The 57671-nt window shown below is 70.1% G+C and carries 49 protein-coding genes and 1 tRNA gene (2 of these 50 running past the window's edge); 29 read left to right on the forward strand and 21 right to left on the reverse strand.

What is annotated here, in order from left to right; translation table 11 throughout:
* The 4 genes from pstA to pstS (IB242_RS02770) all read right to left on the reverse strand — a co-directional run.
* A protein-coding gene (pstA, locus tag IB242_RS02755) for a phosphate ABC transporter permease PstA (RefSeq protein WP_192275667.1) crosses the window boundary here: on the reverse strand, positions 1-645 show its 5' portion. It extends 219 nt beyond the left edge of the window; the window shows 645 of its 864 coding nt (coding positions 1-645); its start codon is at positions 643-645; the stop codon falls past the left edge of the window.
* Entirely contained in the window at positions 645-1619 is a 975-nt protein-coding gene (pstC, locus tag IB242_RS02760) for a phosphate ABC transporter permease subunit PstC (RefSeq protein ID WP_192275669.1), read from the reverse strand. The genes pstA and pstC overlap by 1 nt, the downstream gene beginning before the upstream one ends.
* Positions 1620-1734: 115 nt before the next feature.
* Positions 1735-2820, reverse strand: coding sequence for a phosphate ABC transporter substrate-binding protein PstS (pstS, locus tag IB242_RS02765; RefSeq protein ID WP_192275671.1), 1086 nt, complete (start codon positions 2818-2820; stop codon positions 1735-1737).
* A 181-nt stretch (positions 2821-3001) separates the two neighbouring features.
* Positions 3002-4024: a phosphate ABC transporter substrate-binding protein PstS gene (pstS, locus tag IB242_RS02770; RefSeq protein WP_192275673.1), complete on the reverse strand. Its 1023-nt coding sequence runs from the start codon at positions 4022-4024 to the stop codon at positions 3002-3004.
* A 314-nt stretch (positions 4025-4338) separates the two neighbouring features.
* On the opposite strand from pstS (IB242_RS02770), the gene IB242_RS02775 reads away from it, so the two are divergent.
* Positions 4339-5631 carry a porin gene (locus tag IB242_RS02775; protein ID WP_192275675.1) on the forward strand — a complete coding sequence of 431 codons (1293 nt, stop codon included), beginning with the start codon at positions 4339-4341 and terminating at the stop codon, positions 5629-5631.
* A gap of 259 nt (positions 5632-5890) precedes the next feature.
* Here IB242_RS02775 and IB242_RS02780 read toward each other — a convergent pair whose 3' ends face one another.
* Positions 5891-7123 carry a dipeptidase gene (locus IB242_RS02780; RefSeq protein WP_192275677.1) on the reverse strand — a complete coding sequence of 411 codons (1233 nt, stop codon included), beginning with the start codon at positions 7121-7123 and terminating at the stop codon, positions 5891-5893.
* 268 nt (positions 7124-7391) lie between these two features.
* On the opposite strand from IB242_RS02780, the gene IB242_RS02785 reads away from it, so the two are divergent.
* Complete coding sequence (locus IB242_RS02785) at positions 7392-8981, forward strand: M20/M25/M40 family metallo-hydrolase (RefSeq protein WP_225540151.1); 1590 nt, start codon at positions 7392-7394, stop codon at positions 8979-8981.
* 303 nt (positions 8982-9284) lie between these two features.
* Here the strand turns inward: IB242_RS02785 and nth are convergent, their stop codons facing one another.
* From nth to IB242_RS02800, 3 genes are read right to left on the reverse strand one after another with little or no spacing between them, the layout of a single operon-like run.
* A complete protein-coding gene (nth, locus tag IB242_RS02790; protein ID WP_192275679.1) occupies positions 9285-10007 on the reverse strand; it encodes an endonuclease III in 723 nt (240 codons plus the stop codon).
* Positions 10004-10402: a hypothetical protein gene (locus tag IB242_RS02795; protein WP_225539972.1), complete on the reverse strand. Its 399-nt coding sequence runs from the start codon at positions 10400-10402 to the stop codon at positions 10004-10006. Before IB242_RS02795 ends, nth begins: the two co-directional genes overlap by 4 nt.
* 11 nt (positions 10403-10413) lie before the next feature.
* Positions 10414-11199, reverse strand: a complete 786-nt coding sequence (locus IB242_RS02800) for an enoyl-CoA hydratase-related protein (protein ID WP_192275681.1) — start codon at positions 11197-11199, stop codon at positions 10414-10416.
* Between the two features lie 165 nt (positions 11200-11364).
* Between IB242_RS02800 and IB242_RS02805 the strand changes: the two genes are divergently transcribed.
* From IB242_RS02805 to IB242_RS02815, 3 genes are all read left to right on the forward strand, one after another.
* The gene (locus IB242_RS02805) at positions 11365-12066 is read left to right on the forward strand and encodes an FKBP-type peptidyl-prolyl cis-trans isomerase N-terminal domain-containing protein (RefSeq protein ID WP_192275683.1); all 702 of its coding nucleotides are present in this window, start codon (positions 11365-11367) and stop codon (positions 12064-12066) included.
* A gap of 90 nt (positions 12067-12156) precedes the next feature.
* A complete protein-coding gene (locus tag IB242_RS02810) occupies positions 12157-12999 on the forward strand; it encodes a DUF1289 domain-containing protein (RefSeq protein WP_192275685.1) in 843 nt (280 codons plus the stop codon).
* Complete coding sequence (locus tag IB242_RS02815; protein ID WP_192275687.1) at positions 12996-13850, forward strand: sulfurtransferase; 855 nt, start codon at positions 12996-12998, stop codon at positions 13848-13850. The genes IB242_RS02810 and IB242_RS02815 overlap by 4 nt, the downstream gene beginning before the upstream one ends.
* 75 nt (positions 13851-13925) lie before the next feature.
* Here the strand turns inward: IB242_RS02815 and IB242_RS02820 are convergent, their stop codons facing one another.
* Positions 13926-14702: an enoyl-CoA hydratase/isomerase family protein gene (locus IB242_RS02820; RefSeq protein WP_192275689.1), complete on the reverse strand. Its 777-nt coding sequence runs from the start codon at positions 14700-14702 to the stop codon at positions 13926-13928.
* 422 nt (positions 14703-15124) lie between these two features.
* Between IB242_RS02820 and IB242_RS02825 the strand changes: the two genes are divergently transcribed.
* On the forward strand, positions 15125-16027 hold the full coding sequence (locus IB242_RS02825) for a universal stress protein (RefSeq protein ID WP_192275691.1): 903 nt from the start codon (positions 15125-15127) through the stop codon (positions 16025-16027).
* 429 nt (positions 16028-16456) lie between these two features.
* On the opposite strand, the gene IB242_RS02830 is transcribed toward IB242_RS02825, so the two are convergent.
* Positions 16457-16870, reverse strand: a complete 414-nt coding sequence (locus IB242_RS02830) for a thioesterase family protein (protein WP_192275693.1) — start codon at positions 16868-16870, stop codon at positions 16457-16459.
* Entirely contained in the window at positions 16867-19857 is a 2991-nt protein-coding gene (gene uvrA, locus IB242_RS02835; protein ID WP_192277660.1) for an excinuclease ABC subunit UvrA, read from the reverse strand. The genes IB242_RS02830 and uvrA overlap by 4 nt, the downstream gene beginning before the upstream one ends.
* A 555-nt stretch (positions 19858-20412) precedes the next feature.
* On the opposite strand from uvrA, the gene rplU reads away from it, so the two are divergent.
* The 3 genes from rplU (at position 20413) to cgtA (ending at position 22345) form a co-directional block, all read left to right on the forward strand.
* Entirely contained in the window at positions 20413-20721 is a 309-nt protein-coding gene (gene rplU / locus IB242_RS02840; protein ID WP_192275695.1) for a 50S ribosomal protein L21, read from the forward strand.
* A 19-nt stretch (positions 20722-20740) separates the two neighbouring features.
* Complete coding sequence (rpmA, locus tag IB242_RS02845) at positions 20741-21001, forward strand: 50S ribosomal protein L27 (RefSeq protein ID WP_192275697.1); 261 nt, start codon at positions 20741-20743, stop codon at positions 20999-21001.
* A gap of 288 nt (positions 21002-21289) precedes the next feature.
* Positions 21290-22345 carry an Obg family GTPase CgtA gene (cgtA, locus tag IB242_RS02850; protein ID WP_192275699.1) on the forward strand — a complete coding sequence of 352 codons (1056 nt, stop codon included), beginning with the start codon at positions 21290-21292 and terminating at the stop codon, positions 22343-22345.
* A gap of 187 nt (positions 22346-22532) precedes the next feature.
* On the opposite strand, the gene rpsT is transcribed toward cgtA, so the two are convergent.
* A complete protein-coding gene (gene rpsT / locus IB242_RS02855) occupies positions 22533-22802 on the reverse strand; it encodes a 30S ribosomal protein S20 (RefSeq protein ID WP_192275701.1) in 270 nt (89 codons plus the stop codon).
* A gap of 122 nt (positions 22803-22924) precedes the next feature.
* Between rpsT and murJ the strand changes: the two genes are divergently transcribed.
* From murJ to ispH, 5 genes are all read left to right on the forward strand, one after another.
* A complete protein-coding gene (gene murJ / locus IB242_RS02860; RefSeq protein WP_192275703.1) occupies positions 22925-24532 on the forward strand; it encodes a murein biosynthesis integral membrane protein MurJ in 1608 nt (535 codons plus the stop codon).
* A 220-nt stretch (positions 24533-24752) separates the two neighbouring features.
* Positions 24753-25730, forward strand: a complete 978-nt coding sequence (locus tag IB242_RS02865) for a bifunctional riboflavin kinase/FAD synthetase (RefSeq protein WP_192277662.1) — start codon at positions 24753-24755, stop codon at positions 25728-25730.
* A 6-nt stretch (positions 25731-25736) separates the two neighbouring features.
* On the forward strand, positions 25737-28583 hold the full coding sequence (ileS, locus tag IB242_RS02870; protein ID WP_192275706.1) for an isoleucine--tRNA ligase: 2847 nt from the start codon (positions 25737-25739) through the stop codon (positions 28581-28583).
* A gap of 208 nt (positions 28584-28791) precedes the next feature.
* Positions 28792-29289, forward strand: coding sequence for a signal peptidase II (lspA, locus tag IB242_RS02875; RefSeq protein ID WP_192275708.1), 498 nt, complete (start codon positions 28792-28794; stop codon positions 29287-29289).
* Positions 29290-29417: 128 nt separating this feature from the next.
* Positions 29418-30368 carry a 4-hydroxy-3-methylbut-2-enyl diphosphate reductase gene (gene ispH / locus IB242_RS02880; protein ID WP_192275710.1) on the forward strand — a complete coding sequence of 317 codons (951 nt, stop codon included), beginning with the start codon at positions 29418-29420 and terminating at the stop codon, positions 30366-30368.
* A gap of 466 nt (positions 30369-30834) precedes the next feature.
* Here the strand turns inward: ispH and IB242_RS02885 are convergent, their stop codons facing one another.
* Positions 30835-33135 carry a DUF3772 domain-containing protein gene (locus IB242_RS02885; RefSeq protein ID WP_192275712.1) on the reverse strand — a complete coding sequence of 767 codons (2301 nt, stop codon included), beginning with the start codon at positions 33133-33135 and terminating at the stop codon, positions 30835-30837.
* Between the two features lie 217 nt (positions 33136-33352).
* Between IB242_RS02885 and IB242_RS02890 the strand changes: the two genes are divergently transcribed.
* Both IB242_RS02890 and IB242_RS02895 read left to right on the forward strand, forming a co-directional pair.
* Positions 33353-33751 carry an H-NS family nucleoid-associated regulatory protein gene (locus IB242_RS02890; protein ID WP_192275714.1) on the forward strand — a complete coding sequence of 133 codons (399 nt, stop codon included), beginning with the start codon at positions 33353-33355 and terminating at the stop codon, positions 33749-33751.
* 172 nt (positions 33752-33923) lie between these two features.
* The gene (locus IB242_RS02895; protein ID WP_192275716.1) at positions 33924-34091 is read left to right on the forward strand and encodes a hypothetical protein; all 168 of its coding nucleotides are present in this window, start codon (positions 33924-33926) and stop codon (positions 34089-34091) included.
* 144 nt (positions 34092-34235) lie between these two features.
* On the opposite strand, the gene IB242_RS02900 is transcribed toward IB242_RS02895, so the two are convergent.
* Positions 34236-34311, reverse strand: a tRNA-Thr gene (locus IB242_RS02900).
* A 429-nt stretch (positions 34312-34740) separates the two neighbouring features.
* Positions 34741-36822, reverse strand: a complete 2082-nt coding sequence (locus IB242_RS02905; RefSeq protein WP_192275718.1) for a bifunctional diguanylate cyclase/phosphodiesterase — start codon at positions 36820-36822, stop codon at positions 34741-34743.
* A gap of 194 nt (positions 36823-37016) precedes the next feature.
* Between IB242_RS02905 and radA the strand changes: the two genes are divergently transcribed.
* On the forward strand, positions 37017-38411 hold the full coding sequence (radA, locus tag IB242_RS02910; RefSeq protein WP_192275720.1) for a DNA repair protein RadA: 1395 nt from the start codon (positions 37017-37019) through the stop codon (positions 38409-38411).
* Between the two features lie 14 nt (positions 38412-38425).
* Here the strand turns inward: radA and IB242_RS02915 are convergent, their stop codons facing one another.
* The 3 genes from IB242_RS02915 to IB242_RS02925 all read right to left on the reverse strand — a co-directional run bounded on the left by IB242_RS02915 (position 38426) and on the right by IB242_RS02925 (position 44190).
* Positions 38426-39307 carry a filamentous hemagglutinin N-terminal domain-containing protein gene (locus tag IB242_RS02915; protein WP_225539976.1) on the reverse strand — a complete coding sequence of 294 codons (882 nt, stop codon included), beginning with the start codon at positions 39305-39307 and terminating at the stop codon, positions 38426-38428.
* 178 nt (positions 39308-39485) lie between these two features.
* Complete coding sequence (locus tag IB242_RS02920) at positions 39486-41222, reverse strand: ShlB/FhaC/HecB family hemolysin secretion/activation protein (RefSeq protein WP_192275725.1); 1737 nt, start codon at positions 41220-41222, stop codon at positions 39486-39488.
* Between the two features lie 178 nt (positions 41223-41400).
* Positions 41401-44190 carry a TonB-dependent receptor gene (locus IB242_RS02925; protein ID WP_192275727.1) on the reverse strand — a complete coding sequence of 930 codons (2790 nt, stop codon included), beginning with the start codon at positions 44188-44190 and terminating at the stop codon, positions 41401-41403.
* A gap of 254 nt (positions 44191-44444) precedes the next feature.
* Between IB242_RS02925 and IB242_RS02930 the strand changes: the two genes are divergently transcribed.
* Positions 44445-45227 carry an SDR family oxidoreductase gene (locus IB242_RS02930; protein WP_192275729.1) on the forward strand — a complete coding sequence of 261 codons (783 nt, stop codon included), beginning with the start codon at positions 44445-44447 and terminating at the stop codon, positions 45225-45227.
* Positions 45228-45242: 15 nt separating this feature from the next.
* On the opposite strand, the gene ccsA is transcribed toward IB242_RS02930, so the two are convergent.
* Positions 45243-46034 carry a cytochrome c biogenesis protein CcsA gene (gene ccsA / locus IB242_RS02935; protein ID WP_192275731.1) on the reverse strand — a complete coding sequence of 264 codons (792 nt, stop codon included), beginning with the start codon at positions 46032-46034 and terminating at the stop codon, positions 45243-45245.
* A 136-nt stretch (positions 46035-46170) separates the two neighbouring features.
* Here ccsA and ffh point away from each other — a divergent pair, with 136 nt between their 5' ends.
* The 10 genes from ffh (at position 46171) to IB242_RS02985 (ending at position 53966) form a co-directional block, all read left to right on the forward strand.
* Positions 46171-47541 carry a signal recognition particle protein gene (gene ffh / locus IB242_RS02940; protein WP_192275733.1) on the forward strand — a complete coding sequence of 457 codons (1371 nt, stop codon included), beginning with the start codon at positions 46171-46173 and terminating at the stop codon, positions 47539-47541.
* Between the two features lie 813 nt (positions 47542-48354).
* Complete coding sequence (locus tag IB242_RS02945; protein ID WP_192275735.1) at positions 48355-49428, forward strand: nitronate monooxygenase; 1074 nt, start codon at positions 48355-48357, stop codon at positions 49426-49428.
* A 32-nt stretch (positions 49429-49460) separates the two neighbouring features.
* Positions 49461-50264 (forward strand): aminotransferase class IV, encoded by an 804-nt coding sequence (locus IB242_RS02950; protein ID WP_343237073.1) that lies wholly within the window; start codon positions 49461-49463, stop codon positions 50262-50264.
* Between the two features lie 51 nt (positions 50265-50315).
* Entirely contained in the window at positions 50316-50570 is a 255-nt protein-coding gene (gene rpsP / locus IB242_RS02955) for a 30S ribosomal protein S16 (protein ID WP_192275738.1), read from the forward strand.
* A gap of 38 nt (positions 50571-50608) precedes the next feature.
* Positions 50609-51139, forward strand: a complete 531-nt coding sequence (rimM, locus tag IB242_RS02960; RefSeq protein WP_192275740.1) for a ribosome maturation factor RimM — start codon at positions 50609-50611, stop codon at positions 51137-51139.
* 43 nt (positions 51140-51182) lie between these two features.
* Positions 51183-51935, forward strand: a complete 753-nt coding sequence (gene trmD / locus IB242_RS02965) for a tRNA (guanosine(37)-N1)-methyltransferase TrmD (RefSeq protein ID WP_192275742.1) — start codon at positions 51183-51185, stop codon at positions 51933-51935.
* A gap of 155 nt (positions 51936-52090) precedes the next feature.
* Complete coding sequence (gene rplS / locus IB242_RS02970) at positions 52091-52498, forward strand: 50S ribosomal protein L19 (RefSeq protein ID WP_192275745.1); 408 nt, start codon at positions 52091-52093, stop codon at positions 52496-52498.
* 161 nt (positions 52499-52659) lie between these two features.
* Positions 52660-52941: a hypothetical protein gene (locus IB242_RS02975; RefSeq protein ID WP_192275747.1), complete on the forward strand. Its 282-nt coding sequence runs from the start codon at positions 52660-52662 to the stop codon at positions 52939-52941.
* A gap of 153 nt (positions 52942-53094) precedes the next feature.
* On the forward strand, positions 53095-53499 hold the full coding sequence (locus IB242_RS02980; protein ID WP_192275749.1) for an RNA-binding S4 domain-containing protein: 405 nt from the start codon (positions 53095-53097) through the stop codon (positions 53497-53499).
* A gap of 203 nt (positions 53500-53702) precedes the next feature.
* Complete coding sequence (locus IB242_RS02985; protein WP_192275752.1) at positions 53703-53966, forward strand: hypothetical protein; 264 nt, start codon at positions 53703-53705, stop codon at positions 53964-53966.
* A 76-nt stretch (positions 53967-54042) separates the two neighbouring features.
* On the opposite strand, the gene katG is transcribed toward IB242_RS02985, so the two are convergent.
* The gene (gene katG / locus IB242_RS02990) at positions 54043-56328 is read right to left on the reverse strand and encodes a catalase/peroxidase HPI (RefSeq protein WP_192275754.1); all 2286 of its coding nucleotides are present in this window, start codon (positions 56326-56328) and stop codon (positions 54043-54045) included.
* Positions 56329-56607: 279 nt separating this feature from the next.
* Between katG and IB242_RS02995 the strand changes: the two genes are divergently transcribed.
* Positions 56608-57228 carry a glutathione S-transferase family protein gene (locus IB242_RS02995; RefSeq protein WP_343237074.1) on the forward strand — a complete coding sequence of 207 codons (621 nt, stop codon included), beginning with the start codon at positions 56608-56610 and terminating at the stop codon, positions 57226-57228.
* A gap of 60 nt (positions 57229-57288) precedes the next feature.
* Here the strand turns inward: IB242_RS02995 and IB242_RS03000 are convergent, their stop codons facing one another.
* Positions 57289-57671 carry the 3' portion of a cytochrome-c peroxidase gene (locus IB242_RS03000; protein WP_192275758.1) on the reverse strand. It continues 667 nt past the right edge of the window, so the window shows 383 of its 1050 coding nt (coding positions 668-1050); the start codon falls outside the window, past its right edge; it ends in the stop codon at positions 57289-57291.

Below are 57671 nucleotides of genomic sequence, written 5' to 3' on the forward strand. Positions count from 1 at the left end.
CGCGGTCTCGCCGGAGATGCGGGCCAGGGCCAGCAGCACGCCGGTGACGATGCCGGCCGAGGCGCTGCGGTACAGCACCTGCACGGTGACCTTCCACTGCGGGATGCCCAGCGACAGCGCGGCCTCGCGCATCTGCGCAGGCACCAGCCGCAGCATCTCGTCGGTGGTGCGGACCACCACCGGCAGCACGATGAAGGCCAGCGCCAGCGCACCGGCGAAGGCCGAGAAGCTGCCGCCGGTCTGCATCACGTAGGCGGTATAGACGAACAGGCCGAGCACGATCGACGGTGCCGACAGCAGGATGTCGTTGACGAAGCGGACCACGGTGCCGGCCTTGCGCGCATTGCCGTACTCGGCCAGCCAGGTGCCGGCGGCCACGCCCAGCGGCGTGCCGATGGCGATCGCCATCGCGCACATCACCGCGCTGCCGAAGAAGGCGTTGGCCAGGCCGCCTTCCTGCATCGGCGGCGGGGTGATCTTCGTGAACAGGTCCCAGTTGACGCCGGCGATGCCCTTGGAGGCCAGCGTCCACAGGATCCAGCCGAGGAAGAACAGGCCGAACACGGCGGTCGTGCAGGACAGGACCAGCGCCACCACGTTGGTGATGCGGCGGCGGGTATAGAGCGCGTTGCTGGCGGCGGACATCAGTTGCCCTCCTTGCGCGAAAGCTGCAGCAGCATGAAGCGGGCGATGGCCAGCACCAGGAAGGTCACGATGAACAGCACGAAGCCGAGCAGCAGCAGGGCCGAGCGGTAGGTTTCGGTGGCCTCGCCGAAATCGTTGGCGATCAGCGCGGCGATGGTGGTGCTGGGCTCGAGCAGCGACGGGCTGAAGCGCACCGCGTTGCCGATCACGAAGGCCACCGCCATGGTTTCGCCGAGGGCGCGGCCCAGGCCGAGGAAGATGCCGCCGATGACGGCCGAACGGGTGTACGGCAGGACGATGTCCCAGCTCACTTCCCACTTGGTCGAGCCCAGCGCGTACGCCGATTCCTTCAGCCGGGTCGGCACGGTCAGGAACACCTCGCGCATGATCGAGGACACGAACGGGATCACCATGATCGCCAGCACGAAACCGGCGGTGAGCATGCCGATGCCGAGCGGCGGGCCCTGGAACAGCGCGCCGATCACCGGCAGCGGGCCGAGTTTCTCGTTGAGGAACGGGGTGACGTATTCGGTCATCACCGGGACCAGCACGAACAGGCCCCACATGCCGTAGATGATCGAGGGGATGCCGGCCAGCAGTTCGATCGCGGTGCCGACCGGGCCACGCATCCAGCGCGGCGCGACCTCGGTCAGGAAGAAGGCGATGCCGAAGCTGACCGGCACCGCGATCAGCATCGCGATCAGCGCGGTGACCAGGGTGCCGTAGATCGGCACCAGCGCGCCGTACTTGTTCTCGACCGGATTCCACTCGGTGGAATAGAAGAAGCTCAGGCCCTGCGCTTCCAGGGCATGGCGGCCGCCCCACAGCATCGACAGCGCCGCGCCGGCGAGGGCGAAGAGCACGAAGACGACGGTGGCGGCCAGGGCGTACTTGAACAGGCGGTCGGCGCGGGCATCGCGCAGGTCGCGTTCGCTCGGCGCGGAGAGTGACTGGGGGAGGGTGGTCGCGTTCATCGCTGGGTCGCTGCGTGCTGCGGGCGGTGGTGCAGGTCGGGGCCGGCGGCCAGGTCCGGGAGGGAGGACCTGGTCACCGGCCCGACGTGCGCGGGACGGCGTTGACGCGTCGTGCTTACTTGAACTCGGCGGCCCAGTAGGCCTCGATCTGCTGCACCAGCTCCGGCGGCAGCGGCACGTAGTGCAGCTCGTTGGCCTGGGCCTGGCCGCTCTCGAACGCCCACTTGAAGAAGGCCAGCGCGGCCTGGCTGCGCGCGGCGTCCTTGGGCTGCTTGTGCATCAGCATGAAGTTGGTGGCGGTGATCGGCCACGCGTCCGCGCCCGGAGCGTTGGTGACGATCAGGTTGAAGTCCTTGGCGCTGGCCCAGTCGGCGCTGGCCGCGGCGGCCGCGAAGGTCTCGGCGTTGGGCTGCACCCAGTTGCCGGCCGCGTTCTGCAGCGAGGCGTAGGGCATGTCGTTCTGCAGCGCGTAGGCCAGTTCGACGTAGCCGATCGCGCCCTTCATCTGCTTGACGTAGGAGGCCACGCCTTCGTTGCCCTTGCCGCCGACGCCTGCCGGCCACTGCACCGAGGTGCCTTCGCCGACCTTGCCCTTCCACTCCTCGCTGACCTTGGACAGGTAGTTGCTGAAGTTGAAGGTGGTGCCCGAACCGTCGGAACGGTGGACGATGGTGATCTTGGCGTCAGGCAGGGCCACGCCCGGATTGGCGGCGACCAGGGCCGGGTCGTTCCAGGTGGTGATCCTGCCCATGAAGATGTCGGCCAGCTGGGCACCGGTCAGGCGCAGCTTGCCCGGCTCGATACCGTCGATGTTGAACACCGGGACCACGCCGCCGATCGCCGACGGGAACTGGCCCAGACCGGCGGCCGCGAGTTCCTCGCTCGGCAGCGGCTTGTCGGACGAGCCGAAGTCGACCGTGCCGGCCTTGATCTGGGCGATGCCGCCGCCCGAGCCGATCGACTGGTAGTTGACCTTGCTGCCGGTGGCGGCGTTGTAGTCGGCCGACCACTTCGACATCAGCGGGAAGATGAACGAGGCGCCGGCACCGGAGACTTCGGCCGAGACCGGGTTGGCGGCGGCCGGCGCGTCGGTGGACGCACCACCCGCGGCGGGAGCGGTGCCTTCGCCCGAAGGCTGGCAGGCCGCGAGGGCCAGGGCGAGGGCGGACAGGGCGGCGAGGCGGACCGGCTTCAGGTTCATGTCGTCAGGGAGCGCAGAGGGCCGGCCGTGCCGGCGGTGCGCTCATGAAATGATGTTTTTGTTACACCCGTATGACGTGGCCGCAGGTGCCCGCCGGACGGTCGATGCCAGGGACGAAAAAGGGCGCGGACCTTGCGGTCCGCGCCCTCCGAGCGCACAGGGGGAGAGAGGTCCCGGGGGCTCAGTACTTCATGTTCTGGGCCCAGTAGGCCTCGATCTGCTTGACCAGCGCATCCGGCAGCGGGACGTAGTCCAGGGCGGTGGCCTGGGCGTCGCCGTTGGCGTAGATCCACTGGAAGAACTGCTTGGCGTTCCTGGCGCCGGTCTGGTTCTTCGGCTGCTTGTACATCAGGATGAAGTTGGTCGCGGTGATCGGCCACGCCTCGTTGCCCGGGGCGTTGGTCATCACCAGGTAGAAGTCCTTGCTGCCGGCCCAGTCGGCGCTGGCGGCGGCGGCCTGGAAGCTTTCCTGGCTCGGCTGCACGTAGCGACCGGCGGCGTTGCGCAGCTGGGTGTGCGACAGCTTGTTCTGCAGTGCGTAGGACAGCTCGACGTAGCCGATGCCGCCCTTGATCTGCTTGACGTAGGCGGCCACGCCTTCGTTGCCCTTGCCGCCGATGCCGGCCGGCCACTGGACCGAAGTGCCTTCGCCGACCTTGGTCTTCCACTCCGGGCTGACCTTGGACAGGTAGTTGACGAAGTTGAAGGTGGTGCCCGAGCCGTCCGAGCGGTGCACGACGGTGATCTTGGCATTAGGCAGGGTCAGGCCGGGGTTCAGCGCGACCAGCGCCGGGTCGTTCCAGGTGGTGATCTTGCCGAGGAAGATGTTGGCCAGGGTCGCGCCGTCCAGCTTCATCGCGCCCGGGGCGATGCCCTGCACGTTGACGATCGGCACCACGCCGCCGATCACCGACGGGAACTGGGCCAGGCCGTGCTTGGCCAGCTCTTCCGGCTTCAGCGGGGCGTCGGAAGAACCGAAATCGACGGTACCGGCCTTGATCTGGGCGATGCCGCCGCCCGAACCGATCGACTGGTAATTGACCTGCTTGCCGGTGGCGCCCTTGTAGTCGGACGACCACTTGGACATGACCGGGAAGATGAAGGATGCGCCGGCACCGGTGACATCGTTGGCGTGGGCGAGGGAGATCGACGACGTGACCGCGATGAGAGCGGCGGCGACGCGGGTCTTGAACGTGACGTTCACTGGGTGGGCTCCTGGTGGATCGATTGGGTGGTCGAGGACCCTTGAAGGTCCGACCCGGCGCATTCCATAACCGGCCGGTGACCGCTTCGCGTCACATGCATGACGGATGCGTGACATGCACTCGGGGCGTGCGTCTTCGCCGACGCGCGCAGGACGGCGCGACCGTCCCGCCGGATGTCATGGGGCTGTCATCGCGTCAACGCCGGACTGTCATCTGACGGTCGCAAGCTGCGCGCTGTCTTAACGGGCGCTTCACGTTCCGCACCGCGGGAGAGGCCCCCCACGCGCTTCGCCACCACCATCGGAGATCACCCATGCGTTATTCCATTCTGGCCGTCGCGCTCGGTGCGGCCCTGTCCACGACCAGCTTCGGCGCGTTCGCCGCCGACAATGCCGAGCTGGCCGAACTGAAGGCGCAGCTGGCCGCGCTGCAGGCCAAGGTCGTCGAGTTGGAGACGCGCACCGACGCGCAGTCCGACATCAACATCGGCACCCAGCAGAACCTGGAGACGATCGCGGCGACCACGCCGAAGGTCGAGACCAAGGGCGGCATCAAGGTCACCTCGCCGGACAAGAAGTTCGAGGCCTCGCTGGGCGGCCGCATCCACTTCGACGCCTACGCCTTCGACCGCGACCTGGCCGCCACCACCGGCACCAGCGAGTTCCGCCGCGCGCGCCTGACTCTGGCCGGCAAGGCTTACGGCTGGGACTACAAGGTCGAGCAGGACTTCGCCGCCGGCTCCAACCTGGACGGCCTGCGCGACGCCTTCATCGCCACCAGCCTGTGGGGCGGCAAGGTCACCATCGGTCACTTCAAGCCGTACCGCTCGATGGAGGAGCTGACCAGCTCCAACGAGATCCTGATGATGGAGCGTCCCTTCGCCTCGGCGACCGGCCTGTTCAGCGGCCGCCAGTTCCAGCAGGGCGTGGGCTACCTGCGCGCCGGCGACAACTACACCGCCGGGTTCACCGTGTTCAACCTGCGTGGCGCTTCCGGCAGCCGCAACGAAGGCATGGGCGCCTCCGGCCGCGTGACCTTCGCGCCGATCAACACCGACAACCAGACCCTGCACTTCGGCGGCTGGTACAGCCGCGAGGACGCGAACCTGGGCTCGGCCGACCTGGTCGCCACCGCCAACTACGCCGGCCGTCGCGGCCCGGCGCAGGCCATCGCCACCACCACCGGTGCCAGCCGCAACACCGTCGATGCCTACGGCCTGGAAGCGGCCGGCTCGTTCGGCCCGCTGTTCTTCCAGGGCGAGTACGTCAACGCCACCTTCGGCCAGCCGACCCGCGACCAGGACGTGACCACCTGGTACCTGCAGGGCAGCTGGATCCTCAACGGCGGTCACAAGGCCTACAAGCCCGGCACCGGCGTGTTCGCTTCGCCGAAGGTCGGCGACAGCGGCATCTGGGAGCTGACCGCGCGCTACGACTTCATCGAGAACAAGGATCTGGTCAACCGCGAGGCGACCAGCACCATCTTCGGCGTCAACTACTACGTCAATCCGAACCTGCGCTTCATGTTCAACTACACGCAGGGCGAGAACGAGGTGACCGGCGACGAGACCGGCCAGTACGCGCTGCGCACGCAGTTCAGCTGGTAAGCGGCGCGCACCACCCGCGGCGTCGATGCCGACGCCGCGGAAGGTGCACCGGAAGGCAAAGCCCGCGGGTGATCGCGGGCTTTCTGCTTTTCAGCGCGCCCATCCGCGGGTGGAGCGCCGCCTCGTGGACGCAGGCTGTGGACGCAGCGGACGGCGCCTGCCGCGATTCGGTCCGCAACGCCGCCGCCGCTTGCCACGGCTGCCTCCGCAGGCCACCGGTGCGCCGGCCGCGGCCCAACGCACCGGAACCACGCAGGATTCAGCGCGTGGCGGCCGGCGCCTGTTCCGCCACCGCCTGCGCCTGGCGGATCACCCGCAGCAGGTTGCCGCTCCAGATGGCCTCGATCTGCTGCTCGGTGTAGCCCTCCTGCAGCAGGCGCGCGGTGATCTTCGGCAGGTCGCTGATGTCCTCCAGGCCGATCACGCCGCCGCCGCCGTCCCAGTCGGCGCCGAAGCCGACATGCTCCGGGCCGGCCACCTCGAGGATGTGCAGGATGTGGGCGAAGTAGTCGTCCAGCGTCGCCTTGCGCAGCCCATGCTTCGCGTCGAGTTCCGCGCGCAGGCGGTCGAACTCGGGATAGTCCGATTCGCGCATCGCGGCGCGGCCGCCGAAGCGCTCGTACAGCGCACGCAGGTCGGCCTGGTAGGCCGGCGTCGCCCCGGTGTCGATCAGGTAGCTGCCCAGCGAGTTCACCAGGATCACGCCGCCGTGCCCGGCCAGCTTCCGGATCCGCGCATCGTCGATGTTGCGGGGGTGCTCGAAGACCGCGTCGGCGCCGGTATGGCTGAGGATGATCGGCGCGGTCGACAGCTCCAGCAGCTGGTCGAACACGGCATCGGAGGCATGCGACTGGTCGAGCACGATGCCCAGCCGGTTGGCCTCGGCGACCAGCGCACGTCCCTTCGGACTGAGGCCGTTCCATTCGGCCGGCGTGCTGGCCGAGTCGGCGAAGTCGTTGTTCGAGGTGTGGACCAGGCCGAGCACGCGCACGCCGAGCCGGTGGTACAGGCCCAGCAGCGAGGGGTCGGCGCTGAGCGGCGAGGCGTTCTCGATGCCGATGTAGACCACGCGTTTCCCGTCGCGCTTGATCCGCGCCGCATCGTCGGCGCTGACCGCGAGTTCGAACTTGTCCGGATGCGCAGCCAGCAGCTCGCGGATTTCGACCAGGCGGGCCAGGCCGTGGTCGCGCGCGGCGAGGTCGTCGGCCGGCGTGCGTCCACGCTGCCCGGTGTAGATCACCCAGATGCCGCCATCGAGCCCGCCTTCGACCAGGCGCGGGTAATCGACCTGGCTCGCAGCATGGCCGTGGTCGTTGCGCTCGAGGATGTCCCAGCCCTCGCGTCCGAAGAACAACGGCGTGTCGAGGTGGCTGTCCAGGGTGAGGATGCGCTCGTGCAGGGCACGCGCGGCCGCGGGAACCGCGTCGCTGGCGAGCAGGGGAACGGGGAGCAGGCCCAACGCCAGCGTGGTGGCCAGGAGGAGACGGGTCATGTGGCGACGTTCGCATTGGAAGCGGGGCCACATCCTCGCATCATCCGGACATGGCACGGGCATGACGGATCGTCATCGGCAGATGCCGATCAGGACGAAGGTCACGGTTCATCGCCCCATCCGCTGCGCTAGGATGCTGCGCTGCGTGTCGTGGGAAGGCGGCACCGTTCAAGGGGCAGGGCGATCGCGTCCGCCCGTCGTTCCGCAACCCCCGGGATAGCCAGTGAAGACATCGACATCCACCCGCGTCCGCCTGCTGCAGGCGGCCCTGAGCGCCATCGTCCTGCTGCCGGCGCTGGCTTCGGCCCAGCGCACCGAACCGGTCGACCTGGACGTGGTCGCGAAGATCCGCCATGAAGCGTTCAACCGCTCGCAGGCCGCGGCCAGCCTCAAGGAGCTGACCGAAACCGTCGGCCCGCGCCTGACCAACTCGCCGGCCTACGTGCGCTCGACGGTGTGGGCGCAGGACAAGCTGCGCGGCTGGGGGCTTTCCAACGTGCACGACGAGGTCTACGACGAGGCGTTCGGGCGTGGCTGGGAGTTCCGCTCTGCCCGGATCGAGCTGATTTCGCCGCGCGAGCTGCCGATCCACGCGCTGCCCAAGGCCTGGACGCCGGGTACCGACGGTGCGGTGGAGGGCGAGGTGGTGCGGGTGTCGTTCAAGACCATCGCCGACATCGAGAAGCAGCGTGGCACGCTGCGCGGGAAGATCGTGCTGCTCGACGACGCGCGCGCCTACAAACCGTCCGACAAGCCGGACTTCCGGCGCCACGACGAGCGCACTCTCGGCGAACTGCAGACCTTCCCGGTCGCCGCCGACAGCGAGCCGGACGCGCAGGAGAAGCGGCTCGACGAGTACCGCAAGCGGCAGGCGCTGACCAGGGCGCTGAACGCGTTCTTCGAGGAGGAAGGCGTGCTGGCCACGCTGACGATCAGCTCGTGGGACAACGGCATCATCCGCGCCACCGGCGGCGGCTCGCGCAAGGCCGGCGAGCCGGTCGGCGTGACCGAGCTGGTCGTGGCCGCCGAGCACTACAACCAGCTGGTGCGCGCGGTTGAACGCAAGCAGGACGTGCGCCTGCGGGTCAACGTCGATGCGCGCTTCACCAGCGACGCCGACCTGCCGGCGACCAATGTCTTCGCCGAACTGCCGGGCACCAGCAAGGCCAACGAACTGGTGATCATCGGTGCGCACCTGGATTCCTGGCACACCGGCACCGGCGCCAGCGACAACGGTGCCGGCGTGGTGGTGATGATGGAGGCGATGCGGATCCTCAAGACCATCGGGGTCAAGCCGAAGCGCACGATCCGGATCGCGCTGTGGGGCGGCGAGGAGCAGGGTCTGCACGGTTCGGCCGGTTATGTGTCGAAGTACCTGGCCGCGTATCCGGAACCGACCGACCCGGAACAGAAGGCACTGCCGCAGTCGTTCCAGCGCGGCACCGGCCCGCTGCAGCGGATGCGCGGTTACGACCGCTTCTCGACCTACTTCAACTTCGACAACGGCACCGGCCGCATCCGTGGCATCTACGCGCAGGAGAACCACGCCGCGGTGCCGATCTTCAAGGCCTGGCTGGAGCCGTTCAACGACACCGGCGCGACCATCGTCACCACCCGCAACACCGGCAGCACCGACCACATCGCGTTCGACCGCGTCGGCCTGCCCGGTTTCCAGTTCGTGCAGGACCCGGCCGACTACTTCACCCACGTGCACCACACCCATCTGGACACCTACGACCACGTGGTGCCGGAGGACCTGAAGCAGGCCGCGGCGATCATCGCCTCGTTCGCCTACCACGCGGCGATGCGCGAAGAGCGCCTGCCGCGCAAGCCCTTCGTGGAGCGCGACGCACAGTGATGCAAGGCCGCCCGCTCCGTAGCGCGGAGCGGGCGGCGGGTAGTTCATGGGGCGCTTTCGCCAGGCGTGTTTCGAGCCTGGCCTGGCCCGGAAATCGCGGCGTCCGGCACTGCGGCGCATCCGGCCAGCCGTGCGGCCGCGGCCGCCATGCCTCGTATCGCGCATGCCGCGATGGCAGGACGGTGCGCGTGCCCGAGCAGATGTGAACGCCCGCATGGCCTGGCTGCCGTTGCCGCAGGTACGCCGGCGCTGGCTGCGCCGATGTCATCGTGGCCGGCACGCCCTGCGACGCCCGGCGTGCCGTCAGTCCCCGGCCACGCCCGGTGTCTTGTCCTTGAACCGGCACAGGTCGCGGATCACGCACTGCGGGCAGTCCGGCTTGCGCGCCTTGCACACGTAGCGGCCGTGCAGGATCAGCCAGTGATGCGCGTCGCGCATGAACTCGTCCGGGATCACCTGGACCAGGGCGTCCTCGACCACGCGCACGTCCTTGCCCGGGGCCAGACCGGTGCGGTTGGCGACACGGAAGATGTGCGTGTCCACCGCCATCGTCGGTTCGCCGAATGCGGTGTTGAGCACCACGTTGGCGGTCTTGCGGCCGACGCCGGGCAGCGCTTCCAGTGCGGCGCGGTCGCGTGGCACTTCGCCGCCATGCTGGTCGACCAGGATCCTGCACGCGGCGACGACGTTCTTCGCCTTGGCGTTGAACAGGCCGATCGTGGCGATGTAGGTCTTCAGTCCTTCTTCGCCCAGGTCGAGGATCGCCTGCGGGGTGTTCGCCACCGGGAACAGCCGCCGCGTGGCCTTGTTCACGCCCACGTCGGTGGCCTGCGCCGACAGCGTCACGGCGACCAGCAGCTCGAACGGCGAGCCGTACTCCAGCTCGGTCTTCGGGTGCGGATTGAGCTCGCGCAGCCGCTCGAACAGCGTCTGGACCTCGGCTGCATCGAGCAGGCCGGGACGGCGCCGACGCGTGCGCGTGGCGGCTTTCTTCGCGCGCGTGGCGCGCGCAGGTGCTGCGGTCATTGCGATGAACGTTCCTGGGCCCGGGCCTTGGCGCGCGCCAGGGCGGCGGCCACCGCCGGCGGCAGGGCGGGTGAAGGGGGCGGCGGGGCGGCGGTTGCCGGATCCGCCGCGCTGGCGGCGACGGCGGGCGTCCTGCCGAGCCGGCGTGCCTGGCGCTCGCGTTCGATCCGGGCCAGGCGTGCGGCGCGTGCGCGGTAGCGTTCGCGTGCAGCCCAGGCGTCGCGCAGCTGCGCCTGCATCGCGGCCAGCGGTGCATCGCGCGGCTCGGCCGGGTCGCAGGCGTACTCCATCAGGCCGTCGTCGATCGCGGCGTCGATCGCGGCGGCCTGCAGCAGCTCCAGCAGGCGCTGGCGCCGGCTGGCCTGGTCTGCGCTGGCATCGGGCGTGCGCGTCATCGCAGGCGGGCTCAGCGGTTTCGGAACTGCGGCTTGCGCTTGTCGAGGAAGGCGCTGGTGCCTTCGCGCATGTCCTCGCTGGCGAACAGCAGGCCGAACTGCGCGCTCTCGAACTGCAGCGCTTCGTCCAGGCCGCATTCGCCGCCGACGATGACCGTGTCGAGGATGCCGCGCATCGCCAGCGGCGCCGACGCGGCCAGGCGCGTGGCCAGCGCCAGGGTCTCGTGTTCGAGGTCGGCGGCCGGGACCACGCGGTTGACCAGCCCCAGCTGCAATGCCCGCTGCGCGTCGACCGGCTGACCGAGCAGACACAGCTCCAGTGCCGCGGCACGGCCCGCCAGGCGCAGCAGGCGCTGGGTACCGCCGAAGCCGGGGATCAGCCCCAGATTGATCTCGGGTTGGCCGAGCCTGGCGGTATCGGCGGCGATGCGCAGATGGCAGGCCATCGCCAGTTCGAGACCGCCACCGAGTGCGAAACCGTTCACCATTGCGATGACCGGCTTGGGCAGGCGTTCGATCCGGCGCATCAGGCGCTGGCCGAGCAGCGAGAACTCGCGCCCGTCCAGTGCGTTCAGCGTGTTCATCTCGGCGATGTCGGCGCCGGCGACGAAGGCCTTGGCACCGCTGCCGGTCAACACCACCACGTGGATCGACGGATCGGCCGCGGCGGCGCCGAAGGCGGCGTCCAGGGCGTCCAGCGTGGCCCGGTTCAATGCGTTCAGCTTGTCCGGCCGATCGACGGTGAGGAGGCGGACGCCATCGGCGTCGCGGCGGGTGACGAGGGCGGTATCCGGCATGAGGTCTCCTGATCTGCGTGAAGGCCGCGTCAAGCGGAACTTCCGGCGGTCGGAGAGTGTCCTATCCCCCGCGCCGCTTGCTGGCGGGCCGCCAGCGCGGCGGCTATCCTAGCGCGTCCGCTACCCCAGGCATCGCCTGGTACCACCCTTCCGGAGATGAGCTACATGAAGTTGCGTTCGATTGCAGTCGCCACCGCGGCCCTGGTCCTGGCAGGCAGCGCGTTCGCCCAGGACACCACGTCCGAGAAGGGCAAGCTGAGCTACTACTTCGGCTACGACTACGGCAACAACCTTGCCGAGCTGGCCGACCGTGGCGAGCAGCTGGATGTCAATTCGGTGGTCAAGGGCGTCCAGGACGCACTGGCCAAGAAGGAGCCGGCCATCAATGCAGAGCAGCTGCGTCCGGCGCTGGAAGCCTTCCAGAAGCGCGAGCAGGCCCGTGCCGAGCAGGCCAAGGCCCAGTACGAAAAGGTCGCCGGCGAGAACAAGACCCGCAGCACCCAGTTCCTGACCCAGCACAAGGCGCAGGCCGGCGTGCAGACCCTGGCCGGCGGCATCCAGTACCGCGTGCTCGAGGCCGGCAACGGCGCCAAGCCGACCCAGGCCAGCACCGTGGCCCTGGAAGTGGCCGGTCCGTATCCGTTCGGCCAGAAGCCGGAGCAGGCGCGTCCTGCCCAGCAGATCCCGGCGGTGAAGGTCAGCGAAGTCGAGATGGCGGCCATGCGCGACGTGCTGCTGCAGATGCCGGCCGGTTCGAAGTGGGAAGTGGCGCTGCCGCCGGAAAAGGCCTACGGCGCCGACCCGCGCACCCCGTTCCCGCCGAACGTGGCCGTGGTGTTCGAGATCAAGCTGGTCAGCGTCAAGTAAGTCGACGCGTCCCGCATGTCGTCACCGCTGCGCCGGCCTCGTGCCGGCGCAGTCGTTTCCGGCGCCGGGTAGCGCGCTACCCTGTGCCCCGTGTTCCATCGCCGCGCCGCTGTCGGGTCCGCCATTCCAGCCAGTGCTTCCATCGCCAGCCCCTGCATCCGCCTGTGCAGCCTCGATGCCGATCGCCGCTGCAGGGGATGCCTGCGCGGACTGGATGAGATCGCGGTCTGGTCGACGATGGCGGACGCGCAGCGCCGCACGCTGATGGAGACCGTGTTGCCCGAACGCCAGCGCCACCATCACTCCTCGCTGCTGCAGCGCCTCGCCGAAGGCGACGCGTTGCGCCGGGTGCTGCATCCGCTGCCATCGCCGCCGCAGGGGCCGGGCTGGAACCGCAGCGAACTGTCCGACCTGCTGCCGTCGTCCTCGCCGCTGGCCGAGGCCGCGGTGCTGGTCGGCCTGGTGCCGCGCGCAGACGCTGGCACCCAGGTGCTGCTGACCCTGCGCACCGACGGTCTGCGCAACCACGGCGGTCAGGTCAGCTTTCCCGGAGGCCGGATCGAGGCGGACGACGCCGACGTGGTCCAGGCCGCGCTGCGCGAAAGCCGCGAGGAGATCGCGCTGCCCGCGGCCCAGGCCGCGCCGCTGGGCTACCTGGATGCGTTCGTGACCATCAGCGGTTTCCGGGTCACTCCGGTGGTGGCGGTGGTCGATCCCGACTACGTGCCCAGGCCGCATCCGGACGAGGTCGCGGCGGTGTTCGAGGTGCCGTTCGATTACCTGATGGCGCCGGAGCACCTGCGCCAGGTCGAGATCGAGTTCCGCGGCCGCCCGCGCAGCGTGCTCGAATACGATTGGCCGCAGCACCGGATCTGGGGCGCGACCGCCGCGATCCTGTACAACCTCAGACGACGACTGGAGGAGGGAGCATGACCTGGACCACGCTGGTCGACGTACCGACGCTGGCGGCCGCGCTGCACGACCCGCAACTGCGGCTGCTGGATGCGCGCTTCGTGCTCACCGATCCGCAGGCCGGTCACGCCGCCCATGCGCAGTCGCACCTGCCCGGCGCGGCGCATGCCGATCTGGATCGCGACCTTGCCGACCTGTCGCGGACCGGCGAAGGCCGGCACCCGCTGCCCGACCCCACCGCGTTCGCCACGCGCGTCGGCGCATGGGGCATCGGTCCGGAGCACCAGGTCGTGGTCTACGACGCCGGCGACGGCAGCATGGCCGCCGCACGCGCGTGGTGGCTGCTGCGCCTGCTCGGTCACACCCGGGTGGCGGTGCTCGATGGCGGCCTGGCGGCGTGGCGCGCGGCCGGATTGCCCGAGAGCGACGCGCTGCCGGCGCTGCCGCCGTTGCCGCCGTACCCGGGCCGTTTCGACGCCGCGATGATCGCCGGGGCCGACGAGGTGCTGCAGCGCCTGCCGGAGCCGTGCGGCTGGCTGCTCGATGCACGCGGCGGCGAGCGGTTCCGCGGTGAGGTCGAGCCGATCGATCCCGTGGCCGGCCATGTGCCCGGTGCCGGCAACCGGCCGTTCGCGGCCAATCTCGTGGACGGCCGCTTCAAGGCCCCGGCGACGCTGGCGGACGAACTGCGCCCGTTGCTGCACGGGCGCGATCCGCGCGAGGTGGTGCTGATGTGCGGGTCGGGCGTCACCGCCTGCCATCTGCTGCTGGCGTTCGAACATGCCGGCCTGCACGGCGCCCGCGTCTACGCCGGCTCGTGGAGCGGCTGGATCGCCGATCCCGCACGGCCGGTGGCGACCGGCGCCGGCTGAGCGCGACCCGGACGAGCGCAGGGTGCCCCTGCGTCCGGACACGTGGAGGCGAGAGGCAGCGCTGCGCCGGGCGGGCTACTTGCCGAGCCTGGCCAGCAGCGTCCGCAACCCGGCCTGGGTATCGGGCTCGTACCAGCCCTCGACGAAGCGGTCCAGATGCAGGGTGTCCGGATGCAGCGCGTGCACCAGGTCGGCGCGGGCGATGGCGCGGGTCTGCAGCATCGGCGCGCGTGGCAGCTTCAGCAGGCCGTGCAGCCAGGCCAGGGCCTGCGGCAGCAGCTGCGCCGGTTCCACCAGTTCGTCGACCAGGCCGTACTCGAGCGCGCGGCCGGCCGGCACCATCGCGCCACTGACCATCAGCCGCTCGGCGCGATGCTGGCCGACCACGCGTCGCATCAGCCGCTGTGCGCCTTCGGGCACCGGCAGGCCGACCTGGGTCTCGTTGAGGCCGATCGCGTAGGGGCGGGCCGGATCGGGGCCGGTCGCCATCACCCGGTAATCGCAACACAGTGCGAGCACGCAGCCGCCCGCAGGCGCATGCCCGCCGATCGCGGCGACCACCGGCACCCGCGACTCGGCCAGCGCCCGTGCCGCGCCGAAGAAGGCGCCCCAGCTGTCGTGCAGCGCCTTGCGGTCCTCGCCATGCGCCATCAGGTGCGGCACGTCCAGGCCGGCGGAGAAGATACCGTCGCTGCCGGACAGGACCAGACCGTGCGCGTCGTCGCCCACCGCGGTGTCGATCGCGCCGATCAGTTCGCGGCATAGCGCGGTATCGAGCGCGTTGACCGGCGGACGGGCGAGACGGATCTCGCGGATCGGCCCGTGTTCGATGATCTGCAGGCGTGTCGGCATGTGCGGTCCCGATGGCTGGAAGGCTGCCGACATCATAGGCGCAAGCACATGCGGTGCGTTTCCCGGACGTTGCACGTCCCGGAGGATGGCTGGCTCGTCGCACCCGTTGCAGCCGACCGCGCGCACGCGTGGTGATCCAGCAGAACGAAGCCGCACGCGCTCCGTGCCGCATGTGCGGCCCGCGTGCCCGCTGCCGCGCGACCACTGCGATGCCGCGCGCCGTCGTGGTGGCACGCACTGCGCAGCCGACGATGGCGTCGCCGTGACGCGCCGTCGTCGTCGGCCGGATGCACTGCCGGTCGACGCCGATGGCGAAGCGGCGCTGGTGATGCGGAAAATTGAAAGGCCATGCGGCCGCGTGCAGGATGGGGCGAGGAGCCCGCGTCGGTCGATGGCGCGCGCATGACACGGAGCCACACCGCATGAACGACACCCTCTGGAGCGCCGACCCTCCGCACACCATCCTCCTGGCGACCGACCTCGGCGCGCGCAGCGACCGCGCGCTGGATCGCACCGTCTGGCTGGCACGCGCGTGGAACGCGAAGCTGGTGGTGATGACGGTGATCGACGCCAATGCGGTCGAGGCGCGGCGCATCGTGCTGCGCGACCCGCCGGCCTGGTACCGGGAACAGGATCCGCAGGCGCTGGCCGCACGGCATCTGCTGGAGGACGCCTCGGCGCAGGACGTGCCGGTCGAGGTGCGGGTGGAGCAGGGCGAGGCGGTCGAACGGATCCTGGCGGTCGCCGCGCAGATCGACGCCGGCCTGATCGTCACCGGCGTCGCGCGCTACGAGGCGCTGGGCCGGGTCGCGCTCGGGTCCACCGTCGACCGGCTGGTGCGGCGCTCGCCGCGGCCGGTGCTGGTGGTGCGTCAGCGCACCCGCGGCGGCTATCGGCGCATGGTGGCGGCCAGCGACTGGTCCGATTCCTCGCGCGAGGCGCTGCGTGCCGCGACCACGCTCTTTCCCGATCTCGGCGTGGACCTGCTGCATGGTCTGGAGGTACCGCGGCTGGGCATGCTCGATGCGACGCGCGACGCGGTGCTCGACACCGCACTGGCGCAGGCACGCGCCGATGGCGAGGCCTTCATCGCCGGCTGCCACCCGCCCGGTGGTGCCAGCCGGATCACGTTGCTGGTCGAGCGTGGCGACCCGGCCGTGCTGTTGCCGCTGTACGCCGAGCAGTTTCCGGTGGATCTGGCCGTGGTCGGCACGCACGGCCGCAGCGCGTTGTTCGACATCGTGCTGGGCAGCACCGCCCTGCGCCTGCTGGACGTCTCGCCGCTCGACACGCTGGTGGTGCGCGACCCGCGCGCGCGCTCATGAGCCCGGCCGCAAGGCTGCAGCACTTCCTGGCCTCCAGCGGATGACCGGGCGTGGTGCTCGCCATCCGCGCGCATCCTGCGGCGGAAATGGCTGAGGACCAGTCAGCCTGCGGAGGAGTGGGCCTGCCCGCGACCATCGAGCGCCCGTGCGACCGATCCATGACCGGCCCGGCGTGTGCCGACAGGGCGGCTCCCGCCGGTGCGGTGGGTGATCCGGACGACCGGTGGTGGGGAGCGGCTTGCCCGCGCTTCCCGTCCGCTTTGCCGTGGACAGCGCATGACTGCACGGTGCGCGGCAGTCGCCGCCAGGCCAGCGCCTGCGGGGACGTGACCCGTGTCCATGGAGACGGGTCCGCCCGACATCGTCCGTCATCGCGCGCCTGGCGCCACGACGTCGTTGCCAGCGTGGCGTGCGGCGCGTGCCGGTGCTTCAGCTCGACGCGCTGCGGATCGCGTCCGGCAGCGGCGCGCTCCTGCCGGTCTGCGTGTCCATCCAGACCACGACCACGTTGCCGTCCGAATACAGCACGGCGTCGTCCCGCTGGTCGACGATGCGGTGGCCAATGGTCACGCTGCTGTTGCCCAAGCGCTCGACGAACAGTTCGACGACGATGTCGTTCGGCCATACGATCGGGCGCTTGTAGTTGACGTTGGTCGCGGCCACGACCGGGGCGATCCGGTCGTTCATCGACACGCCCGGCACGCCCAGCATCCAGCGCACGCGCGCCTCTTCCAGGTACGAGATGTACTTGGCGTTGTTGACGTGGCCCATGCTGTCCATGTCGCGCCAGCGCACGCTGATCGGGACGCGGGCGAGGATCTTCGGCGTTGCGGCGTCGGTCACTTGGCGGCCTTCTTCTTGGTTGCCGTGGTCTTCTTGGTCGCGGACTTGCGTGGCGGCAGCGCGTCGGGCTTGTTCGCGACCGCGGCCGGCTTGCTGCCCTTGGCCGCCTTGCTGGCCGGCAGCAGCTTGGCGAGGAAGCGACCCGTGTGCGACTGCGGATGCGCGGCCACGTCTTCCGGCGTGCCGGTGACCAGGATCCGGCCGCCCCGGTGGCCACCTTCCGGACCCAGGTCGATGACCCAGTCGGCGGTCTTGATCACATCCAGGTTGTGCTCGATCACGACCACGGTGTTGCCCTCGTCGCGCAGCTTGTGCAGCACGCCGAGCAGGGCTTCGATATCGTGGAAGTGCAGGCCGGTGGTCGGCTCGTCGAGGATGTACAGCGTGCGTCCGGTATCGCGACGCGACAGTTCCTTGGACAGCTTCACGCGCTGCGCTTCGCCGCCGGACAGTGTGGTCGCGCTCTGGCCCAGTTTGACGTAGCTCAGGCCCACATCGACCAGGGTCTCCAGCTTGCGTGCGATCGCCGGCACCGGCTCGAACAGCCGCAGCGCATCCTCGATCGTCATGTCCAGCACGTCGTGGATGCTGTGGCCCTTGTACAGGATGTCCAGCGTCTCGCGGTTGTAGCGCTTGCCGTGGCAGACATCGCAGGGCACGTACACGTCCGGCAGGAAGTGCATCTCGACCTTGATCAGGCCATCGCCCTGGCAGGCTTCGCAGCGGCCGCCGCGCACGTTGAAGCTGAAGCGGCCCGGCGAGTAGCCGCGCGCGCGCGCTTCGGGCACCTGCGCGTACAGCTCGCGCAACGGGGTGAACAGGCCGGTGTAGGTGGCCGGGTTCGAGCGCGGGGTGCGGCCGATCGGCGACTGGTCGATGTCCACGACCTTGTCGAACAGGTCCAGGCCGTCGACCTTGTCGTGCGGCGCGACCGTGTGCGAGGCGCCGTTGATCTCGTTCGCCGCCAGGGTGAACAGGGTGTCGTTGATCAGGGTCGACTTGCCCGAGCCGGACACGCCGGTGACGCAGGTCAGCAGCCCGGCCGGGATGTCCAGATCGACGCCCTTGAGGTTGTTGCCGCGCGCGCCGCGCAGGTGCAGCGTCATCTTCGGATTCGGTTTGTGCCGCAGCTTCGGGATCTCGATCTGGCGCTTGCCCGACAGGTACTGGCCGGTCAGCGAGCGCGGCGAGGCGAGGATGTCCTTCAGCGTGCCCTGTCCGACGATCTCGCCGCCGTGCACGCCCGCGCCCGGGCCGATGTCCAGCACGTGGTCGGCCAGGCGGATCGCATCCTCGTCGTGCTCGACCACGATCACCGTGTTGCCGAGGTCGCGCAGCCGCGTCAGCGTGCCGAGCAGGCGCTCGTTGTCGCGCTGGTGCAGGCCGATCGACGGCTCGTCCAGCACGTACATCACGCCGACCAGGCCCGCGCCGATCTGCGAGGCCAGGCGGATGCGCTGGGCTTCGCCGCCGGACAGGGTGTCGGCCTTGCGTTCCAGGGTGAGGTAGTCGAGGCCCACGTCGACCAGGAAGCCGAGCCGCTCGTTGATCTCCTTGACGATCTTGCTGGCGATCTCGCCGCGCCAGCCGACGAGGTTGAGGTTGCCGAAGAAGGCCAGGGCTTCGTCCACCGGCAGCACCACCAGCGAGGGCAGGGCGCGGTCGGCGACGAACACGTTGCGGGCCGAGCGGTTCAGGCGCGCGCCGCCGCAGTCAGGGCACGGCCGCTGGCTGATGTACTTGGACAGCTCCTCGCGCACCGCCGGCGACTCGGTCTCGCGGTAGCGGCGCTCGAGGTTGTTGATGATGCCTTCGAAGCGGTGCTTGCGCTGGCTGCGACCACCGGCCTCGGTCAGGTAGGCGAAGCTGATCTGCTCGTCCCCGCTGCCGTACAGCACGGCCTGCTGCACGCGCTCGGGCAGCGAGCTCCAGGGCGCGTCGACGTCGAACTTGTAATGCTTGGCCAGCGAGGCGATCAGCTGGAAGTAATAGGCGTTGCGGCGGTCCCAGCCGCGCACCGCGCCTGCCGCCAGCGACAGCTCCGGATGTGCGACCACGCGCGCCGGGTCGAAGAACTCGGCCACGCCCAGCCCGTCGCAGGTCGGGCAGGCGCCCATCGGCGCGTTGAACGAGAACAGGCGCGGTTCCAGCTCCGGCAGCGCGTAGTCGCAGACCGGGCAGGAGTACTTGGACGAGAACAGCAACGTCGTCGCGTCGGCCGCTCCCGGCGTCCTGCCTCCCGCGGCACTCGCGCTGTCCTGCGCGGCGTCCAGCGACATCACCGCGGCCATGCCGTCACCGAGTTTCAGCGCGGTCTCGAACGATTCGGCCAGGCGCTGCTTGATGTCCTCGCGCGGGCGGAAGCGGTCGATCACCGCCTCGATCGTGTGCTTCTGGCGCAGGGCCAGGGTCGGCACCGCGTCGATCTCGTACAGCTCGCCGTTGACCCGCACGCGCACGAAACCCTGCGCGCGCAGCTGCTCGAACACCTGGGCGTGCTCGCCCTTGCGGTCGCGCACCACCGGCGCCAGCAGCATCCAGCGCTGTTCGGGATCCAGAGCCAGCACCTGGTCGACCATCTGGCCGACGGTCTGCGCCTCCAGCGGATAGCCGTGGTCGGGGCAGCGCGGCGTGCCGACGCGTGCGTACAGCAGGCGCAGGTAGTCGTAGATCTCGGTGATCGTGCCGACGGTCGAACGCGGATTGTGCGAGGTCGACTTCTGCTCGATCGAGATCGCCGGGCTCAGGCCCTCGATGTGGTCGACGTCGGGCTTCTCCATCACGCTGAGGAACTGGCGCGCGTACGCAGACAGCGACTCGACGTAGCGCCGCTGTCCTTCCGCGTAGATGGTGTCGAACGCCAGCGACGACTTGCCGGACCCGGACAGGCCGGTGATCACGATCAGCTTGTCGCGTGGAAGGTCGAGGTCGAGGTTCTTGAGGTTGTGTGTCCGCGCGCCGCGGATCTTGATGCTGTCCATCAGTATGGGGGTCTGCGGAAGCGAATAGGCCAGCCTAGCGATTGCCCGATTTGGGGGCAATGACCCCGGATGCAAGCCGGGCAGGAGGTGACGGCTTCAGCCGTCGGCCGGCACCGGTCAGCGCGCTCCGGGTGGACGCCCGGCCAGGCCGGAGCATCACCGGCACCCGGATTCGACCCGGCTGCAGAAGGCGGCATCGGAGCGGCGCCGGTCCGCACCCGTCGCGGGCAGGTGGCTTCCGGATCGAGCCTCGTCCCCGCTTGGCGTCCGCCGATGTCCGTGCGCAGCGGCTCGGCTGCCCGTCACGTCAGGCGGGTGATCCGGTGACGCGACGGAGTTCTCGCAGCGATGTGATCGGGAGCGTCGGCGCCGGAATTCCGCAGTCGGCTCCGGGCCGGCGGCGCGCCCTGCGGACGCAGGCAGGTGGCAGGGCGTGGCCGCACACTCCGGGCCGGATCTCGGGGTGACTTGACCCGGACGCGCCCTGTGGATAAGATTCCGCTTCTGTCCGTCCCGAAGAGGGCGGCAGCGACCACAATAACAACAGAGGAATGCCTGGTCATGTACGCAGTTCTGGTCACCGGCGGTAAGCAATACCGCGTCGCACAGGGCGAAACCCTGCGCGTTGAGAAGCTCGAGGCCGATGCCGGCAGCGAGATCAAGTTCGACAACGTCCTGCTGCTCGGCGATGCCGACGGCATCAAGGTCGGCGATGCGCTCAAGGGCGCTTCGGTCACCGCCAAGATCGTCGGCCACGGCCGCGCGGACAAGATCCGGATCATCAAGTTCCGCCGCCGCAAGCACCACATGAAGCGGCAGGGTCACCGTCAGTACTACACCGAAATCGAAATCACCGGCATCGCCGGTTAATTGCTAAGGAGAATTCGTCATGGCACATAAAAAGGGCGTAGGCTCCTCGCGCAACGGCCGCGATTCCAACCCGAAGTATCTGGGCGTCAAGATCTTCGGCGGCCAGGTCGTCGAGGCGGGCAACATCATCGTGCGTCAGCGCGGCACCCAGTTCCACCCGGGCGCAGGCGTCGGCCTGGGTCGCGACCACACCCTGTTCGCGCTGGTCGACGGCAAGGTCGAGTTCGGTGTGAAGGGTGCGCAGAAGCGTCGCACCGTCAGCGTGGTCGTCGAGGCCTGATCCTCGCGCCAGCGTTGTACCGGAGAGCCCCGCGCGATGCGGGGCTTTTCGTTTCGGGCGCATCGCTTCGGCGGGTGCGCCCGCCGCCCGCCTTCGTGGCGGCGGCATCCGGTACGGCCTGCGGGCCGCATCGATCGCGGGGTGGGGTGGCGCTGCATCTGGCGCGCCCGTCTCCTATTCTTGGTCCTGGCAGGTGCATCCCGTTCCGTTGCCGCCAGGGTCCGCAGTGTCAGTGGGCGTGCCGCGCCGATGCGCAGGGCTGCCCACCCCAATCGGTTGCATACGACGATGAAGCTCGTTGACGAAGTCGAAATCACGGTGACCGCCGGCAATGGCGGCAACGGTTGCGTCGGATTCCGGCGCGAGAAGTTCATTCCGCTCGGTGGCCCCGATGGCGGCGATGGCGGCAACGGCGGCAGCGTCTGGCTGGTGGCCGACGAGAATCTCAACACGCTGGTCGACTTCCGCCATGAGCGTTCGTTCCGTGCGCAGCGCGGCGAGAACGGCATGGGCCGGCAGATGTACGGCAAGGGTGGCGAGGACAAGGTCATCACCGTGCCGGTGGGCACCGTGGTCACCAATGTCGAGACCGACGAGGTGATCGGCGACCTGATCCGTCACGGCGACCGCCTGCTGGTGGCGCGCGGCGGCAAGGGTGGCCTCGGCAACATGCACTTCAAGAGCTCGGTCAACCGTGCGCCGCGGCAGGCGACGCCGGGCGAGCAGGGCGAGCAGCGCGAACTGCGGATGGAGCTGAAACTGCTGGCCGATGTCGGCCTGCTGGGCTTCCCGAACGCGGGCAAGAGCACCTTCATCCGCGCCGTGTCCGCGGCGACGCCGAAGGTGGCCGACTATCCGTTCACCACGCTGTATCCGAACCTGGGCGTGGTCAGCATCGAGGCGCACCGCAGCTTCGTGATCGCCGACATCCCCGGCCTGATCGAGGGTGCGGCCGATGGTGCGGGCCTGGGTGCGCAGTTCCTGCGCCACCTGCAGCGCACCCGCGTGCTGCTGCACCTGGTCGACATCTCGCCGATGGAAGGTGGTGTGGAGGGCATTTCGCCGGTCGAGCAGGTGCGTGCGATCGAGCGTGAACTCGGCAAGCACGATCCCGAGCTGCTGGCCAAGCCGCGCTGGCTGGTGCTGAACAAGGCCGACCTGATGTTCGAGGACGAGGCGAAGGTGGCGGCCGAACAGATCGTGGCCGAACTGGGCTGGGATCAGCCCTGGTACCTGGTCTCCGCGCTGGGGCGTGAAGGCACCTGGCCGATCATGCGCGAGATCATGACGTTCTTCGACCAGCTCAAGCAGGCCGAGCTCGAGGCGGCGCAGGATGCGGGCTGAGGTGGCGGGCGACGTTGCCGGGGATCCGGGCGGCCGTGCGCACAGGCGCGCGGTCGTGCCCGAGCGCGTGCACCGCGGGCATGCCGGAGCAGTCCGGGCCCGGATGATGCAGACGACGAAAAGCCCGGCCATGGCCGGGCTTTTCAGTCGTGCGATCCGGTGCGCCGGCAGGGCCGGCGCAGCAGCATCAGGCGGCCTTGATGGCCTTGATGCGTGCGGTCAGGCGGCTCTTGTGGCGGGCAGCCTTGTTCTTGTGGATCAGACCACGCGAGCTGAAGCGGTCCAGGATCGGCTGGGCGACGGCGAAGGCCGCCTCGGCGCCAGCGGCGTCGTTGGCGTCCAGGGCCTTGAGGACCTTCTTGACGGCGGTGCGGAGCTGCGAACGCTGGGCAGCGTTGCGGGCGTTGCGCACGACCGTCTGCTTGGCGCGCTTCTTGGCGGACTTGATATTGGCCACGGCGGTGGATTCCTAGAAAAACGTTACGAAAACGGTATGGTGGAGATAAGCGAACGCGAAATTATGGGGGATTCAATGGTTTGCGTCAACCGCCCCTGGGCGGTCCGGCCGGAGGGCATCCGATGAGCGGTCCGCGGCTGCTGCGCTCGGCCTCGATCTTCAGCGCGATGACCTTCCTGTCGCGCATTTCCGGCCTGGTCCGCGACCAGGTCTACGCGCAGGTGTTCGGTGCCAGCGCGGCGATGGATGCGTTCTTCATCGCGTTCCGCATCCCGAACTTCATGCGGCGGCTCTCGGCCGAGGGCTCGTTCTCGATGGCCTTCGTGCCGGTGCTGGCGGAGTACAAGGAAAAGTACGGCCACGCCGAGGTCAAGGCACTGGTCGACCGGGTCGCCGGCGCACTGCTGGCGGCGCTGCTGGTGGTGACCGCGATCGTGCTGCTTGCCGCGCCGTGGATCGCGCGGTCGATCGCGCCGGAGATCGGCGACGAGCACCAGCAACTGCTCACCGAGCTGCTCCGGATCACCTTCCCCTATGCGTTGTTCATCTCGCTGGCCTCACTGGCCGGCGGCATCCTCAACAGCTACCGGCAGTTCGCGATTCCGGCGCTGTCGCCGGTGTTGATGAACCTGTCGATGATCGCCGCCGCGCTCGGCCTGACCGGCGTCATGGATGGTTCTGTGATGGCGCTGGGCTGGGGCGTGTTCGCTGCCGGCGTACTGCAGCTGGGCTTCCATCTGCCATCGCTGGCCCGGCTGGGGCTGCTGCCGCGGCCGCGCTGGGACATCGCCCACGCGGGCGTGCGCCGGATCATGACCCTGATGGTGCCGACGCTGTTCGGTTCGTCGGTGGTCCAGTTCAACCTGCTGTTCAACACCTGGGTCGCGGCCTTCCTGCTGACCGGCAGCGTCAGCTGGCTGTACTACAGCGATCGCCTGCTGGAATTCCCGCTGGGGATGTTCGGCGTGGCGATCGGCACCGTGATCCTGCCGCACCTGTCATCGCGGCATGCCGCCAGCGATCCGGCCGGCTATTCGCGCGGCCTGGACTGGGGCTTCCGCCTGTGCGTGCTGATCGGGGTGCCGGCGATGCTGGGCCTGATCCTGTGCGCGCAGCCGCTGATCGCCACGCTGTTCCAGTACGGCCGGTTCAGCGAGTTCGATGCGCGCATGGCCAGCTGGAGCCTGATCGCGCAGTCCACCGCGGTGCCGGCCTTCCTGCTGGTCAAGGTGCTGGCGCCGGCGTTCTACTCGCGCCAGGACACGCGCACGCCGGTACGCGCGGCGGTGGTGTCGGTGCTGGTGAACGCCCTGGCGACGCTGCTGCTGTTCGTGGCCGCGCTGTATGGCACCGACATCGGGCGCGCGGCGCTCGACAGCCAGGCCGGTTTCCGTGCGGCGCTCGGCAGCGTGCCGGGCATGCATGCGCTGCTGGCGCTGGCGATCGCCATCGCCGGCTGGACCAATGCGCTGCAGCTGGGCTGGTATCTGCGCCGTGCCGGGGTCTATCAGCGGCAGCCGGGCTGGGGGCGCCTGCTGCGCCAGGTGCTGCTGGCCGGCGCCGCACTGGTCGTGGTGGTGCTGGCGCTGCGCGGAGTGTGGCCGGACTGGAGCGCCTGGGCCTGGTGGCAGCGTGGCCTGCGGCTGGGTGCGCTGGTTGGTGCGGGGGCCGCGGCGTACGCGGGGCTGCTATGGCTGCAGGGCCTGCGCCCGCGCGATCTGCGCGCGTGAACGCCTGTCCGGCCGCATCCCCGGCACCGGCACTGCACGCCGGAGACGGGCGGGCTTCCCGGTCGGCGCGGGGTGGGCCGGGCGATGCCCATGGCCGGGCGGTGCGCTGGCGCATGGCAGGGCGGCAAGGCCGGCTATACTCCCCGGTTCTCCCGGGCCCGGCGGAACGTCTCGTCGTGGCCGCCGGTAGCGATCCGAGACGATGAACGACAGGCGAGTGATGACCAGGCTGTTCCGGGATGTCGACGGCGGGCTTCTGTGCCCGGGCGGCAGCGTGGTCTGCATCGGCGCGTTCGACGGCCTGCATCTGGGGCACCGTGCGCTGGCAGGGCAGGCGGTTTCGCGCGCACAGGCGCTGGGCCTGCCGGCGGTGGCGCTGAGTTTCGAGCCGCTGCCGCGCGAGTTCTTCGCCCGCGAAACGCCGCCGCCGCGGCTGACCCTGCCGCGCGGCAAGATCCAGGCGCTGGCCGGGTTGGGCATCGATACGCTGGGCCTGCTGCGGTTCGACGCGGCGCTGGCGGCGATGAGCGCCGGGGACTTCGTTCAGCGCGTGCTGGTCGGGCGGCTGGCGGCGCGCGAGGTCTGGATCGGCCCTGAGTTCCGCTTCGGCCATCGTCGTGGCGGCGACCTGGCCCTGCTGCAGGCGCTGGGCGCCACGCATGGTTTCACCGCCAACGAGATCGCGCCGGTGGCGCTGGCCGGCGAGCGCGTCTCCAGCACCCGGATCCGCGAGGCGCTGCTGGGCGGCGATTTCGATCGCGCCGCCGCTCTGCTTGGACGCCCGTACAGCATTGGTGGGCGCGTGGTGCGCGGGCGCCAGCTCGGCCGCACGCTGGGCTTCCCGACCGCCAACCTGCGCTTCCCGAAGACGCCGGCGCTGGCCGGCATCTACGCCACCCGCGTGCATGGCATCGACGCGCGGCCGTGGCCGTCGGTGTCCAGCTTCGGCACCCGGCCGACCGTGGACGGCGTCGAGCCGCTACTGGAAGCGCATCTGTTCGACTTCGCCGGCGACCTGTACGGGCGCCACATCGAGGTCGAATTCGTCGCGAAACTGCGCGACGAAGAAAAATTCCCCGACCTGCCCAGCCTGACCGCGCAGATGCAGCGCGACGCGGAGCTGGCCCGTCGCATCCTGTCCGCCGATGCGGGAACGCCTGCATCGCTCCGCACACCCGACGCCGTCGCACACCGGTAGAGTCCCGTGACCCAAGATTACAAAGCCACCCTCCATCTGCCGGCGACGGATTTCCCGATGCGCGGCGACCTGCCCAAGCGCGAGCCGGACACCCTGGCGCGCTGGGAAGCCGACGGTTTCTATGCGCAGCTGCGCGCCAACGCCAAGGGCCGGCCGCTGTTCGTGCTGCACGACGGCCCGCCGTATGCGAACGGTGCGATCCATCTTGGCCACGCGGTCAACAAGATCCTCAAGGACATCATCGTCAAGTCGAAGTACCTGGCCGGCTTCGATGCGCCATACGTGCCGGGCTGGGACTGCCACGGCCTGCCGATCGAGATCGCGATCGAGAAGAAGTGGGGCAAGGTCGGGGTCAAGCTCGACGCGACCGAGTTCCGACAGAAGTGCCGCGAGTACGCCGAGGCGCAGATCGAAATCCAGCGCCGCGACTTCAAGCGCCTGGGCGTGATCGGCGACTGGGACAACCCGTACAAGACGCTGAACTTCCGCTTCGAGGCCGACGAGATCCGCGCGCTGTCCAAGGTCGTCGCCAACGGCCACCTGAGCCGTGGCGTGAAGCCGGTGCACTGGTGCTTCGACTGCGGCTCGGCGCTGGCCGAGGCCGAGATCGAGTACCAGGACAAGGAGTCGCCGGCGGTCGATGTGGCCTATGCGGCGCGCGATGCGCGCGACGTGGCCGTCGCGTTCGGCGTCGAGCTGCCGGCCGATGTCGAGGTCGCGGTACCGATCTGGACCACCACGCCGTGGACGCTGCCGGCCTCGCTGGCCGTGTCGCTCGGTGCGGGCATCGAGTACGCGCTGGTCGAAGGCCCGGCGCATGCCGGTCGCCGTCGCTGGCTGGTGCTGGCCGACGCGCTGGCCGAGCGCGCGCTGCAGCGCTACGGCGTGACCGATCTGGTCGTGCATGGCCGCGTGCAGGGCGCGGCGCTGGAAGGCAGGCGCTTCGCCCATCCGTTCTACGATGAGCGCGATATCCCGGTGCTGCTCGGCGATCACGTGTCCGACGAGGACGGCACCGGCGCGGTCCACACCGCTCCCGGCCACGGCCAGGAGGACTACGTGGTCAGCCGCCAGTACGGCCTGATCGACCAGTACAGCGCGGCCCAGCTCAATCCGGTCGATGGCCGCGGCGTGTACCTGCCGTCGACCCCGGCCGCGCACGGCGTTGCGCTGGCCGGCCAGCACATCTGGAAGGCCAACGACGTCATCATCGAGGTGCTGCGCGCCAGTGGCGCACTGCTGGCCGCGAGCAGGCTGACCCACAGCTACCCGCACTGCTGGCGGCACAAGACGCCGATCGCGTTCCGCGCCACGCCGCAGTGGTTCATCTCGATGGAGCAGGCCAACCTGCGCGCCGATGCGCTGAAGGCCATCGAGCAGGTGAAGTGGTACCCGGAATGGGGCCAGGCCCGCATCGCCGGCATGGTCGAGGGCCGCCCGGACTGGACGATCTCGCGCCAGCGCACCTGGGGCGTGCCGATCGCGCTGTTCGTGCACCGCGAAACCGGCGAGCCGCATCCGCGCAGCGTCGAACTGATGCGGCAGGTGGCCGACCGGGTGGAGCAGGGCGGCATCGACGTCTGGTACGCGCTGGATGCGGCCGAGCTGCTCGGCGACGAGGCGGCCGACTACGACAAGATCACCGACATCCTCGATGTCTGGTTCGACTCCGGCGTCACCCACGAGGGCGTGCTGCTGGAGCGTGGCTTCGGCAAGCCGGCCGACCTGTACCTGGAAGGCTCGGACCAGCATCGCGGCTGGTTCCAGTCCTCGCTGCTGACCGGCGTGGCGATCGACAAGGCGGCGCCGTACAGGCAGTGCCTGACCCACGGTTTCACCGTGGACGAGCACGGCCGCAAGATGTCCAAGTCGCTGGGCAACGGCATCGAGCCGCAGGACATCATGAAGACGCTGGGCGCGGACATCCTGCGCCTGTGGATCGCCTCGGCCGACTACAGCAACGAGATGTCGCTGTCGCAGGAGATCCTGAAGCGCAACGCCGACGCCTACCGCCGCATCCGCAACACCGCGCGCTTCCTGCTGGGCAACCTGCACGGCTTCGACCCGGCCGCGCACCTGCGTCCGCTGGAGGACATGGTTGCGCTGGACCGCTGGATCGTGCACCGCGCGTACGAGGTGCAGGAGAAGATCAAGGCCGCCTACGAGCGCTACGACTTCGCCACCATCGTGCAGGCCCTGCTGAACTTCTGCAGCGTCGACCTGGGCTCGCTGTACCTGGACGTGACCAAGGACCGGCTGTACACGATGGCCGAGGACTCGCGCGGCCGCCGCAGTGCGCAGAGCGCGATGTACCACATCGCCGAGGCGTTCGTGCGCTGGATCGCGCCGGTGCTCAGCTTCACCGCCGAGGAGCTGTGGGGCTTCCTGCCCGCCTCGACCGCAACTGGTCCGCGCGTGGGCAACGTGTTGTTCGCCACCTGGTACGAAGGCCTGGCGCCGCTGCCGGCCGGCGCCGACCTGGCCGCGGCCGACGTCGACCGTCTGCTGGCGCTGCGCGAACAGGTCGCCAAGGTGCTGGAACCGATGCGCGCCAATGGCCAGATCGGTGCGGCGCTGGAAGCGGAGATCGAGATCTCGGCCGATGCGGTCACCGCCGCGCGCTGGCAGCCGCTGGCGGAGGAACTGCGATTCCTGTTCATCAGCGGCGACGTCACGGTCAAGCCGGTCGATGCCGACGAAGTGTTCGTGCTGGCCAAGCCGACGACCAAGCCCAAGTGCGTGCGCTGCTGGCACTACCGCGCCGACGTCGGCAGCGTGGCCGCGCATCCGGAGCTGTGCGGACGCTGCGCGAGCAACGTCGACGGCGCGGGCGAGGACCGCCGCTGGTTCTGATCGTGCGGCGCCCTGCGGTCGCGGCCTGTTCCGTGCATGGCGCAGCGGGTGCCGCCTGCCGCTTCGGCAGCGGGCGGCGTACCGCGCAGGCATGCATCTCGCGCCCTCCCGCACACCGGCCGATCCGCTTTCCGGCACGCGCCTTCCACACGGGTGGGGCGATGCTCCGCCACCGCAGCAACGTTCCGCAGCATCAAGGTGATCCGACGTGAGTGAACGCCCCAACCCCAATGCGCTGATCTGGCTGATCCTGTCGGTCGTGGTGATCGGCCTGGATCAGTGGACCAAGGCCTGGGTGCTGTCCAGCCTGCCCGAGTACACCGCGATCCCGGTGATCGAGGGCTTCTGGAACTGGTACCGCACCTACAACACCGGCGCGGCCTTCAGTTTCCTGAGCAATGCAGGCGGCTGGCAGCTGTGGTTCTTCAGCATCCTGGCCTTCGCCATCAGCGGCCTGCTGGCGGTGTGGCTGTCGCGTACCGCGCGTGGTGACTGGCGCCAAGCGCTGCCGTTCTCGCTGGTGATCGGCGGCGCGCTGGGCAACGTCATCGACCGGCTGATCCACGGCCACGTGATCGACTTCATCCAGTGGCACTGGCAGGACCATTACTGGCCGGCGTTCAACCTGGCCGATGCGGCGATCGTCGGCGGTGCCATCGGCATCGCCCTGTTCGGGTTTTTCCCGTCGAAGAAGCAGGACGGCTGATCCGACCGACGGCGCGCCCGCGCTGCCCCTGACGGCACCGGTCGCCTGGCCGGTGCCGCCTCCTGGTGGGACGCTGCATCGCAGCCGTTGCCGCCCCGTTGTTTCCCGCTCCGGTAGACTTGCGCCCCATGGACGTCATCCTCGCCAACCCCCGTGGCTTCTGCGCCGGCGTCGACCGCGCGATCGAGATCGTCAAGCGTGCGATCGAGACGCTGGGCGCGCCGATCTACGTGCGCCACGAAGTCGTGCACAACCGCTTCGTGGTCGACGACCTGAAGGCGCGCGGCGCGATCTTCGTCGAGGAGCTGGACGAGGTGCCTGACAGCGCCACCGTCATCTTCAGTGCGCACGGCGTCGCCAGGGCCGTACGCGAGGAGGCCGACCGGCGCGGGCTGAAGGTGTTCGACGCGACCTGCCCGCTGGTGACCAAGGTCCACTTCGAGGTGGCGCGCCATTGCCGTGCCGGCCGCGATGTGGTCCTGATCGGCCACGCCGGCCATCCGGAGGTCGAGGGCACGATGGGGCAGTGGAGCCGCGAAGGCGGGCTCGGCAACATCTACCTGGTCGAGGATATCGAAGGAGTGGCCCGGCTCGAGGTCTCGCAGCCGGAGAACGTCGCCTACACGACCCAGACCACGCTGTCGGTCGACGACACCCGCGGCATCATCGAGGCGCTGCGCGCGCGGTTCCCGGCGATGCAGGGGCCGAAGAACGACGACATCTGTTATGCCACCCAGAACCGCCAGGATGCCGTGCGCGAGCTGGCCCAGCGCTGCGATCTGGTGCTGGTGGTCGGGTCGCCGAACAGCTCCAACTCCAACCGCCTGTCCGAACTGGCCCGGCGCGAGGGCGTGGAGTCCTACCTGATCGATGGTGCGCACGAGATCGACCCGGCCTGGGTGCAGGGCAAGCGTCACATCGGCCTGACCGCCGGTGCGTCCGCGCCGCAGGTGCTGGTCGATGGCGTGATTGCGCGCCTGCGCGAGCTCGGTGCCGATGGCGTCAGCGAGCTCGACGGCGAGCCCGAATCGATGGTGTTCGCGCTGCCCAAGGAACTGCGTCTGCGTCTGGTCGGTTGAACGGCGCCCTGTCAGGGCCAACGTCCCGTTCCGCACGACGGAACATGCGGCGACGCCTCTCCCCCTGCGCGTTGCGGCCGTGATGATGGCCGCGCATCGCGCATCGCGGATCGCATCAGGCAGCATCGTGGTTGCGCCCCGCGGGCGCCGCGATCATGGGCACTGGCCTGGCTCCTCACGGCCGACCGCTGGTGAGGGCATTGGACGTCCGCCACCCTCGTGCCCCGTTCGCTGACGGGCATCGACCTGATGCGTCGTCATCGCGATGACCACAGGCCGGCTCGCCCGACGACGCGCGCCAGGGCCACCGGCAGCGGCCGGCCCCGTCGAGTCCGCCATTGCCTGCATCAGGCGCTGATCGCCACCTCGCGGGCCTCCGATCTGCGTCGGATCCGGAGCGAGCCCGCCGGCGCCATACGGAGATGGCTGCGCCAACTGCGGATCGCGGCGCGTCGCCAGCCCGCAGCTACGCCATCTTGATCCCGAACTGCCGCATCCGCCGCAGGATCTCGAACAGCAGGGCGCTGCGCGTGCCGCCGGCCTGGCGCGGAGTGGAAACGAACCCGGTCGCGCTGAACAGGATCCGCCCGTTGTCGATGCCGTCGATCACCACCGATGGTGCCGGTGCCTCCAGGATGCCCGGGTGCTCGCGGAACGCCTCGAGCACCAGATCGCGGAACAGGTCGGCATCGGTGCCCAGCGGCATCGGCAGCTGCACCTTCACCAGGCCCTCGGCGTTGGCGTAGGTGCGGTTGCGGACGATCTTGGTGATCAGTTCGGAGTTGGGCACGAGCACGGTGGTGCGGTCGCCGGTCTGGATCTCGGTGGCGCGCACGTTGATCCGGCGGATGTCGCCTTCGGCATCGCCGACCACCACCCAGTCGCCGACCTTGACCGGCCGCTCGGCCAGCAGGATCAGGCCCGAGATGAAGTTCTGCACGATCGCCTGCAGGCCGAAACCGATGCCGACCGACAGCGCGCTGGCGATCCAGGCGATGCGCTCCACGCCGACGCCGATCGCCGCCAGCGCCATGGCCACGGCGACCACCACGCCGGCATAGCCGAACAGCGCCACCATCGATCCCTGCACGCCGGGCTCCAGCCGGGTGGTGGGCAGGTAACGCTGGCCGAACCAGTGCTGCAGCAGGCGGAACACCACGGTGGCGCCGGCGAACACCAGCAGCGCCCGCACGATCACGCCGGGGCTGACCACCAGTTCGCCGATGGTGATGCCGCGCAGCAGGCCGACCACCCGCTCGATCAGGCTGTCGCCGCCGGCGCCGTAGGCCGCCGCCAGCGCGATGATCGCCAGCAGGATCAGGAACACCCGGACCACGCCGGACAGCACCACCGCCGCCTGGTCGACGCGGGAGGCATCCAGCCCGAAGCGCGTGTGCAGGCGCCGCCCGGCCGGGCCTTTCGAGGTCAGCACGCCGGTGATCAGGTCGTCTGCCGCCCGCATCAGCAGATACAGCGCCGACAGCACGGTCACCGTCCACAGCAACTGCCGGATCGCGAATGCGGCGAAGGCGATGAAGCCGGTCAGCAGGGCCAGCACCGACAGCCCGGTCACCGTCCAGCCGAGGGTGACCGCGACGTTGATCCACGGCGTGAAGTGCAGGTCGGGCGCGTCGACGCTGCTCGCGGCAGCCTGCAGCCGCCGGATCCGCCACAGCGCCACCAGCACCACGCCGGCGGCGAGGAGCGTGCCGGCGGTGGTGATTGCCACCGTCAGCGACAGGCTGGCGTTGACCAGGCCGGCGAAGCGTTCGCCAACCGCGAGCAGCGCCATCACGAGCGCCGCGGCCCATGGCAGCGGCCGCAGGGCGCGCGCGGCGTCGTCCGAGATCGCCGGCAGGCGCCAGGACGGCCGCTGCGCGGAGATCAGGACGTTGCCGAGGCTGGTGACGACCGCGGCCAGCACGGTGGCGCCGACGATGCTGCCGGCCAGGGTGGCCACGCGTTCCGGTGGCGCGGTGCCGAGCAGGCTGCGCGCGAGGATGGCGATCCAGACCGTGGCGAACGTGGCGATGCCGACGCTGGCCAGGGCCGCGGCCGAGCGTCGCAGGCGACCGGGCGGCAGCCAGCGGCAGGCCAGCGCCGGCACTGCGCGACGGATCAGCAGCCAGGCGATCAGGGCGATGGCGACCGCGATCGCGGCCAGCACCGACACGTGCGTGGGCGAGGGCGCGGCCGCCTGCCACGCGCCGCGCAGCTCATCGCCGAAACCCCGCAGGCGCGCGCGGTCCTGCGCAGCGTTGCGGGCCAGGTCGCGCCAGAAGCCGGGCAGGTAGGGCGGCGTCCGCCGTTCCCACAAGGCAGCCCGGAACCGTTCCTGGCGGATGCCGGACACCTGGTCCAGCAGCTGTCCGCTCTCGACCTGGACCAGGCGCGCCTGGCGCAGCTCGGCATCCAGCGCGTTGCGCTCGTCCTGCAGGCGCTCGCGCTGGCGCGTGACCTCGCGCGATTCGCCGCCAGCGGCCTGCTCGGGATCGGCGGCCAGTTCGGCCAGGCGGGCATCCAGGCTCTCCAGCTGCGGTGTGCGTGCGGCGATCGCGCGGCGCGCCTGGTCCTGGATGGTGGCGAGCCGGTCGCGCGCGGCGATCAGCGCTGGATCGTCCTCGGCCTTGTCCAGGGTCCTGCCGGCCTCGGCCAGCTGCACGCGCAGCTGCTCGGGTGTGGGCGCGGTGTCCTGTTCCTGCGACCAGGCCGTCAGGGGCAGCAGCAACAGACAGGCGAGCAGCCAGGCAGGGAGGATCCGGCGCATGGAGAACGGGGTAGCCAAGGTGGGCCGTACCTTAGCACCGGCGGTTTCAGGATCCCGTGGTGATTGCGGACTGCGACGAAGCGGAGCGGATGCCGGCCGAAGCGGGGCGACGAACGGTGACCCACGCCCTGCTCGGCGGCGCTGCGCAGCACGTGGCCTCTCGTAGACTAGGACGTTGGCTCACACCCCCCGCAGCCCCTCAAGGTCACACCCGCACATGAGCAAGCCCACCCTCGATTCCCTCGCCGCCGCAAAGGCCAAGCTCGAACAGGAGCTCCGCCAGCTCGAGCAGCAGGAAGCGGAACTGCGCCAGCAGCAGGCCACCGATGCCTTCGCCGACGTCATGAGCCTGCTGGGCCAGTACGGCGAACACTTCAATGCCCGCCAGAAGGCCGAGATCGTGACCGCCGTCGGCGCCGGCAGCCCCGCCCGGGTCAAGGCGCCGGCCGCCGCCAAGCGCGAAGTCGCACCGAAGTACTGGCTGCCGCATACCGGCGAAACCTGGACCGGCCGCGGCCGCACCCCGCGCCCGTTCGCCGCCTGGGAAGGCACGGCCGCCTACAAGGACTGGAAGGCCAAGCATCCGGACGAGAAGTTCCCGAAGTACCCGGGATGAGAAGAAGGCCCCGTCGGGGCCTTTTTCTTGCGGATGTACGCACGGCAGACGCGGCTGCGGCTCGGATGCCGCCTGTGCAATGCGCGGAGCCGCCCTGGGCACGTGGATGCTCCGCGCCAGCCTGGAGACACTGTGTCTCGGCGCCGATCCGCCGGGCTGCTACCCTTCCCGCATGTCCAAGCCCCCGACCTCCCATCCGTCCTCCGGCCTCGACCACGAGGCGGTCACCCGCACCTGGTGGCAGAAGGCCCTGATCCTCGCCGCCGGCGTCGCCGTCGTCGTTTCCCTGATCGGCTCGGCGATCTTCGTCACCGTCTCGCTGATGGGTGCGTTCGGCTGATCACGACCGGCGGCCATCCGGCCGCAGACCGGCCAGCACGCGGCGGCCGAGCCGCGGCCCATAACGAAAAAACGCCCGGACCCCTTGCAGGGCGGGCGTTCCGTCGTGCTCCCGGCGAGGCCGAAGCCGTTCGGGATCAGGTGTTGGTGCCGGAAATAGGAATCGAACCTACGACCTACGCATTACGAATGCGCCGCTCTACCAACTGAGCTATTCCGGCAGAACCGGGCCGCGAACGGACCGGGCCGCAGATTCTAGCTGGTGCCGGCGCTCAGGCCAACACCCCTGACGAGGTCCGGCCAGGATCGGGGGTGCCGGCTCGAAACACGCGCGCCGGGCTGCCTCGGGGATGAGCACGGGAAGCGACGAGCGCGCCGCTTCCCGTGGAGAGGATGAAGCGGTGAAGGAGCGTCGACTTGGGGCGGGGGCCTGCGCGGGCGATCCGCCCGGAGCCGGGCCACGTCGGGTCAACCGTGCACCGCCGCGGGCGTGATGCCCTGCGTATGCGATCCGGCCGCACATGCCGGCGTGGTGCGGATGCGTGTACCGCGGGCGCTGCCGTCATGTACGGCTGCGGTCGGACGGTACTGCAGCGCGCTGGCGCCGTGACGGTCCCGCCCTGGCTGGGCCCAACCGCCGTGGTGGTGGATCAGTGCTCCAGGCCCGGCACGTGGTCGCGCATGTCGGCGGCGAAGCGGTCGGCCGGCATCGGTCGGCCGAGCAGATAGCCCTGCAGGAAGTCGCAGCCCAGTGCGCTCAGATGTCGCTGCTGCCCCGCGGTTTCCACGCCTTCGGCGACCACCTTGAGGTTCAGGGTCTGGCCCAGGGCGATGATCGAGGACACGATCGCCGCATCGTCGCTGTCCACTTCCAGGTCGCGGACGAACTCGCGGTCGATCTTCAGTTCCGCCGCCGGCAGGCGCTTGAGGTAGAGCAGGCTGGAGTAGCCCGTGCCGAAGTCGTCGATCGAGATGCGCACGCCCAGCGCCGACAGCGCGTCCAGGATCACCAGGCTGGCCTCGATGTCGCGCATGGCGATGTTCTCGGTGATCTCCAGGGTCAGCTTTTCGGCCGGAATCCGGTGCCGCTCCAGCGCGCCGGCGACGGTGCCCAGCAGGGTCGGGGCGGTGAACTGGGCCGGCGAGAGGTTCACCGCCATCGTCCAGTCGCCGTGGCCGGCGTCGTGCCAGCGGCGCAGCTGGGCGCAGGCTTCCTCGATGACCCAGTCGCCGATCGGCACGATCAGCCCGCTGCGTTCGGCCAGGCCGATGAAGACGTCCGGCGCCAGCGTACCCAGTTCCGGGTGCTGCCAGCGCAGCAGCGCCTCGGCGCCGATCACCGGATAGTCGGGTGCGACGAACTTGGGCTGGTAGTGCAGGAGCAGCTGGCCGCGCTCGATCGCCTGGCGCAGGTCGTTGAGCAGGGTGAGTTGCTGGCGCGCGGCGGTGTTCATCGACGGCGCGAAGAACATGCTGCCGTTCCGGCCCGCGTTCTTGGCGTGGTACATCGCCGCGTCCGCGTGGGCCATCAGCTCGCGTTCGCTGTCGCCGTCGGCCGGGTAGAGGGCGATGCCGACGCTGACGGTGACGTGCAGGTCCAGCGCGTCGATGCGGTAGGGGCGATCGACCTCGGCGACGATCGTCTCGGCCAGCATCGCCGCGTCCTGCGGCTCGTCGACATGGGCGAGCAGCACGAACTCGTCGCCGCCGAGGCGGGCCAGCGTGTCCTGCGCGCGCAGCCGGCCGCGGATGCGGTTGCCGACCTCGACCAGCAGCGCATCGCCGGTCTGGTGGCCGCAGGCGTCGTTGACCGCCTTGAAGCCGTCCAGGTCCATGAACATCACCGCGAACGGCTGGCGGGTGCGCTGCGAGGAGACGATCGCGTGCTCGATCCGGTTCTGCAGCAGCATCCGGTTGGGCAGGCGGGTCAGCGGATCGTGCAGGGCCGCCTGCATCAGCTCGCGGTTGGCCTCGGCCAGCGAGTCGGCCAGGTGGGCGGTGCGCAGCTGCATCTGCCGGTCCAGCACCGACACCACCAGGGTGATGCCGATGATGGCCACGGTGACCACGATCACCAGCACCGCCAGCCAGTTGGCCGGCAGGCCGCCGTCGCCGGCCGCGCCGCAGATGCTGTCGGGCGCGAAGCGCGCAGCGGCCATGCCGGTGTAATGCATGCCGACGATCGCCAGGCCCATGACCACCGCCGCGGCGATGCGGCCGATCTGGTGGCCACGGTGCTCGCCGCGCAGGCGGAAGGCGATCCACAGCGCCGCGGCCGAGGCTGCGACCGCGATCAGGATCGAGGCGGAGAACCAGGCCGGGTCGTAGGCGATGCCGGGCTGCATCCGCAGCGCGGCCATGCCGGTGTAGTGCATCAGCGCGATGCCGCCGCCCATCAGCAGCGAGCCGGTCGCCCAGTGCCGCCACGGCATGCGCTCGCGTGAGACCAGCCACAAGGCGAACGCCGAGGCGCCGATGGCCAGCAGCATCGAGTACAGCGTGATGGCCAGGTCGTAGCCCAGCGGGATCGGCAGCGAGAACGCCAGCATGCCGACGAAGTGCATCGACCAGATCCCCAGGCCCATCGCGCAGGCGCCGCCGGCCAGCCACCAGCGGGCGGCGGTGCGCCCGGCGGTCGCCACATGGCTGGCCATGTGCAGGGCGGTGTACGAGGCGAGGATCGCGATCAGCAGCGAACACAGGACGAGCAGGTCGTTGTAGCTACCGGACATCGGGGCGGTTCGGGCAGGAGGCCGAGCGGAGATCGGCGCGGGGCGCGCATTCTGAAGCCCCGCGCCGTGGTGCCGGATGAAAATGTTCAGGGTGTGGCGGCCCGGTGAGGGCAGGACCCGTGCCCGCCCTGGCCGGTCTCGGGTCCTGCGACGGGCTTGGGTATCCTGAGCGCCTGTTTCGAAGGAGCCCCACGATGGCCAAGCCCGCCAAGGCACGGACCGCCTACGTCTGCAGCGAATGCGGCGCCGACTACAGCAAGTGGCAGGGCCAGTGCAGCGCCTGCCGGGCCTGGGACACGCTCTCTGAAATCGTGATCGAGCCGGCCGCCGCGACGGCCTCGGCCGGGCCGGCGGTGTCGCGGCGCAGCGGCTGGGCGGGCAAGGTCGACCCGCCGAAGATCACCGCGCTCAAGGACGTGCAGCAGACCGAGCACCTGCGGGTCAGCACCGGCATCGGCGAGTTCGACCGCGTGCTGGGCGGCGGCCTGGTCGAAGGCGCGGTGGTGCTGATCGGCGGCGATCCGGGCATCGGCAAGTCGACCCTGCTGCTGCAGGCGGTGGCGAAGATGGCTGCCGAGCTGCCGGTGCTGTACGTCACCGGCGAGGAATCGCTGGCCCAGGTCGCCGGCCGCGCGGTGCGGCTGGACCTGCCGCTGGACGGCGTCAACGCGCTGGCCGAGACCGGCATCGAGACCATCCTCCAGCACGCCAGCCAGGCGCGCCCGAAGCTGATGGTGGCCGACTCGGTGCAGACCCTGTGGACCGAGTCGCTGACCGCCGCGCCCGGCTCGGTCAGCCAGGTCCGCGAGAGCGCGGCGCGGCTGGTGCGCTATGCCAAGGAAACCGGCACCGCCGTGTTCCTGGTCGGCCACGTGACCAAGGAAGGCGGCATCGCCGGCCCGCGCGTGCTCGAGCACATGGTCGACGCGGTGCTGTACTTCGAAGGCGAGAGCGGCAGCCGCTTCCGCCTGCTGCGTGCGTTCAAGAACCGCTTCGGTGCGGTCAACGAACTGGGCGTGTTCGCGATGGGCGAGAAGGGCCTGAAGGAGGTCTCCAACCCCTCGGCGATCTTCCTGTCCGGCGGCAGCACCTCGCAGCCGGGCAGCTGCGTGATGGTCACCCGCGAGGGCACGCGGCCGCTGCTGGTCGAGGTGCAGGCGCTGGTCGACGCCTCGCCGCTGTCCAACCCGCGCCGGGTCGCGGTGGGCCTGGAAGGCAACCGTCTGGCGATGCTGCTGGCGGTGCTGCACCGCCACGGCGGAGTGATGGTCGGCGACCAGGACGTGTTCGTGAACGTGGTCGGCGGCATCCGTGTGCAGGAGACCGCGGTCGACCTGCCGGTGCTGCTTGCGGTGCTGTCCTCGCTGCGCGACCGGCCGATGGCCGAGAAGACCATCGCGTTCGGCGAGGTCGGCCTGTCCGGCGAGATCCGGCCGGTGCCCAATGGCGAGGACCGGCTGCGCGAGGCGGCCACGCACGGCTTCAAGCGCGCGATCGTGCCGAAGGCGAACGCGCCCAAGACCGGCTCGGTCAAGGGCATGGAAGTGATCGCGGTCGAACGGCTGGGGCAGGCGATCGAAGCCGCCTGACCGGCTGCTGCGGCTCAGTCCGGCAGCAGGGGCCGCGCGTCGCTGCCCGCGTGCAGCGCCGTGCGCGGCGTGCGCGTGCGCTGGTCGGTCCGCGCGCCGTCGGCCTCGTCGCTGGCCAGCAGCAGCAGGCGTCCATCGCGCCGGGTTGCGACCCGGGCCTGCGGCGCGCCGTCGTGGGCGACCACCGCCGCGGCCAGTGCGCTCGCGCCACGCGCGGTCAGCACCAGGCCATCGCCATCGTCGACCAGTCCGCCATCGTCCAGCAGGGCCTGGACCTCGTCGCTCGCCAGGCCGTAGCGCAGATGGCCGTCGGCGCCGGCGTCCATGGTCAGCTGGCGCGGGGCGCCGGATTCGGTGGCGGCGCGGTCGTCCGGTTCGGCGGCCTGGCCGATCGCGGCGGCCGCCTGCGGGTCGCTGGCGGCATCGGCCTGGCGGTCGGTGCCGGGTGCGAGGCCCAGCGCGGTCAGTTCGGTGCCCGGTTCGAAACGCTCGCGCCCGGCCAGGAAATCGCCGTCGGCCACGTCCAGCGTCGAGGTCACCAGCCCGCCGACATCGACCTGGGCGCCGCGGCCGAACAGCACGCCGGCGCCGTTGACCAGATAGACGTGGCCGTTGGCGCTCAGCCGCCCGAAGATGCGCGAGGGGGTACCGCCGACCACCCGGTTCAGCGCGACCGACGACGAGGACGGCTGCTGGAACTGCACCGTCGCCGCGCTGCCGATGTCGAAGCGCTGCCACTCGAGAATGGCGCGGCTGGACGCTTGGGAGACGGTGAGGGTGCGGCCCTCGCTGGCCAGGCTGGCCTTGCCGACCACCACGCGGCCCCCTTCCGGCAGCGCGCCCGGATCGGTCGCTGCCGCCCAGCCCGGCGAGAGGCAGGCCGTCAATGCGGCCAAGCGCAGGGCGTGCAGACCGCGCGGCGCGCGACGCGATGGCGGATGGGAGGCGATGGGCGGCATGGAGGTCGGTCCGGATCGGGGGCGGGCGGCCGTCCGGGCCGCCGAACGCAGGCAGGGCGTGCGACAGCTGCCGATCCTACCGCGGTCCGGCGGCGGGCGCCGCGCTGCGACCCGGCTAGAACCGCTGCCGCAGGTTGAACCACAGCTGCGATCCGCGCCGGGTGCCGTCCTGGTTGGACTCATCGAGCCCGTCGTCGCGCGCGCCGATCGGGAAGGCGAGGGCGAGGCTGGCGCTGAGCCGGCGTGGATGGCTCCAGGCCACGCCGAGCCCCGCGGCCGACAGCGCCTGCCGGTTGCGCTCGACGCCGGACGCGTTCCAGCCGGTCCACGGATCCTGGTGCCTGCGGATCGTGCCGTGGTCGACGAAGGCGAACCCGTCGAACTCGCCCAGGCGCGTCCACGGCAGCAGGCCGTGCAGTTCCAGTTGCAGGACCGCGCCGCTGTCGCCGCTGGCCTCGTTGACCGGATAACCACGTACGCCGAACGGTCCGCCCAGGGTGAACTGCTGCGAGGAATCGAGGTTGCCGCCGGCCCACTGACCGGTGAGGCGGCCGCGCAGGTACCAGGCCGGTGCCAGCCAGCGCTCGTGGCGCAGCTCGACGCTGGCCAGGCTGAAGCCGCCCTGCACGTCGGCGCCGGCGGCGTCGTAGGCCTGGTCCTCGGGCAGCCCGAGGCGGGCATGGCCGCGGCTCAGGTCCACGATCCAGACCGACCAGCCGCCGCCGAGCCAGCCATCGGTCGCGTCGCCGTAGACGCTCAGGGTGAGGTCGTCCACATCGCGTCGGCGGATCGCCATGCCGAGGCTGTCGTCGTTCTGGCGGCGCCTGGCCCAGGCCAGCTCGAATTCCAGATTGAAACCGTCGCTGCGCGCGACCGGATAGGACACGCCCGCCTTGTGCATGCGCGAACTGCCGATCGCATCGAGCAGCGAGAATTCCTTGCCGAGCCGGTAGCGCAGCGCGGTGTAGCCGAGGTTGCCGCGCAGGCCGCGGCTGCCGAGCGGCAGGCTGTAGCTGGCGCCGCGGTAATCCAGATCGTTGCCGCGCATGGCGGTGATGCCGACCTGGTCGCCGTAGCCGGAAGGATTGTTCAGATGGAGCCGGCCGATGCCCTGGGTGCGGCCGGTGTAGCGGCTGCCGTCGTTGCCCAGCGACAGGCTGCCGCTGAGCAGCGGCAGGTCCTCGACCTGCAGCACCAGGTCGCTGCGCCCGGGACCGGTGCCGGCCTGGAGCACGCCGTCGACGCGGATGCCGGGCAGGTCGTTGGCCAGCAGCATGCCGCGCTCGAGCGCGGACAGTTCGTACGGGGCGCCGGGCTGCAGCCGGCCGCGCACGACGGCGGCGATGAAGTCGCCGCGCGCCCGCCCGTCCGCATGGACCTGCAGGTCGCCGAAACGGCCTTCGACGACCCGCACCCGCAGCACGCCGTCGGTGATGTCCTGCTCGGGGATCTGCACGCGGGCGAACCAGCCCAGCGCCCGGTAGTGCGCGACCAGGGTCTGCAGCGCGGCATCGAGTTCGGCGAAGACCAGCGGCCTGCCGCGGTAGCCGTCGAGCCGCCGCTCCAGCGCCTCGGCCGGCACCAGCTGCGCGCCCTCGACCACGAAGCGGTCGATGGTGAATGCCAGGTCGCCATCGTCGGAGGCATCGACGGGCGAGGCGGGCGGTGGCGGAGGCTGGGCCGGGCGCGAGACCGCACGTTCGGCTTCGCGCTGCAACTGCCCGGCATCGGGCGGCACGCCCTGCGCCGGTGCCGGTGCGGCCCAGCACGCGAGCACACCGCACAGCAGGCCGCCCAGCGCCAGCGCGCTAGTCCGGGCGCCCGCGAAGGCATGCGTCGGCGAACCTGTCATCGTGATCGAGCTGCATCCATGGCCGCCATGGCCGGCCTGGTGCAGGCCGGCTGCGGGCCGGATGGCCGCGGGCAGACCGGGATTGTTTCCCGGGCCGCCGCGCGCGGGCAAGCGGGCGGCGGCGTTCCGCGATGCAGGCCACGGTATGGACCGTGGCCTGCGTGGTCCGTGCGCGGGATCAGAAGTCCGCGCGGATCCCCAGCGAGATGCGCCGGCCGGACAGCTCGTACATGGTCGGGAACGACGGATCCATCGTGTAGCCGGTGGTCGCCTCGTCGGTCAGGTTGATGCCCTTCAGGCTGATCTTGACGTTGTCGGTCAGCCGGTAGCCGATCGACACGTCCATCTGGCCGTAGGCGTCGCGGTAGATCGGGTACATGTTGTAACCGATCGACTCGACGTACTCGCCCTTGTGGTTGTACGAGACACGGGCGTCGAAGCGGTCGTTCTCGTAGTAGGCGGTCAGGTTCCAGGTCTTCTCGGCCAGGCCCGGCATCGGGGTCTGGATGCCCAGGTCCGACTCGCCGGCCAGCGAGCTGTCCAGCGCGGTGTAGTTGGCATTGATGCCGAAGCCGTCCAGCACCGGGTGCAGCATGCCCAGCGGCAGCTGCGCGACCAGTTCGACGCCGTCGACCTCGTAGGAGCCGGCCGCGTTCACCGGCTGGTAGACGTCGAAGTCGTAGATGCCGTTGAGGGTGCCGTTGGCGTTGTAGACCGGTACGTCGGCGACCACGCCGGTCAGCGCGTTGATCACCACGCCATCGATCTTCTTGCGGAAGTACGAGGCCGCCAGCAGGCCACCGTTCTCCAGGTACTTCTCCAGGCCCACTTCCCACTGTCTGGCATAGGTCGGCTTCAGCTCGGGGTTGCCGTCGGTGAAGCGGAACGAGCTCCAGCTGGCAGTGCGCTTGTAGGCGATGTCGGTCATCGCCGGCCGCATCAGCGTTTCCGAGGCCGCGGCACGCAGCAGCAGGCCACTGGACAGCTCGGCGGTCATGTTGATGCTGGGCAGCACGTCGCTGTAGCTGCCGTCCCTGGAGACCGGCGTGTCGGTGTAGCCGGTGGTGCCGTCCGGGTTCTGCACCGGGTGGTAGCCGAACGACTCCACCGAGGTGTCCACGTAGCGGGCGCCTGCATTGATCGTGACCGGGACGCTGCCGATGTCGAAGAACAGGTTGCCCATCGCGTACAGGCTGGTGACCTTCTCGTCGACGCGGTAGTACTGGCTGTCGTCGAACGGGGTGAAGAAGCCGGCGTAGCGGAAGGTGTCGCGGGCGTAGTCGTTGGACACCATCTGCCAGTCCAGATCCTTGGCGCTGTAGGCGCCGCCGGGCACGATGTCGCCGATGTGCCGCAGCTGGCTGTCGGCCAGCGTGCGGGTGTTGACCCAGGCGTTGTTGCCGGCCGACGGGCCGCCGATCTTCAGCTCGCCGTAGCTGCGCTCCTTGGACTTGTCGGTGCGGCGCACGCCGAACTGCACGTCCTTCAGCGCCGGCAGGAACGCCAGGTCCAGCATCCGGCGCAGATCCAGCTGTCCGGCGTACTTGTCGTCGGTGATCTTCTCCAGCGTGGTCTCGTAGGCCTCGAAGAGGTAGCTCTGCGGCGAGTGGTACATGTCGAAACCGCCCGGCGTGCTCGGGATGGTCTCGCCGCTGCGGCCGGTCCAGCGGGTGCGCGAGGGCGCGTAGGCCACGTGCTTGAGGTTGGCGTAGTCCAGGCTCTTCTCCGCGCCGGAATACCCCAGCAGCGCGTCGATCTCCCACTGCTCGCCCTTCCAGTCCAGGGTCGCGCTGTACTGGCTGTAATCGGTCTTGTTGATCCGCTCCTTGCTCAGGAACTCGTGCTGGGTGGCGGTGTAGGACACGTCGCGCAGGACCAGGATGCCGTGCTCGGCCAGGGTGGTGTCGTCGTAGGCGTGGATCGTGTCCAGGGTGCTGCGGCTGGATGCCGAATAGGCCGCCGCGTCGTACTCGTCCTCGGTGGTGTCGTAGCCGCCGAGCATCGCGTCGAAGGTCAGGCTGAAGCTGTTGCCCGGCTTGAACTGCAGCGACGCGGTCGCGCCCCACTTGTCCTGCTCGTTGAGGAACACGCGGTCGCCGACCTTGTCCTGGAACACGATCAGGTTGGACTCGGCGGTGTTGCCGCGGTTGGCGATCTGGCGGCCGGTGTCGCGCTCGATCACCGCCTCGGCCTGGGCGCCGCGCACGCCGGAGGCGCCGAGAAAGCGCGACATCGGGCGGAAGTTGATGCCCGAGGTCGCGTCGGTGCGGTTGGTGCGTCTGGCCTGCGAGAACGAGACCAGCGCGCCCCAGTCGCCCCAGGTGTCGGCGGCCAGGAACGAGAACTTCGGGTCGACCTCCTCGGAGATCGAGTTGTGCGCGCCCTCAATCGAGCCGACCAGCTTGCGCTCGCTGTAGTCGAACGGACGCGCGGTGGAGATCTGCACCGAGCCGGCGATGCCGCCCTCCTCGTCGGCCGCGGTCGGCGACTTCTGCACGGTCACCTGCTGGATGATCTCCGAGGCGAAGATGTCGAATTCCACGTCGCGGCCGCCGCTGCCCGATGCGGTGGCCAGGTTGTTGATCGACACGTGGGTGTAGTCGGACGGCAGGCCGCGCACGTTGACCTTGGTGCCCAGGCCCTTGTTGCGCTCGATGGTCACGCCCGGCATGCGCTGCAGCGCCTCGGACAGGTTCTGCTCGGGGAAGTCGGCCACGTCGGTGGCGACGATCGAATCGGAGAAGCCCACGTTCTCGCGCTTGAGGTCGACCGCCTGCTCGAGGCTGCGGCTGTAGCTGCCGACCACCGTGATCGAATCCAGCTGCTGGACCGCATCGGCGCCTGCGCCGGCCTGTGCGGCGGCGTGCAGCGGCAGCGCGACCAGACCACCCACCAGCACGTGGTGGATGATGCGGGCCAGCGGCCGGCGCTGCGGCGTGGAGATGCGGGTCTGGGTGGAACGGTGCATGCGACTTCCCCGGGTACTGATGATGGGTGGTGGTGGATGCGGCACCGCGGCATCTGTCGCCGCCGTGTCGCCGCCCCTCGAAAAGGCCGCCCGAGGCTAGAGAGGATGTGTTGTGGTTTCGTTGCGGCACGGTGTCGGCGCCAAGACAGTGCCGAGCGCTGCGTGCGTCCCCGGAGTGGTCGGCCGTCGCGGCGATGGCCGGCCGCGCGCGCGCGCTCTAAGCTCTGCGCTCGATCAGATGCGTGGGAGAGGGCATGGACGCAGCGGCGCTGGATGCGGCAGGGCGCTACCCGGGGCTGGCCGGACGCCGTGTGTTCGTGACCGGCGGCGCCACCGGTATCGGCGCGGCCGTGGTACGGGCGTTCGCCGGCCAGGGCGCGCAGGTGGCCTTCGTCGATCTGGACGCCACTGCAGCAGCGGCGCTGTGCCGCTCGATCGCCGCCGCCGGCGCGCCGGCGCCGCAGTGGACGTGCGTGGATGTCGCCGATGTGGACGCTCTGCAGGCCGCGATCGCCGCATCATCCGCCGTGGTCGGCGACTTCGACGTACTGGTCAACAACGTCGGCGACGACGACCGCCACACGCTCGACAGCGTCGACCGCGGCTACTGGGACCGGTGCATCGCGGTGAACCAGCGCGCCGCGTTCTTCGCGATCCAGTCGCTGGTGCCCGGCATGCGCAGGCGTGGCGGTGGCGCCATCGTCAACCTCGGCTCGACCGGCTGGAAGAAGCGCAATGCCGGCTATCCGGTCTACGCCGCGGCCAAGGCCTCCGTCGATGGCCTGACCCGCGGCTTGGCGCGCGAACTCGGCGCCGACCGCATCCGCATCAACACCGTGACCCCGGGCTGGGTGATGACCGAGCGCCAGGTCCGCCTGTGGCTGGACGAGGCCGGCGAGCGTGAGCTCGAGCGCACCCAGTGCCTGCCGCTGCGGATCGCGCCGGAGGACGTGGCGGCGATGGTGCTGTTCCTGGCCTCGGACGCGGCGCGCGCCTGCACCGCGCAGGAGTTCGTGGTCGATGCGGGCAGCAGCTGAGGGGCGCCGCGTCGGTCAGCCGCGGGCCAAGACCAGCTCGATCACGAACTTGCTGCCGAAGAAGGCCAGCAACAACAGCATCATCGCGGTCAGGGTCCATTGCACCGCGCGGATGCCGCGCCAGCCATAGCGCCAGCGGCCGAGCAGCAGGCCGCCGAAGGCCAGCCACGACAGCAGGCTGAGCACGGTCTTGTGGACCAGGTGCTGGGAGAAGAAGTCCTCCACGAACAGCGCGCCGGTCAGCAGGGTCAGGGTCAGCAGGCCGAAACCGGCGGTGATCGTGCGGAACAGCAGGGTTTCCAGTTCGGTCAGCGGCGGCAGGGCGCGCAGCCACAGATGGAACTCGCGGCGGCGCAGGGCCCGGTCCTGCAGCCACAGCATCACCGCCAGCAGGGCCGAGATCGCCAGCGTCGCGTAGGCCAGCAGCGCCAGCCAGGCGTGCAGCTGCAGGCGCCAGTCCAGCGGCGCGGACGGAGCGTGGCCATGGCCGTGGTAGCCGGCCAGCAGGGCCGATGCCAGCGGGAAGGCGATGACGCCCAGCGCCGCCATCCGCCCGCGCGCGCCCACCAGCGCGGTCAGCGCCGCCATGCCCAGGCTGACCAGCGACAGGGCCGAGAAGAAATGCATGTCCGGGCCGCCGGCGGTGCGCCAGGCCACGACCAGATGGTAGGCGGCGTGCAGCGCGATCGCCGGCCAGGCCGCCCAGAGCCAGCCGCGGCCGCGCTCGAGCCTATCGCGCGCCACCGCCTGGACCAGCATCAGGGTGGCGACCAGGTAGGCGACGACAGCGATGAGAACGATTGTCATCGAAGCAGTTTCGCACACGACGCGAGCGCTTGGCACGCCGCGTCATGCGCCGGCCGGGGCCATGCCGGGCGACCACGGCCGACCGGCCCGGCCGGGCTATAATCGCCGGCCGTTTTTCCTCCATCCGGTTGCCCGCATGTTCGAATCCCTGACCCAGCGCCTGTCCGGCACGATGGAACGTCTGCGCGGCCGCGGCCGCCTGACCGAGTCCAACATCAGCGAGGCGACCCGCGAGGTGCGCATCGCGCTGCTCGAGGCCGACGTCGCGCTGCCGGTGGTCCAGGCCCTGATCCAGAAGATCAAGGTGCGTGCGGTCGGCCAGGAGGTGCTGAAGTCGCTGACCCCGGGCCAGGCGCTGATCAAGGTCGTGCGCGACGAGCTGACCGCGGTCATGGGCTCGGCCGCCAGCGACCTGAACCTCAACGTGCCGGCCCCGGCCATCGTGCTGATGGCCGGCCTGCAGGGTGCCGGCAAGACGACCACGGTCGGCAAGCTGGCCAAGCACCTGAAGGAAAAGCGCAAGAAGAAGGTGATGGTGGTCAGCGCCGACGTCTACCGGCCGGCCGCGATCGAGCAGCTCAAAACCCTGGCCGAGCAGGTCGGCGTGCTGTTCTTCCCGTCGGAGGCCTCGCAGAAGCCGGTCGACATAGTCAAGGCCGCCATCGCCGATGCGAAGAAGTCCTTCGTCGACGTGCTGCTGGTCGATACCGCCGGCCGCCTCGCCATCGACGAGGCGATGATGGCCGAGATCAAGGCGCTGCACGCCGCGGTCAGCCCGACCGAGACCCTGTTCGTGGTCGACGCGATGACCGGCCAGGATGCGGCGACCACCGCCAAGGCCTTCTCCGAGGCGCTGCCGCTGACCGGCGTGGTCCTGACCAAGACCGACGGCGACGCCCGTGGCGGCGCCGCGCTGTCGGTCCGCTACATCACCGGGAAGCCGATCAAGTTCATCGGCGTGGGCGAAAAGCCCGACGGCCTGGACGTGTTCCACCCCGACCGCGTCGCCGCGCGCATCCTCGACATGGGCGACGTGCTGTCGCTGGTCGAGCAGGTGGAGCAGAACGTCGACCAGGAAAAGGCCGCCAAGCTGGCCGCCAAGGTCGCCAAGGGCAAGAAGTTCGACCTCAACGACATGCGCGACCAGCTTGAGCAAATGCAGAACATGGGCGGCATCTCCGGCCTGATCGACAAGCTGCCCGGCCTGGGCCAGGTGCCCGAGCACCTCAAGCAGCAGGTCTCGCAGAGCAAGGAAGTGCCGCGGATGATGGCGATCATCGGCTCGATGACGCCCAAGGAGCGTCGCAACCCGGACCTGCTCAACGGCTCGCGCCGCGCCCGCATCGCGCGCGGCTCCGGCACCACGCCGGCCGACGTCAACAAGCTCATCAAGCAGTACCAGCAGATGGAAAAGATGATGAGCAAGATGGGCCGCGGCGGCATGAAGGGCATGATGCGCGGGCTGCAGGGCATGATGGGCGGCATGGGCCGCATGCCGTTCCGCTGATCGCCGCATGGGCGCGGGTGCGTACGCCCGCGCCGGCTCGCCCCCCCCCGATTGCCGTCGACGTGGTGGCGTGGGGCGGGTGTTGGCGCTGCCATCGGCGGCGCTGTGTGGACCGAAGGCGCCCTGACTGCGTATCACGGTGAGCGACCCGCTCCTCGGTCGGGGCGGGCGATGCCCAACGCGGGGCTTCGTGGCCGCACCGCGGTGTGTCTGGGCCTCTGCTTGATGACATCCGCGGTCCGGGTCGACACAGGCGTGCGACACCGTTCCTGAACATCCGGCTCAGTAGATGCCACACCGTATCCGGCCGCCGCGGAACGTTCCGGTGACGGGTCTGGCTGGTGGCCATCTTCATGGGCGCGCCGCCGCGCGCTGCCTGCTCAGCAGAACCTGATCCGCTGGCGCGAAACCCGGATCGCCGGCGATGGCATGCAATGGCAGCGGCACCCATCGGCGCAGGCGATGCAGGTGCAGATGGTCTGCTGGAAGTCCACAGGGTGCGGCTGCGTCGGGGCGGCAGGTGTCGGTCCCGCACATGCCGCACGCGTGCCGGGTCGTCTCCCCGTGCGGCCAGCGTGGATGTCGCCGCTGCGGTGGCAGGGGACGGCGGTGCGTGATGCCGCTGATGGCCGCGTGGCAGGCGCGTGGCTGGATGCAGGCCGGCGTCGCGAGCGGTGCACTGCCTGGCGGCCGAGGGGATGGCGAGTTGGAGCGGGACAGGAGCCTGCACCTGCGTCGGACCGCCAGGTGTGTTCGAGCCGGCCGTCCGGCCGCGTATGCTGTGCCCCGTTTTCCAGCATCGGTGCGGCGCGCATGAGCGAGGGTTCCGTTTCTGACCGCATCGCCGGCTTCTGCCAGCGGTTCGGTGTGCAGGTGCCGATCCTGCTGGCGCCGATGGCGGGTGCGTGCCCGGTGCCGCTGTCGGCTGCGGTCGCCGATGCGGGCGGCATGGGCGCGATGGGGGCGGTGCTGTCGCAGCCTGACGAGATCGGTGCCTGGATGCGTGCCTTCCGTGTGTGCTCGACCGGGCCGGCGCAGATCAACCTGTGGGTGCCCGATCCCCCGCCGCAGCGCGATGCGGGCGGCGAAGCGCGGATGCGCGCATTCCTGGAGTGCTGGGGACCGCGGATGCCCGACGATGCAGGCGATGCCGGGCCCGCCGCCTTCGATGCGCAGCTCGATGCGGCGCTGGCCGCCGGGCCGGAGGTGCTCTCCACCATCATGGGCGTGCTCGCGCCGGCGCAGGTGCAGCGCCTGAAGCGGGCCGGCATCGCCTGGTTCGCCTGCGCGACCACGCTGGACGAGGCGCTGCAGGCGCAGGCGGCCGGGGCCGATGCGGTCGTGGCCCAGGGCGCGGAGGCAGGCGGCCATCGCGGCGCGTTCGATGCCGCCTCGGCGGAGCACCAGCTGGTCGGCCTGTTCGCGCTGGTGCCGCGGCTGGCCGACCGCCTGTCGATTCCGGTGATCGCCTCCGGTGGCATCGGCGACGGACGCGGCGTGGCGGCGGCGCTGCTGCTGGGCGCCAGTGCGGTGCAGGTCGGGACGGCCTTCCTGCGGACGCCCGAATGCGCGTTGCCCGCACCATGGGCCGAGGCGCTTGCCGCGTCCGAGCCGGAGCAGGCCTGGGTCACGCGCGGTTTCAGTGGGCGCCTCGGTCGGGCCCTGGCCACTTCCTATGTGCGCGCGCTTGCGGCGCCGGGCGCACCCGCGGTGCAGCCCTATCCGGTGCAGCGTGGCCTGACCGCGCCGATGCGCCGTCAGGCGGTCGCCGACGCGCGGCTCGACGGCATGCAGGCCTGGGCGGGGCAGTCGGCCTGGCTGGCGCAGGCCCGGCCGGCGGCCGAGGTGTTCGCCTCGCTCTGGTCGCGCGCACAGGCCTTGCTGTGACGCATCTGACCTGCAATGGCCGGCCGGCGGACGTGGCCCTGCTCACGTCGGCCCTGGTCAACTACGGCCACTTCACCTCGATGCAGGTGCGCGCCGGTGCGGTCCAGGGGCTGCACCTGCACCTGGAGCGGCTGGCGCAGGGCACCGAGGCGTTGTTCGGCACTGCCCTGGAACCGGACACGGTGCGCGGCTGGATGCGCGACGCGGTGATGTCATCGGGCCTGGTCGACGCCTCGCTGCGGGTGACGGTGTTCTCCCGCCACTTCGATTTCCGCACGCCGCTTGCGGCCGTCGAGGCCGACGTCCTGGTGGCCGTGTCCGCGCCGGTCGATCTGCCGCCGCTGCCGCGTCGCGTACGCAGCACGACCTATGCGCGCGAACTGCCGCAGATCAAGCATGTCGGCACCTTCGGCCTGTTCGAGCAGCGCCGGCAGGCGCTGCTGGCCGGGTTCGACGATGCATTGTTCGTGACCCGCGACGGCCTGGTCAGCGAAGGGACGACTTGGAACCTGGCCCTGCTGCAGGGGAATGACGTGGTCTGGCCGTGCGCGCCGGCCCTGCGCGGGGTCGCCGAACGTCTGCTGCAGGACGCGTTGGGGCCGGCGCGGATCCGCCCGGTGACCCTGCAGGACCTGGGCGACTGCACCGGCGCATTCGCCTGCAACGCGACCGGGATCTGGCCCCTGGCGGCGATCGACGGGCATGTGCTGCCGGAGTCCGGAGCCTTCTGCCAGCGTGCGCGACAGGCGCTGGCGCAAATCGCGGGAGAGCCGCTGGCGGCGGGGCAGGGTGCCGGTCGGACCCGGACTTGGAACGGCGGGGAACCGCCGCTATAATCGCCGGCTTACCTCGCCATCCTGGCGACTGGGCAACACCGAGAAACCACCATGGTCAAGATCCGTCTTACCCGCGGCGGCGCCAAGAAGCGTCCGTTCTACCACATCATCGTCACCGACGTGCGCAGCGCCCGCGACGGCCGCAACATCGAGCGCGTCGGCTACTACAACCCGGTCGCCCAGGGCGCCGAGCAGCGCGTGGTGCTGGACATCGCCCGTGTCGACCATTGGGTCGGCAACGGCGCCCAGCTGACCGACAAGGTCCGCGCGCTGTACAAGGAAGCGACCAAGGCCGTCGCGGCCTGAGTCGACAGGCCGCCGCAGCAGCGGCGGCCGTTTCCGTCATGAACGACACCGGGCGTCCCACTCCACCGCAGAAACGCATTCTGCTGGGCCGGGTGATGGGCGCCTTCGGTGTGCGTGGCGAGGTCAAGCTCGAGTCCTGGACCGAGCCGCGTGCAGGTATTTTCCGCTATCAGCCGTGGATCCTGCGTACGCCGTCCGGCGTCGAGCGCGAGCTGCGCGGTGCGCGTGGCCGCGATACCGGCAAGCATGTCATCGCGACGATTCCCGGCATCGACGACCGCAACGCGGCCGAACTGGCCCGCGGTACCGAGATCCATGTGCCCCGCGAGGCGCTGCCTCCGCCGGCGCCCGGCGAGTACTACTGGGTCGATCTGGAAGGCCTGCGCGTGCGTACCGTCGACGGTGTCGAGCTGGGCACCGTCACGCAGATGCTGTCCACCGGCGCCAACGACGTGATGGTGGTGCAGGGCGAGCGCGAGCGCATGCTGCCGTTCGTACAGCCCGACTACGTGACCGCCGTCGATTTCGAGACCGGCACGATCACGGTCGACTGGGATCCCGAATTCTGAGCGCGGGCCGCACGGTGCGGCCGGCGTGTTCCGAGGTCCACAGATGCGCATCGACATCGTCAGCCTGTTTCCCGAGTTCGTCGCGCAGTGCGCAGGCTTCGGCGTGGTCGGCCGCGCGCACGAGCGGGGTCTGGTCGCGCTGCATGGCTGGAACCCGCGGGACTATGCCGAAGGCAACTACCGCAAGGTCGACGACCGCACTTTCGGTGGCGGCCCGGGCATGGTGCTGCTGGTCGAGCCGCTGCGGCGTTGCCTGCAGGATGTGCGCGCCGCCGATCCGGAGCCCGTTCACCTGGTCTACATGAGCCCGCAGGGTCGGCGCCTGGACCAGGCGAAGGTACGCGAACTGGCGGCCCGGCCGCGGATCGCGCTGCTGTGCGGCCGCTACGAGGGCGTCGACGAGCGGCTGCTGGCGGCCGAGGTCGACGAGGAGATCTCCATCGGCGACTACGTGCTCTCCGGTGGCGAACTGGCGGCGGCGGTCGTCGTCGATGCGATGGTCCGGCTGCAGGACGGCGTGCTGAACGACGCTGGCTCGGCCGAGCAGGACAGCTTCGAGGACGGGCTGCTGGACTGCCCGCACTACAGCCATCCGGTCAGTCATGCCTATGGCGACGTGCCGGCGGTACTGCGCTCGGGCAACCACGCGGCGATCGCGCGCTGGCGCCGGCAGCAGGCGCTGGGCCGGACCTGGCTGCGACGCCCGGACCTGCTCGAGGGTCGGGCGCTGTCGAAGGCAGACCAGGCGCTGCTGGACGCGTTCCGGGCCGGACTGGACGATCGAACCGGGCAGTAGCATCGGCGCCCGCAGTTGCAGTATCATGCCGGATTCCGAGCGGCCGCCCGGCCGTCTCCGGACTCCCAGAACAACAAGACGTGCAGCGCGATCCTGCGACTGCGCCTTCCCGAGTTGTCGTAACGACACGCCCACCCGAACAAGAGTCGGTCACCATGAGCAAGCTGAACAAGTCCATCGTCGCGGAGTTCGAATCCGCCCAGATCACCCGCGAACTGCCGAAGTTCAGCCAGGGCGATACCGTCGTCGTCAACGTGAAGGTGAAGGAAGGCAACCGCGAGCGCGTGCAGGCCTATGAAGGCGTGGTCATCGCGACCAAGAACGCCGGCCTGAACTCCTCGTTCACCGTCCGCAAGATCTCGCACGGCTACGGCGTCGAGCGCGTGTTCCAGACCCACAGCGCCATCATCGACTCGGTCGAAGTGAAGCGCCGCGGCAAGGTCCGCGCCGGCAAGCTGTACTACCTGCGTGGCCTGGAAGGCAAGGCTGCCCGCATCAAGGAAGACCTGGCTGCCGTTGCCAAGGCCAAGGCCGAGAAGGCCGCGGCTGCCGCCGCCGAGTAATTCCGGCGCGCGATCGCGACAAGGACGGCCGCCCTCAGGCGGCCGTTCGCGTGTCCGGAGGCGGGTGCCAGCCCATGCATGCCGGTCGTCGGCGCACGGCACGGATGGCATCGGCCCGGCAAGCTGGCACACTGGCGCCATCGGCCGCACGGAGCAAGACGATGGCGCAACGCGGACTCACCATGCTGCTGGCGGCCTGTTCGCTGGCATGGCTCGCCGGATGCGCGAGCGATCCCGGCGTGACCCTGCTGGACTCGGGCGATTCCTTCTGCGGGCAGCAGTATCGCGCCCAGCGCGAAGGGCCGCCGACGCCGGCGGGGCTGTCGCGGGAGGAACGCGGCCGCTACGAAGAGCGGACGACCGATTACCACGTATCCCAGGGCTGCCAGCGCGACGCGGTCCGCAGCGTGACCGTGCCGCTGCGTGGTTCCCCTGGCCGATAGATCCAATCAGGACGCGATGAACCCGATGATGTGGCGCGCTGTCGCGCGTGGAGTGAACCCTGCCACCGGCGACATGGGGGGCGATGCATTCGGCCTGCCGCTCCGCGTCGTCGGACGCGCGCGCGACGGGGCCGGCTGCAAGGGGCGGTCGCGATGACCGACGTGGCTTCCGTGACGGCGGTGCGCCTCGATCTCTGGCTGTGGGCGGCACGCTTCTTCCGGACGCGCAGCCTCGCCAAGCAGGCGGTGGAGACCGGCAAGGTCGATGTCGCCGGCCAGCGCGCCAAGGCGTCGCGCGGGGTGCGCGTCGGCGAGATGCTGCAGATCACCCGTGGCGAGGAGACCTTCGAGGTGCAGGTGCGCGGGCTTAGCGACGTGCGCGGTCCCGCGCCGGTGGCGCAGGCGCTGTACGAGGAGACCGAGGCCTCCAGGGCGCTGCGCGAACAGCAGCGCCTGCAGCGTGCTGCAGCGCGCGATGGCTATCGGCCGCCCGAGCACAAGCCGGACAAGCGCGCGCGGCGCCTGATCCAGGCGCTGGGCGACTTCGACGCGTCCTGAGCGCTGCCGCCGGCCGTGCGCGTTTCGATCGTCCGCCGCATGGATGCTGCTGCCTGCGCTTGCACGCCACCGGAACGGTGGCACTCCGGGCGCTCGCTGCCCGGGTGTTCGGACTGGATGACCGGCACTGCCTGACTTCCGGCCTGTGCGCGCCCGGCCCCGGCGGTGTACAACCACGGAAGCCACTGCAGAGGAGCGTTTCGATGCCGTTCAATGACAGCGCCGTGCTTGCCGCTGGCGTCCTGCTGGTCGCGTTGAGCGGGTGCGCCAGCACCACGGACGTCGCAGGCGGCCCACGTCCGGCCGATCCCGTCGATTGTCGTGTGGGCGGGGAATCCGGCCCGCGTCAGGCGCATGCACCGGCGACCGCGCGCGACCGTCGCTGCAATCCGCAGCAGGACGTGACCCTCTGGTCCGGTGGCGGCCGCGACGACGGGATCAAGCTGGACCTGAAGAAGGGCGACTGAGCGCTGGTGCGGCGCCAGTGCGGCGCCGCGGATGCGGTCGCCCCGCCCGTTGAACCGGGCGGGAGCGGGAAGCAGATCAGCGCGGGTGCCGGTCCGCATGGTCCAGGTCGAAGCGGTCCAGCTCCATCACCTTGGCCCAGGCCGCGACGAAGTCGCGCACGAACTTTTCCCCGCCGTCTCTGCTGGCGTAGACCTCGGCCAGGGCGCGCAACACCGAATTCGAGCCGAACACCAGGTCGACGCGGCTGCCATGGCCGACCACGCTGTCGCTGTTGCGCGCGCGCCCTTCGAAACGCTCGCGCGCATCGGACGTCGGGCTCCATCGGGTACCCATGTCGAGCAGGTTGACGAAGAAGTCGTTGCTCAGCGTGCCGGGGCGATCAGTGAGCACGCCATCGCTGCTGCCGCCTGCGTTGGCGCCGAGCACGCGCAGGCCGCCGACCAGCACGGTCATCTCGGGTGCGGTCAGGGTCAGCAACTGCGCACGGTCGATGAGCAGGTGCTCGGCCGGAATCGCGGAGCGCCCGCGCAGGTAGTTGCGGAAACCGTCGGCGAACGGCTCCAGCGGGGCGAACGAGGCGACGTCGGTCTGTTCCTGCGTCGCGTCGGTGCGGCCCGGCGAGAACGGCACGTCCACCGTGTGGCCCGCGGCCTTCGCCGCCTGCTCGATCGCCGCGCCGCCGCCGAGCACGATCAGGTCGGCCAGCGAAACCCGCTTTCCTCCGCTGGCGCGGCCGTTGAAGTCGGCCTGCACCTGTTCCAGCGCCGCCAGCACCTTGGCCAGCTGCGGCGGATCGTTCACCGCCCAGTCCTTCTGCGGGGCCAGCCGGATCCGCGCACCGTTCGCGCCGCCGCGCTTGTCGCCGCCGCGGAAGGTCGAGGCCGAGGCCCAGGCCGTGGAAACCAGCTCGGCCACGCTCAGCCCGCTGGCCAGGATCGCCCGCTTCAGCGCCGCGATGTCGTCGCCGTCGACCAGCGGGTGATCGACCGCCGGCACCGGGTCCTGCCAGATCAGCACCTCGGCCGGCACCTCCGGGCCGAGGTAGCGCGCACGCGGGCCCATGTCGCGGTGGGTCAGCTTGAACCAGGCGCGGGCGAAGGCGTCGGCGAACTGGTCGGGGTTCTGCAGGAAGCGGCGCGAGATCTTCTCGTAGGCCGGATCGAAGCGCAGCGACAGGTCGGTGGTGAGCATCGTCGGGCGATGGGTCTTCGACGGATCGTGCGCATCGGGGATGAAGGCCTCGGCGTCCTTGGCCACCCACTGGTGCGCGCCCGCCGGGCTCCTGGTCAGCTCCCATTCGAAGCCGAACAGGTTCTCGAAGAAATTGTTGCTCCACTGCGCCGGCGTTTTCGTCCAGGTCACTTCCAGGCCGCTGGTGATCGTGTCGCCGCCCTTGCCGCTGCCGAAGCGGTTGTGCCAGCCGAGGCCCTGCGCTTCCAGTTCGTCCGCTTCGGGCTCGGCGCCGACGTTGTCGGCCGGCCCGGCGCCGTGGGTCTTGCCGAAGCTGTGGCCACCGGCGATCAGGGCGACGGTCTCCTCGTCGTCCATCGCCATCCGGCCGAAGGTGTCGCGGATGTCGTGCGCGGCCAGCAGCGGATCGGGATTGCCGTCCGGGCCTTCCGGGTTCACGTAGATCAGGCCCATCTGCACCGCGGCCAGCGGGTTCTCCAGCCGGCGCGAATGCACATCGCCATCGGCATCGTCGTCGGACACCAGCACGCCATGGTCGCCCGGCTTCTCCACGCCTTCCGAGCCGTGCGCATAACGCACGTCGCCGCCGAGCCAGGTGGTCTCGCGGCCCCAGTACACGTCCTGGTCCGGCTCCCAGGTGTCCTCTCGGCCACCGGCGAAGCCGAAGGTGCGGAAGCCCATCGTCTCCAGCGCGACGTTGCCGGTGAGGATCATCAGGTCGGCCCAGGAAATCGCCTGGCCGTACTTCTGCTTGATCGGCCACAGCAGGCGGCGTGCCTTGTCCAGGCTGACGTTGTCCGGCCAGCTGTTGAGCGGGGCGAAGCGCTGCTGGCCGCGACCGCCGCCGCCGCGGCCGTCACCGATGCGGTAGGTGCCGGCACTGTGCCAGGCCATGCGCACGAACAGGCCGCCGTAATGGCCGAAGTCGGCCGGCCACCAGTCCTGCGAATCGGTCATCAGCGCGGCCAGATCGCGCTTGAGGCCGGCGTAGTCGAGCTTCGCGAACGCGGCTGCGTAGTCGAAGCCGCCGTCCATCGGGTTGGAGCGCGTCGAATGCTGGTTCAGCAGGTCCAGCCGCAGCTGCTGCGGCCACCAGTCGCGATTGCCGGTACCGCCGCCGGCGGTCTGGTGGACGTTCTGGTGGAACGGGCATTTCGTTTCGGTGCTCATGGTCCTGCTCCCTGTGGGTCGTTGCGCGCAACTGCCTGGACCGGCGCGCCGGGTGGCGGGCCGCTGGAGACATCAGCCGGTGCTGACGTCGATGATGCGCTGGCGTTGATAGACCGGGCCACCATATTTCGCGGATTGTGATTGGTGAAATCGAATGATCCGAATGCATCGATGGGCAATGGCTATCCAATGTCCCGGCGATGCGCGACTGCTGACAGCAGGCTGTCAGCAGCGGCCACGCAGTCTGGGTACTCCCGACCCTTGCCGGAGTGCATCGACGTGCTGACTTTCTATACCCACCCCCTGTCGCGCGCCCGGGTGGCGCGCTGGATGCTCGAGGAGACCGGACTGCCGTACGAAGAGGTCGTACTCGACTTCGATACGACGATGAAGTCGCCGGAGTATCTGGCGATCAACCCGATGGGCAAGGTGCCGGCGATCCGGCATGGCGATGTCGTGGTGACCGAGAACGCGGCGATCTGCGCCTACCTGGCCGAACTCGTTCCGGAGAAGGCGCTGGCGCCGCCGCCGGGTTCGCCGGAGCGCGCGGCCTATTACCGCTGGCTGTTCTTCTTCGCCGGCCCGTTCGAGTCGTGGCTGACCGCACGCCAGGCCGGTGTGTTCGTGGCTGCGCGCAGTGCCGGTTATGGCCGCGGGGATGACGTGCTGGCCACGGTGGAGCAGGCGGTGAGCGGCAGGACGCATCTGGCCGGCGACCGCTTCACCGCGGTCGACCTCTACGTGGCCGCGTACCTGGGCTACCAGATGATGGTGGGCGAACTGGAGCGGCGGCCGGCCCTCGAGGCCTTCGTTGCCGCCCATGCGCAGCGGCCGGCCGCACTGGCCGCCAATGCGCGCGACGACGCACTGGCGGCGCAGCTGCAGATGCCCGGTCACTGAGCAGACGACGCAGGCAGCGGCACGACGACGGCTCCGGCTGACGTCGTGCGCGCGGCACGGTTACTCCGGTTGCGGCGTGGTCGCCGTGCTGGTCGGCAGCACCGGATGCACGATCTGCGGCTGGCGCCCGCTCAGGGTCTGCAGGAAGCGGGTGATCGCCTCGACATCGGCCGCGCCCAGCTCCTGTCCGAGCTGGCTGCTGCCCATGATCGCCACTGCCTGGCGCAGGTCCCGGACCTGGCCGCTGTGGAAGTAGGGCGCCGTCAGCGCGACGTTGCGCAGCGGCGCCGCACGGAACACGTACTCGTCGGTGGCCGTGCGGGTGACTTCGAAGCGGCCCTTGTCGGCCTCGGGCAGGATGTCCGCGCCAGGGCGCTCGACCACGCCGAACGGGTGGTAGGTCTGGCCGCCCAGGTTCACGCCGGCGTGGCAGGCGATGCAGC

Source organism: Xanthomonas sp. XNM01 (assembly GCF_014851915.1).
Classification (GTDB): domain Bacteria; phylum Pseudomonadota; class Gammaproteobacteria; order Xanthomonadales; family Xanthomonadaceae; genus Pseudoxanthomonas.

Bases quoted from the DNA above. Each gene is read 5' to 3' on its own strand.
- pstC (WP_192275669.1), bottom strand. From the start codon at position 1,619: ATGAACGCGACCACCCTCCCCCAGTCACTCTCCGCGCCGAGCGAACGC.
- pstS (WP_192275671.1), bottom strand. From the start codon at position 2,820: ATGAACCTGAAGCCGGTCCGCCTCGCCGCCCTGTCCGCCCTCGCCCTG.
- IB242_RS02775 (WP_192275675.1), top strand. From the start codon at position 4,339: ATGCGTTATTCCATTCTGGCCGTCGCGCTCGGTGCGGCCCTGTCCACG.
- IB242_RS02780 (WP_192275677.1), bottom strand. From the start codon at position 7,123: ATGACCCGTCTCCTCCTGGCCACCACGCTGGCGTTGGGCCTGCTCCCC.
- nth (WP_192275679.1), bottom strand. From the start codon at position 10,007: ATGACCGCAGCACCTGCGCGCGCCACGCGCGCGAAGAAAGCCGCCACG.
- IB242_RS02795 (WP_225539972.1), bottom strand. From the start codon at position 10,402: ATGACGCGCACGCCCGATGCCAGCGCAGACCAGGCCAGCCGGCGCCAG.
- IB242_RS02800 (WP_192275681.1), bottom strand. From the start codon at position 11,199: ATGCCGGATACCGCCCTCGTCACCCGCCGCGACGCCGATGGCGTCCGC.
- IB242_RS02805 (WP_192275683.1), top strand. From the start codon at position 11,365: ATGAAGTTGCGTTCGATTGCAGTCGCCACCGCGGCCCTGGTCCTGGCA.
- IB242_RS02815 (WP_192275687.1), top strand. From the start codon at position 12,996: ATGACCTGGACCACGCTGGTCGACGTACCGACGCTGGCGGCCGCGCTG.
- IB242_RS02820 (WP_192275689.1), bottom strand. From the start codon at position 14,702: ATGCCGACACGCCTGCAGATCATCGAACACGGGCCGATCCGCGAGATC.
- IB242_RS02825 (WP_192275691.1), top strand. From the start codon at position 15,125: ATGAACGACACCCTCTGGAGCGCCGACCCTCCGCACACCATCCTCCTG.
- rplU (WP_192275695.1), top strand. From the start codon at position 20,413: ATGTACGCAGTTCTGGTCACCGGCGGTAAGCAATACCGCGTCGCACAG.
- rpmA (WP_192275697.1), top strand. From the start codon at position 20,741: ATGGCACATAAAAAGGGCGTAGGCTCCTCGCGCAACGGCCGCGATTCC.
- cgtA (WP_192275699.1), top strand. From the start codon at position 21,290: ATGAAGCTCGTTGACGAAGTCGAAATCACGGTGACCGCCGGCAATGGC.
- murJ (WP_192275703.1), top strand. From the start codon at position 22,925: ATGAGCGGTCCGCGGCTGCTGCGCTCGGCCTCGATCTTCAGCGCGATG.
- IB242_RS02865 (WP_192277662.1), top strand. From the start codon at position 24,753: ATGACCAGGCTGTTCCGGGATGTCGACGGCGGGCTTCTGTGCCCGGGC.
- ispH (WP_192275710.1), top strand. From the start codon at position 29,418: ATGGACGTCATCCTCGCCAACCCCCGTGGCTTCTGCGCCGGCGTCGAC.
- IB242_RS02885 (WP_192275712.1), bottom strand. From the start codon at position 33,135: ATGCGCCGGATCCTCCCTGCCTGGCTGCTCGCCTGTCTGTTGCTGCTG.
- IB242_RS02890 (WP_192275714.1), top strand. From the start codon at position 33,353: ATGAGCAAGCCCACCCTCGATTCCCTCGCCGCCGCAAAGGCCAAGCTC.
- IB242_RS02895 (WP_192275716.1), top strand. From the start codon at position 33,924: ATGTCCAAGCCCCCGACCTCCCATCCGTCCTCCGGCCTCGACCACGAG.
- IB242_RS02905 (WP_192275718.1), bottom strand. From the start codon at position 36,822: ATGTCCGGTAGCTACAACGACCTGCTCGTCCTGTGTTCGCTGCTGATC.
- radA (WP_192275720.1), top strand. From the start codon at position 37,017: ATGGCCAAGCCCGCCAAGGCACGGACCGCCTACGTCTGCAGCGAATGC.
- IB242_RS02920 (WP_192275725.1), bottom strand. From the start codon at position 41,222: ATGACAGGTTCGCCGACGCATGCCTTCGCGGGCGCCCGGACTAGCGCG.
- IB242_RS02925 (WP_192275727.1), bottom strand. From the start codon at position 44,190: ATGCACCGTTCCACCCAGACCCGCATCTCCACGCCGCAGCGCCGGCCG.
- IB242_RS02930 (WP_192275729.1), top strand. From the start codon at position 44,445: ATGGACGCAGCGGCGCTGGATGCGGCAGGGCGCTACCCGGGGCTGGCC.
- ccsA (WP_192275731.1), bottom strand. From the start codon at position 46,034: ATGACAATCGTTCTCATCGCTGTCGTCGCCTACCTGGTCGCCACCCTG.
- ffh (WP_192275733.1), top strand. From the start codon at position 46,171: ATGTTCGAATCCCTGACCCAGCGCCTGTCCGGCACGATGGAACGTCTG.
- IB242_RS02945 (WP_192275735.1), top strand. From the start codon at position 48,355: ATGAGCGAGGGTTCCGTTTCTGACCGCATCGCCGGCTTCTGCCAGCGG.
- rpsP (WP_192275738.1), top strand. From the start codon at position 50,316: ATGGTCAAGATCCGTCTTACCCGCGGCGGCGCCAAGAAGCGTCCGTTC.
- rimM (WP_192275740.1), top strand. From the start codon at position 50,609: ATGAACGACACCGGGCGTCCCACTCCACCGCAGAAACGCATTCTGCTG.
- trmD (WP_192275742.1), top strand. From the start codon at position 51,183: ATGCGCATCGACATCGTCAGCCTGTTTCCCGAGTTCGTCGCGCAGTGC.
- rplS (WP_192275745.1), top strand. From the start codon at position 52,091: ATGAGCAAGCTGAACAAGTCCATCGTCGCGGAGTTCGAATCCGCCCAG.
- IB242_RS02975 (WP_192275747.1), top strand. From the start codon at position 52,660: ATGGCGCAACGCGGACTCACCATGCTGCTGGCGGCCTGTTCGCTGGCA.
- IB242_RS02980 (WP_192275749.1), top strand. From the start codon at position 53,095: ATGACCGACGTGGCTTCCGTGACGGCGGTGCGCCTCGATCTCTGGCTG.
- IB242_RS02985 (WP_192275752.1), top strand. From the start codon at position 53,703: ATGCCGTTCAATGACAGCGCCGTGCTTGCCGCTGGCGTCCTGCTGGTC.
- katG (WP_192275754.1), bottom strand. From the start codon at position 56,328: ATGAGCACCGAAACGAAATGCCCGTTCCACCAGAACGTCCACCAGACC.